Source organism: Nitrospira sp. T9, from assembly GCF_052156535.1.
In the GTDB taxonomy this organism is placed as follows: domain Bacteria; phylum Nitrospirota; class Nitrospiria; order Nitrospirales; family UBA8639; genus Nitrospira_E.
Genome location: NZ_JBQKUP010000039.1, coordinates 1 through 57671 on the forward strand (window position 1 = coordinate 1; position 57671 = coordinate 57671).

General features: G+C 50.3%; 57 protein-coding genes and 2 pseudogenes (1 of these 59 running past the window's edge). 21 read left to right on the top strand and 38 right to left on the bottom strand.

The features are described from left to right. The 12 genes from ACTRXD_RS15935 to ACTRXD_RS15990 all read right to left on the bottom strand — a co-directional run. Window positions 1-1634 (bottom strand): FAD-dependent oxidoreductase (locus ACTRXD_RS15935; RefSeq protein ID WP_442432780.1); only part of this gene is annotated, 1634 nt, incomplete at its 3' end. A 26-nt stretch (window positions 1635-1660) separates the two neighbouring features. Continuing rightward, window positions 1661-3091, bottom strand: coding sequence for a pyruvate kinase (gene pyk / locus ACTRXD_RS15940; RefSeq protein WP_442432781.1), 1431 nt, complete (start codon window positions 3089-3091; stop codon window positions 1661-1663). Between the two features lie 217 nt (window positions 3092-3308). Next, window positions 3309-3971: a c-type cytochrome gene (locus tag ACTRXD_RS15945; RefSeq protein ID WP_442432782.1), complete on the bottom strand. Its 663-nt coding sequence runs from the start codon at window positions 3969-3971 to the stop codon at window positions 3309-3311. 12 nt (window positions 3972-3983) lie between these two features. Beyond that, on the bottom strand, window positions 3984-5216 hold the full coding sequence (locus ACTRXD_RS15950; RefSeq protein ID WP_442432783.1) for a molybdopterin-dependent oxidoreductase: 1233 nt from the start codon (window positions 5214-5216) through the stop codon (window positions 3984-3986). Window positions 5217-5726: 510 nt separating this feature from the next. Beyond that, complete coding sequence (locus ACTRXD_RS15955) at window positions 5727-6134, bottom strand: hypothetical protein (RefSeq protein WP_442432784.1); 408 nt, start codon at window positions 6132-6134, stop codon at window positions 5727-5729. 577 nt (window positions 6135-6711) lie between these two features. Beyond that, window positions 6712-7182: a c-type cytochrome gene (locus ACTRXD_RS15960; protein WP_442432785.1), complete on the bottom strand. Its 471-nt coding sequence runs from the start codon at window positions 7180-7182 to the stop codon at window positions 6712-6714. A 70-nt stretch (window positions 7183-7252) separates the two neighbouring features. Then, window positions 7253-7783 (bottom strand): DUF1264 domain-containing protein, encoded by a 531-nt coding sequence (locus tag ACTRXD_RS15965; protein WP_442432786.1) that lies wholly within the window; start codon window positions 7781-7783, stop codon window positions 7253-7255. A gap of 398 nt (window positions 7784-8181) precedes the next feature. Then, on the bottom strand, window positions 8182-8736 hold the full coding sequence (locus tag ACTRXD_RS15970) for a rhodanese-like domain-containing protein (protein ID WP_442432787.1): 555 nt from the start codon (window positions 8734-8736) through the stop codon (window positions 8182-8184). A 20-nt stretch (window positions 8737-8756) separates the two neighbouring features. Next, window positions 8757-10187, bottom strand: coding sequence for an MBL fold metallo-hydrolase (locus tag ACTRXD_RS15975; protein ID WP_442432788.1), 1431 nt, complete (start codon window positions 10185-10187; stop codon window positions 8757-8759). Between the two features lie 268 nt (window positions 10188-10455). Next, window positions 10456-11841 (bottom strand): sigma-54 interaction domain-containing protein, encoded by a 1386-nt coding sequence (locus tag ACTRXD_RS15980; RefSeq protein ID WP_442432789.1) that lies wholly within the window; start codon window positions 11839-11841, stop codon window positions 10456-10458. Window positions 11842-12000: 159 nt separating this feature from the next. Beyond that, window positions 12001-13764, bottom strand: a complete 1764-nt coding sequence (locus ACTRXD_RS15985; RefSeq protein ID WP_442432790.1) for a hypothetical protein — start codon at window positions 13762-13764, stop codon at window positions 12001-12003. An 81-nt stretch (window positions 13765-13845) separates the two neighbouring features. Next, window positions 13846-14328, bottom strand: a complete 483-nt coding sequence (locus ACTRXD_RS15990) for a cupredoxin domain-containing protein (protein ID WP_442432791.1) — start codon at window positions 14326-14328, stop codon at window positions 13846-13848. Window positions 14329-14528: 200 nt separating this feature from the next. Here ACTRXD_RS15990 and ACTRXD_RS15995 point away from each other — a divergent pair, with 200 nt between their 5' ends. Further along, window positions 14529-14717, top strand: coding sequence for a hypothetical protein (locus tag ACTRXD_RS15995; RefSeq protein WP_442432792.1), 189 nt, complete (start codon window positions 14529-14531; stop codon window positions 14715-14717). 396 nt (window positions 14718-15113) lie between these two features. Here the strand turns inward: ACTRXD_RS15995 and ACTRXD_RS16000 are convergent, their stop codons facing one another. Continuing rightward, window positions 15114-15320 (bottom strand): hypothetical protein, encoded by a 207-nt coding sequence (locus ACTRXD_RS16000; protein ID WP_442432793.1) that lies wholly within the window; start codon window positions 15318-15320, stop codon window positions 15114-15116. 381 nt (window positions 15321-15701) lie between these two features. Between ACTRXD_RS16000 and ACTRXD_RS16005 the strand changes: the two genes are divergently transcribed. The 5 genes from ACTRXD_RS16005 to ACTRXD_RS16025 all read left to right on the top strand — a co-directional run bounded on the left by ACTRXD_RS16005 (window position 15702) and on the right by ACTRXD_RS16025 (window position 20657). Continuing rightward, window positions 15702-17171 carry a protein adenylyltransferase SelO gene (locus tag ACTRXD_RS16005; RefSeq protein WP_442432794.1) on the top strand — a complete coding sequence of 490 codons (1470 nt, stop codon included), beginning with the start codon at window positions 15702-15704 and terminating at the stop codon, window positions 17169-17171. Between the two features lie 73 nt (window positions 17172-17244). Then, entirely contained in the window at window positions 17245-18033 is a 789-nt protein-coding gene (locus ACTRXD_RS16010; protein WP_442432795.1) for an SDR family NAD(P)-dependent oxidoreductase, read from the top strand. A 118-nt stretch (window positions 18034-18151) separates the two neighbouring features. Then, entirely contained in the window at window positions 18152-18835 is a 684-nt protein-coding gene (locus ACTRXD_RS16015; RefSeq protein WP_442432796.1) for a zinc metallopeptidase, read from the top strand. A gap of 321 nt (window positions 18836-19156) precedes the next feature. Next, window positions 19157-20290 carry a Fic family protein gene (locus ACTRXD_RS16020; RefSeq protein ID WP_442432797.1) on the top strand — a complete coding sequence of 378 codons (1134 nt, stop codon included), beginning with the start codon at window positions 19157-19159 and terminating at the stop codon, window positions 20288-20290. A 187-nt stretch (window positions 20291-20477) separates the two neighbouring features. Next, a complete protein-coding gene (locus ACTRXD_RS16025) occupies window positions 20478-20657 on the top strand; it encodes a zinc metallopeptidase (RefSeq protein ID WP_442432798.1) in 180 nt (59 codons plus the stop codon). A 135-nt stretch (window positions 20658-20792) separates the two neighbouring features. Here ACTRXD_RS16025 and ACTRXD_RS16030 read toward each other — a convergent pair whose 3' ends face one another. Together ACTRXD_RS16030 and ACTRXD_RS16035 are read right to left on the bottom strand one after the other, a co-directional pair. Further along, complete coding sequence (locus ACTRXD_RS16030; RefSeq protein ID WP_442432799.1) at window positions 20793-21224, bottom strand: type II toxin-antitoxin system VapC family toxin; 432 nt, start codon at window positions 21222-21224, stop codon at window positions 20793-20795. Then, window positions 21221-21454, bottom strand: coding sequence for a FitA-like ribbon-helix-helix domain-containing protein (locus ACTRXD_RS16035; RefSeq protein ID WP_442432800.1), 234 nt, complete (start codon window positions 21452-21454; stop codon window positions 21221-21223). Before ACTRXD_RS16035 ends, ACTRXD_RS16030 begins: the two co-directional genes overlap by 4 nt. Window positions 21455-21646: 192 nt before the next feature. On the opposite strand from ACTRXD_RS16035, the gene ACTRXD_RS16040 reads away from it, so the two are divergent. Beyond that, window positions 21647-21793, top strand: coding sequence for a zinc metallopeptidase (locus tag ACTRXD_RS16040; protein ID WP_442432801.1), 147 nt, complete (start codon window positions 21647-21649; stop codon window positions 21791-21793). 537 nt (window positions 21794-22330) lie between these two features. Then, complete coding sequence (locus ACTRXD_RS16045) at window positions 22331-22945, top strand: DUF488 domain-containing protein (RefSeq protein WP_442432802.1); 615 nt, start codon at window positions 22331-22333, stop codon at window positions 22943-22945. Between the two features lie 295 nt (window positions 22946-23240). Here ACTRXD_RS16045 and ACTRXD_RS16050 read toward each other — a convergent pair whose 3' ends face one another. Beyond that, window positions 23241-23846, bottom strand: a complete 606-nt coding sequence (locus ACTRXD_RS16050; protein ID WP_442432803.1) for an outer membrane protein — start codon at window positions 23844-23846, stop codon at window positions 23241-23243. Window positions 23847-24754: 908 nt separating this feature from the next. Here ACTRXD_RS16050 and ACTRXD_RS16055 point away from each other — a divergent pair. Further along, the gene (locus ACTRXD_RS16055) at window positions 24755-25882 is read left to right on the top strand and encodes an endonuclease/exonuclease/phosphatase family protein (RefSeq protein WP_442432804.1); all 1128 of its coding nucleotides are present in this window, start codon (window positions 24755-24757) and stop codon (window positions 25880-25882) included. A 15-nt stretch (window positions 25883-25897) separates the two neighbouring features. Here the strand turns inward: ACTRXD_RS16055 and ACTRXD_RS16060 are convergent, their stop codons facing one another. From ACTRXD_RS16060 to ACTRXD_RS16075, 4 genes are all read right to left on the bottom strand, one after another. Next, window positions 25898-26254, bottom strand: a complete 357-nt coding sequence (locus tag ACTRXD_RS16060; RefSeq protein WP_442432805.1) for a BON domain-containing protein — start codon at window positions 26252-26254, stop codon at window positions 25898-25900. 269 nt (window positions 26255-26523) lie between these two features. Then, window positions 26524-26841 (bottom strand): HNH endonuclease, encoded by a 318-nt coding sequence (locus tag ACTRXD_RS16065; protein WP_442432806.1) that lies wholly within the window; start codon window positions 26839-26841, stop codon window positions 26524-26526. A gap of 348 nt (window positions 26842-27189) precedes the next feature. Then, window positions 27190-27990 (bottom strand): dimethylarginine dimethylaminohydrolase family protein, encoded by an 801-nt coding sequence (locus ACTRXD_RS16070; RefSeq protein WP_442432807.1) that lies wholly within the window; start codon window positions 27988-27990, stop codon window positions 27190-27192. Between the two features lie 15 nt (window positions 27991-28005). Beyond that, window positions 28006-29244 (bottom strand): ornithine cyclodeaminase, encoded by a 1239-nt coding sequence (locus ACTRXD_RS16075; protein ID WP_442432808.1) that lies wholly within the window; start codon window positions 29242-29244, stop codon window positions 28006-28008. 221 nt (window positions 29245-29465) lie between these two features. On the opposite strand from ACTRXD_RS16075, the gene ACTRXD_RS16080 reads away from it, so the two are divergent. Next, on the top strand, window positions 29466-30092 hold the full coding sequence (locus ACTRXD_RS16080) for a hypothetical protein (RefSeq protein WP_442432809.1): 627 nt from the start codon (window positions 29466-29468) through the stop codon (window positions 30090-30092). A gap of 25 nt (window positions 30093-30117) precedes the next feature. Here ACTRXD_RS16080 and ACTRXD_RS16085 read toward each other — a convergent pair whose 3' ends face one another. Next, window positions 30118-30753, bottom strand: coding sequence for a HEAT repeat domain-containing protein (locus ACTRXD_RS16085; protein ID WP_442432810.1), 636 nt, complete (start codon window positions 30751-30753; stop codon window positions 30118-30120). A 48-nt stretch (window positions 30754-30801) separates the two neighbouring features. Between ACTRXD_RS16085 and ACTRXD_RS16090 the strand changes: the two genes are divergently transcribed. From ACTRXD_RS16090 to ACTRXD_RS16100, 3 genes are all read left to right on the top strand, one after another. Then, window positions 30802-31572: an MBL fold metallo-hydrolase gene (locus tag ACTRXD_RS16090; RefSeq protein WP_442432811.1), complete on the top strand. Its 771-nt coding sequence runs from the start codon at window positions 30802-30804 to the stop codon at window positions 31570-31572. 293 nt (window positions 31573-31865) lie between these two features. After that, on the top strand, window positions 31866-32093 hold the full coding sequence (locus ACTRXD_RS16095; RefSeq protein ID WP_442432812.1) for a DUF433 domain-containing protein: 228 nt from the start codon (window positions 31866-31868) through the stop codon (window positions 32091-32093). Window positions 32094-32237: 144 nt separating this feature from the next. Further along, entirely contained in the window at window positions 32238-32414 is a 177-nt protein-coding gene (locus ACTRXD_RS16100; protein WP_442432813.1) for a hypothetical protein, read from the top strand. A 489-nt stretch (window positions 32415-32903) separates the two neighbouring features. Here the strand turns inward: ACTRXD_RS16100 and ACTRXD_RS16105 are convergent, their stop codons facing one another. The 4 genes from ACTRXD_RS16105 to ACTRXD_RS16120 form a co-directional block, all read right to left on the bottom strand. Next, window positions 32904-33776 (bottom strand): SirB1 family protein, encoded by an 873-nt coding sequence (locus tag ACTRXD_RS16105; RefSeq protein ID WP_442432814.1) that lies wholly within the window; start codon window positions 33774-33776, stop codon window positions 32904-32906. A gap of 88 nt (window positions 33777-33864) precedes the next feature. After that, window positions 33865-34644, bottom strand: coding sequence for an ABC transporter permease (locus ACTRXD_RS16110; protein WP_312743339.1), 780 nt, complete (start codon window positions 34642-34644; stop codon window positions 33865-33867). A gap of 43 nt (window positions 34645-34687) precedes the next feature. Continuing rightward, window positions 34688-35662: an ATP-binding cassette domain-containing protein gene (locus ACTRXD_RS16115; protein WP_442432815.1), complete on the bottom strand. Its 975-nt coding sequence runs from the start codon at window positions 35660-35662 to the stop codon at window positions 34688-34690. Between the two features lie 6 nt (window positions 35663-35668). Then, window positions 35669-36274: an LON peptidase substrate-binding domain-containing protein gene (locus ACTRXD_RS16120; RefSeq protein ID WP_442432816.1), complete on the bottom strand. Its 606-nt coding sequence runs from the start codon at window positions 36272-36274 to the stop codon at window positions 35669-35671. Between the two features lie 190 nt (window positions 36275-36464). Between ACTRXD_RS16120 and ACTRXD_RS16125 the strand changes: the two genes are divergently transcribed. After that, window positions 36465-37646 carry a lipocalin-like domain-containing protein gene (locus ACTRXD_RS16125; RefSeq protein WP_442432817.1) on the top strand — a complete coding sequence of 394 codons (1182 nt, stop codon included), beginning with the start codon at window positions 36465-36467 and terminating at the stop codon, window positions 37644-37646. Window positions 37647-37886: 240 nt separating this feature from the next. Beyond that, complete coding sequence (locus tag ACTRXD_RS16130; RefSeq protein WP_442432818.1) at window positions 37887-38915, top strand: WD40/YVTN/BNR-like repeat-containing protein; 1029 nt, start codon at window positions 37887-37889, stop codon at window positions 38913-38915. Between the two features lie 64 nt (window positions 38916-38979). On the opposite strand, the gene ACTRXD_RS16135 is transcribed toward ACTRXD_RS16130, so the two are convergent. The 3 genes from ACTRXD_RS16135 to ACTRXD_RS16145 all read right to left on the bottom strand — a co-directional run bounded on the left by ACTRXD_RS16135 (window position 38980) and on the right by ACTRXD_RS16145 (window position 41483). Next, window positions 38980-39924, bottom strand: a complete 945-nt coding sequence (locus ACTRXD_RS16135) for a hypothetical protein (protein WP_442432819.1) — start codon at window positions 39922-39924, stop codon at window positions 38980-38982. Window positions 39925-40130: 206 nt separating this feature from the next. Continuing rightward, entirely contained in the window at window positions 40131-40520 is a 390-nt protein-coding gene (locus ACTRXD_RS16140; RefSeq protein WP_442432820.1) for a response regulator, read from the bottom strand. A 477-nt stretch (window positions 40521-40997) separates the two neighbouring features. Then, window positions 40998-41483, bottom strand: a complete 486-nt coding sequence (locus ACTRXD_RS16145; protein ID WP_442432821.1) for a hypothetical protein — start codon at window positions 41481-41483, stop codon at window positions 40998-41000. 495 nt (window positions 41484-41978) lie between these two features. Between ACTRXD_RS16145 and ACTRXD_RS16150 the strand changes: the two genes are divergently transcribed. Continuing rightward, complete coding sequence (locus ACTRXD_RS16150) at window positions 41979-43262, top strand: hypothetical protein (RefSeq protein ID WP_442432822.1); 1284 nt, start codon at window positions 41979-41981, stop codon at window positions 43260-43262. Window positions 43263-43487: 225 nt separating this feature from the next. Here ACTRXD_RS16150 and ACTRXD_RS16155 read toward each other — a convergent pair whose 3' ends face one another. Then, window positions 43488-44174, bottom strand: coding sequence for a 4'-phosphopantetheinyl transferase family protein (locus ACTRXD_RS16155; RefSeq protein ID WP_442432823.1), 687 nt, complete (start codon window positions 44172-44174; stop codon window positions 43488-43490). Window positions 44175-44463: 289 nt separating this feature from the next. Here ACTRXD_RS16155 and ACTRXD_RS16160 point away from each other — a divergent pair, with 289 nt between their 5' ends. Then, window positions 44464-44886, top strand: coding sequence for a rhodanese-like domain-containing protein (locus tag ACTRXD_RS16160; protein WP_442432824.1), 423 nt, complete (start codon window positions 44464-44466; stop codon window positions 44884-44886). Window positions 44887-44923: 37 nt separating this feature from the next. Here the strand turns inward: ACTRXD_RS16160 and ACTRXD_RS16165 are convergent. The 5 genes and pseudogenes from ACTRXD_RS16165 to ACTRXD_RS16185 all read right to left on the bottom strand — a co-directional run bounded on the left by ACTRXD_RS16165 (window position 44924) and on the right by ACTRXD_RS16185 (window position 49272). After that, window positions 44924-46239 (bottom strand): annotated as a pseudogene (locus ACTRXD_RS16165) (type II toxin-antitoxin system HipA family toxin). Continuing rightward, on the bottom strand, window positions 46239-46490 hold the full coding sequence (locus tag ACTRXD_RS16170) for a helix-turn-helix transcriptional regulator (RefSeq protein WP_442432825.1): 252 nt from the start codon (window positions 46488-46490) through the stop codon (window positions 46239-46241). The pseudogene ACTRXD_RS16165 and the gene ACTRXD_RS16170 overlap by 1 nt, the downstream one beginning before the upstream one ends. A 199-nt stretch (window positions 46491-46689) precedes the next feature. Then, entirely contained in the window at window positions 46690-47610 is a 921-nt protein-coding gene (locus ACTRXD_RS16175; RefSeq protein ID WP_442432826.1) for an ATP-binding protein, read from the bottom strand. A 5-nt stretch (window positions 47611-47615) separates the two neighbouring features. Continuing rightward, complete coding sequence (locus ACTRXD_RS16180) at window positions 47616-48302, bottom strand: class I SAM-dependent methyltransferase (RefSeq protein WP_442432827.1); 687 nt, start codon at window positions 48300-48302, stop codon at window positions 47616-47618. A 115-nt stretch (window positions 48303-48417) separates the two neighbouring features. Next, entirely contained in the window at window positions 48418-49272 is an 855-nt protein-coding gene (locus ACTRXD_RS16185) for an oxygenase MpaB family protein (RefSeq protein ID WP_442432828.1), read from the bottom strand. A gap of 293 nt (window positions 49273-49565) precedes the next feature. On the opposite strand from ACTRXD_RS16185, the gene ACTRXD_RS16190 reads away from it, so the two are divergent. Both ACTRXD_RS16190 and ACTRXD_RS16195 read left to right on the top strand, forming a co-directional pair. Then, window positions 49566-49745 carry a hypothetical protein gene (locus ACTRXD_RS16190; RefSeq protein ID WP_442432829.1) on the top strand — a complete coding sequence of 60 codons (180 nt, stop codon included), beginning with the start codon at window positions 49566-49568 and terminating at the stop codon, window positions 49743-49745. Between the two features lie 565 nt (window positions 49746-50310). Beyond that, window positions 50311-51384: a gamma-glutamyl-gamma-aminobutyrate hydrolase family protein gene (locus ACTRXD_RS16195; protein WP_442432830.1), complete on the top strand. Its 1074-nt coding sequence runs from the start codon at window positions 50311-50313 to the stop codon at window positions 51382-51384. Between the two features lie 173 nt (window positions 51385-51557). On the opposite strand, the gene ACTRXD_RS16200 is transcribed toward ACTRXD_RS16195, so the two are convergent. After that, window positions 51558-53162, bottom strand: a complete 1605-nt coding sequence (locus ACTRXD_RS16200; protein ID WP_442432831.1) for an amidase — start codon at window positions 53160-53162, stop codon at window positions 51558-51560. Window positions 53163-53460: 298 nt separating this feature from the next. Between ACTRXD_RS16200 and ACTRXD_RS16205 the strand changes: the two are divergent. After that, window positions 53461-53613, top strand: a pseudogene (locus tag ACTRXD_RS16205) (hypothetical protein); the annotation flags it as partial. A gap of 52 nt (window positions 53614-53665) precedes the next feature. Here ACTRXD_RS16205 and ACTRXD_RS16210 read toward each other — a convergent pair. From ACTRXD_RS16210 to ACTRXD_RS16220, 3 genes are all read right to left on the bottom strand, one after another. After that, window positions 53666-54478 (bottom strand): hypothetical protein, encoded by an 813-nt coding sequence (locus ACTRXD_RS16210; RefSeq protein ID WP_442432952.1) that lies wholly within the window; start codon window positions 54476-54478, stop codon window positions 53666-53668. 703 nt (window positions 54479-55181) lie between these two features. After that, on the bottom strand, window positions 55182-56444 hold the full coding sequence (locus ACTRXD_RS16215; RefSeq protein ID WP_442432832.1) for an MFS transporter: 1263 nt from the start codon (window positions 56442-56444) through the stop codon (window positions 55182-55184). A 136-nt stretch (window positions 56445-56580) separates the two neighbouring features. After that, entirely contained in the window at window positions 56581-57408 is an 828-nt protein-coding gene (locus ACTRXD_RS16220) for a lipase family protein (RefSeq protein WP_442432833.1), read from the bottom strand. A gap of 71 nt (window positions 57409-57479) precedes the next feature. On the opposite strand from ACTRXD_RS16220, the gene ACTRXD_RS16225 reads away from it, so the two are divergent. Then, window positions 57480-57671 carry the 5' portion of a hypothetical protein gene (locus ACTRXD_RS16225; protein WP_442432834.1) on the top strand. 84 nt of this gene lie beyond the right edge of the window, so only the first 192 of its 276 coding nucleotides appear in the window; its start codon is at window positions 57480-57482; its stop codon lies beyond the right edge, outside the window.

Sequence of the window (57671 nt, forward strand, 5' to 3'; positions counted from 1 at the left end):
TAGCCGCCGGTGAGGTTGAAGACATGGGTGAAGCCATGCTGGAGGAGAATGCGTGCCGCGAGATACCCGCGTAATCCGACACGACAATAGACGACCGTTTCCTGAGGGGGATCCAGTTGCTGAAGATGGTCTCTCAGCTCATCAATCGGAATGAGGCGGGCATGAGGAATGTGAGCTTCTTGATATTCGTCCGTGGTCCGGACATCTAGTAACTGAAGAGCAGGGTTCGTCAGCAATTTTTTTTGTAATTCTTGTCCCGTGAGTGTGTTGACCTCGCCGCGTAGCGTATTGGCGGCGACGAAACCGGCCATAATGACCGGTCCTTTGGCCGAATTAAATTGAGGGGCATAGGCCAAATCCAGTTGCTCCAAATCCTGGACGTTCAATTTGGCATGTATGGCAGTGGCCAACACATCAATGCGTTTATCGACGCCCTGATCACCCACAATTTGAGCACCTAACAATTTCCCCGTCTGTTGCTCGACGACCAATTTCATGTGCAGCGCTTCTGCTCCAGGATAATACTCTGCGTGATCCAAGGGGTGGGTGAGGGAGACAAAGTAATTCAACCCATAGGCCTCGGCTTCGTGTGCGCTTAATCCCGTTTTGGCAGCCGTGATACCCATGCTCTCGACAATTGCCGTTCCCAGTGCACCATGAAACTGTAAGTCTCCGCCCGCAGCATTGGCTCCGGCGACTCTTCCCTGTTTATTGGCCGGCCCGGCTAAAGGGATTCGTGCGTGTTGGCCTGTCACCAGATTGAGGGTTTCGACCGCATCACCCGCTGCATAGATATCGGGATCAGAAGTTTGCTGTCGTGTGTTCACGGCAATGCCTCCCGCCGACCCAATTTCAAGCCCTGCCGCTCTGGCAAGCTTGAGTTCCGGTCTGACGCCGATCGAAAGAATGGCGAGGTCCATCGGCAGCCGTTTTCCACTTTCCAATTCGGCTTCTTTGGCAAGGTCCCCCTCCTGCCGAAATCCGTTGATACCGTCACCCGCAATAATCTTCACTCCTTTTTCTTGCAGGTGATGCGCCACCAGAGTGGCCATGTCCTGATCAAAAGGAGGCAGAATTTGAGGAGCTTTTTCTATGATCGTCACGGTCAATCCAAGACCCATCAGGGCTTCGGCCGTTTCCAGTCCAATAAACCCTCCTCCAATAACCAAGGCTTCCTGAGAAGGGTGGCCGGCGAGAAAGGTTTTGATGGCATCAGAGTCAGGAACGGTTTTGACGGTAAAGATATTCCTGGCGTGAATGCCAGGTATATCGGGCATGATTGCCCCGGCACCGGGTGCCAGAATGAGTGTGTCGTAGGGGTGAGAAGTGATTTTTTGAGTCATCAAGTTTTTCACCTGTATGCATTTCGCCGTTCGGTCTATGAGAAGGACTTCGTGTAGCACGTGGACCCGGACCCTGAATCGTTTCCAAAACCGCTCCGGGGTTTGAAGTAGAAGGTCCTCACGATCCGGAATGGTCATTCCCACATAGTACGGGAGGCCACAGTTGGCGAAGGATACATAGGGCCCTTTTTCAAACATTTCAATGATTGCCGTTTCGTTGGTTCGACGCGCCTTAGCGGCCGCGCTGGCCCCGCCGGCCACTCCACCGACAATGATGATGTTGAGGGACATGCTCCTAACATTCTCCCAGCAGAAATTTACACGACTAAATGGGCTTTGATGATATTGGTTCCGAAGGCATGTCCCAGGCGTTCCCCGGTGACGATGACAATGAGCCGGCCTTCCTGAAGCAGGCCGAGGGTTTTGAGGTGATCCTGGGCCGCATTGATGCGCTCATCAGTGGCATCAATTTGCGGAAAGACACATGAGACAATGCCCCATACTAAAATCAATTGACGGGTAACGGCTGGGGAGGGAGTCAGTGCGATAATCTGGACCGTCGGTCGATGGCGGGCCAATAACATGGCTGTATGACCGGAATCGGTGAAGACCACGATGGCTTGGGCACCAACAGATGTTGCAAGCGAGACGGCAGCTTCACAAATCGCTTCCGGAGTCGAACGCACGGTCTCCTTAGACGAATCGGATTTCTGGATTCGGCGGAACATTTCCTTTTCTGTTTGTCGGATAATCCGATCCATGACCTGGACCGATTCGAGAGGGAAATTTCCCGTGGACGTTTCGGCCGACAACATGACGGCATCCGTCCCGTCCAGCACGGCGTTCGCCACATCCGACGCTTCGGCGCGAGTGGGCGAAGAGTTTCGAGTCATCGATTCGAGCATTTGTGTGGCTGTAATTACCGGTTTTCCCATACGATTGGCCTGGGCGATGATCTGCTTTTGCAGGAGGGGGACTTCTTCCGGGCTTATCTCCAACGCCAGGTCACCTCTGGCGACCATCACTCCATCTGCCGCATCAAGGATTTCATCAAGACATGTCAGGGCTTCAGGTCTTTCGATTTTGGCAATAACAGGAATCAGCGATGATCGATCAGTCAAAGCCGTTTGGAGAGTATGAATATCCTGCGGACTTCGAACAAAAGAGAGGGCGACATAATCGGCTTGAGCTTCAATGGCCACTTGAAGATCATCGGCGTCTTTCTCGGTAAATCCCGGAATGTCGAGTTGGAGGCCAGGGAAATTGACACCTTTATGTGAGGTGACCTGGCCTCCAACCAGGACTCTGCAGATTAGTCGGTCGGTTTCTTGTTTTTCCAAGGCGAGGGACATATTTCCGTCATCAATTAAGACGATTTGACCTGGTTCCATTCCATCCGGGAAATGGGAAAGATTAACCGGCAGGGTATGCTCCGATTCGTTGTGCCTTGAGTTGTGATCCGACTTCGGAATCAGAATGATATCCCGCCCTTTCTTCAAAACGGTTCCTTCGTTTGGGAGGTCCCCCAGGCGGATTTTTGGACCTGCCAAGTCTACAAGGATGGCCAGTGGCGTCTTTTCCTCAAGAGCAAGGCGTCGAAGGCCTTGAATTGTTGTCTTGTGCCAATCGGCGGTTCCATGGGACATATTAAACCTGGCGACATTGACCCCGGCATGCAGGAGTTGTTTCAAGCATTTCTGGGAAGAAGTCGCAGGGCCAATTGTGGCTACAATTTTGACATGGCGCATGGGGATGATCTCAAGAATTGGTTAAAAGTGGGCTAGCAGATATTGGTGGGGGAAGCAGGAACTGTTGTGACCGCAAGAACCAAAAAATCCACGAGGTTTTTTCTCAGATTTCATGGAGCATTGAATGGAAAGTATTTGTGTAATTGGGCAAATTCAAGAAAGATATTCCCCCGCTGATGGAATGGTCTAATAGCCAGGCTCCCAGGGTTCATTGTGGTTATGGAGTTAACGTTCGAAGAAATGAAAGAAGATGATTCAACTCTAATGCATTCAGATCGTTCTTCCAGGCAGGCATGGCTGTTCCCGGTCGGCCGTTGCGAAGCGTATCAAGAATGGTTTGATCTGATTGCTTGCCGAGTAACGTGAGGTTGGCCGCTGGGGGAATCAGAGCCTGTCCAATGGGGCCATCCCCTTTCCCTCCAGGTCCATGACACGTCACGCAGTGTCGTTCATAGAGGGCTTTCCCTTTTTGGGGATTGCCAGCGTGAGTGGGGGATTGATCGGGTGTTTCCTTCTGTTCGTCATGCTGAGCGGGAGGCATAGAAGGTGAAGGCTGGAGTGAATTTTGCGTCACCAAGTAATCAACCAATGGAGCCATGTCCTCATTCGAAATTGGACAGCCGAAGGATGCTTTCATTTTGTTGACGATTTCCATCCAATGCTCACGAGGATGAGGCGGTTGCGTATACACGTACTCTGCCGAATGACACATGAGGCAGTACCGGCTTGCAATGGCACTACCAGTGCCGGATTGAAACGATATTGGATCAGGAGGAATATTGAGAATGGACACCTGTTCTCTTTCATGGTCAGGGGCCGGAAGTCCCCACGCAAGTCCTGTAACCCACAGAAACACTATAAAGACCATGCAAACACGCATCAAAAGTTGTCCTCAGCCGGCTTGAACATTCACCGTTTCGATCACATTACGAAGATATCCGTTTGGATTCCATCGGGCGCCGAATCGCTGTGATTCTCCAATCCGATTGATGGCCAATGATTGCAGTGCATACGCATGCCCGGGCCTCGGAATAAATTCGGCTTCCCAGGGGCGGAAGCTGAAATCGCCATAATCCTTTCCTAATCGGGCGGATTGCCATTGTTGTCCACCATCCACGGAGACCAGGACGCGATCAATGCCATGGCCTTGATCAAAGGCAATGCCTGAAATGGTGCAAGGTTCCCCTCCCGGTATGGTTCGACCCTCCTCAAGATTGGTGATAAAGGAACGAACGGGCATTTTGCCCATGGGCACGGTATCCGTTAAGGACTCTCCTGGATTTACGCAGTGACAAGGATTGGCCGGCAAGCGATAGGCCTGTGTCGTCCAAAAATTTTGATCGACCTGATTGAGCACTTCGATATCATTCAGCATCTTCACCCAATACGTGGCATACCAGCCAGGGACCACGAGGCGAAGGGGATAGCCGTTCAGCATGGGGAGGGCCTCCCCGTTCATGGAGTGAGCGACTAACACCTCTTCCTGGAGCGCATCATCAAGGGCCAGGGATTTTCGAAAATCCGCTGTGGCTTGTGCGACGGGTTGGTCCAGCCCATCGAACCTCACTTGCGCCGCATCCCCTGATAGGCCTGCCCGATGAAGGAGATCACGGAGTCTGATCCCCTTCCAGTTGGCATTTCCCATTGCTCCATTGCCCCATTGTCCGCCGGGCACCCGGGGATGAAAAAACCCGCGACTGTTTCCCGAGCATTGGCAGACGGCGGCAATTTCGACTTGTTCAAATTGAGTGTGTAAATCATGAAGACTCAATGATAGGGATTGATTGACTCGACCGCGAATAGTCAGCCGGAAGGTGTTCACGTCAATTTCCCGAGGAATATTGGCGAGATGCCAGCGAACAAAAAATGCATCAATGGGCGTGAAGATGTCTTCATTAAAAATATGAAAGGGGGTTTCCAATTGAGGAGGCCTTGTGGTCATCACCATGAGGGGCCGCTTCTGTGGAAAAGCCACCAGTGGACGGCGACCCCGTTCGAAAGGGAGAGTGACCGTCGGGGAATCGGTGGCCCAGAGGCCTCTAGGGATGAGTAGGCTTCCCAACCCGAGAGCCAGGCTCCCCTTCAAAAAATGTCGACGGTCTATACCCGGGGTTTTTTCATTCATAAGTCAATCTACCGTTTTTCTCCCAAAGAAACAAAAAATCCCGCCCTCGTACAAATCAATCCTTCACATTTATCCTTCGTTTTGCGAAGGCATGATCTGACTACCTCACTTATCGTATCCGGTCATCGGCCATTCCGGAGAGTGTTGAATAATTAAGATTTCCAAGGACAAATTTGCCCAGAATTAGATTACTCATCAAAGGCTCCGGGTCAGTTCAAAAAAGTCCGTCCAGCAAGGCCGCAGCCGTTTTTTCGCGCGGAGCGTACGCTTAGTACGTGAGCACGGGAAAATGGCGAGAACGCCGCTGGCAGCTTTTTTCAACAGACCCATTTCGGAAAACAGCATCATGTGCGTTCCAGGGCTCCCATTTTCATAATCCAGTACAGTTGACTATCGAACAGATTATTCATCTGAAATGAGGGATTTGGTGAGAGGCGAAGTCCTTCCTTGATCTGCCAGCGACCAGATGGATAATTGAGGGAAGGGACCCTGCTGGGGAAGCCTGCTTTTCTAGCAGGGTTGTCCGTTAAAGACACAAGGTTTGTATCGGCTCACATCAAATTCGGTTTCTTCCAGATAGACCTGTTCGTTGCCGTTGACACCATCGACAAACGGGTCATTCCACATCGTATGGTTCCACCAATAAAAAATGGGGAACTCTAACGTGTAGTATACCGGATTTCCGTAGGTGCTTCGCACATGTTGTTCGACGGTCCGTCCCGTGACGTAATCAGCTTTCCCGTTTCCTTTCAAGGAATACAGGGATAGGAGCAGGCGAGATTCCTGGTCGTAGATTTCATCGATACGAGTACTTTCGTCGGGTTCTGAAGGCAAAGCTAAGGTCGCTGAGGGGGAGGGAGTTTCCACTGAGGTGAACGCTAACCAGGTTGCAAGAACGACTAGAGGCATAACCGTCATACGCCAAGTCCTCCTTCCTAGATGTGGTCCAGAGTATAGCCCCGGGAGGAGCCATGCTCATGCACGGAACAAATTAGGGTTGAACAACTGCAAGCCCATGCGGATCGGCTGCTTCTTTTCCGTCCACCATATTGGTGAGACGGGTACTACCTATCAATTCATCACCGCCTTTTCCGGCACATAAGGTTTTTGGTCATAGCCACTCCAGGCCTGGACCATTTCGCATTATTGACATCCTTGTGATTTCCGGTCAAGAGACTGGGCCCCGCAAGTTCGTAAAAGCATAATGGCCCTCTAGAGAAAAATCAAATAAGGACCGGGGCCGGATCATCGCTCTGTGTACCGACAGGGTGAATGGACCCCATACTGGAAGGGAGATTAATCAAATATCTCAATCATCTTCCCTGCGCGATCTACATTCCAGAGATCGCGTCCAATGCCTCAAAGCCCGTGAGTGTCCGAAAATATTATGTCGCGGGAAGCCATCAATTTGGTCGCGGCCGGGTCAGGAGGTCCCGCAGAAAATGCTTCTTCTTTATGGCCGGCCTCTTTTGTGCGCGAGTGACAGGAACGTATGCTATTTCCCACTTGATACGGTGCCGGTTCCAAATGATCTCACATACAATATCACAAGCCAAGCTTCGTCTTCTGTCAAGACCAGGGGGATGAATGAGGCCATATCCGTACCCGGGCTGCCGTTTTGCAAAATCCAAAAGAGTTCCCCGTCCGTGCGGGCTGCCTGCCAGGTCTTGTCCGTAAAGTTTCGTGGAAGCCTGCCTCGAAGGCCAGGAATGTCACCCAGGCCTTTGCCTTCGGGTCCATGACAGGTGACGCAAAATGCTTTCCCGTGAAAAACTTTTTTGCCCTTCTCAATATTTTCTGAGGTTGAAAGGAAAGGATTCTTCTTCGCTCGGGCGTCTTGGATCTGTTCAGGAGGAACCCTGGGTTTCAATACTTCTAAGTCCGCGGCATGCACGAGACCCATTCCGATTATCCCCGTAACAAAAAAAGCCAACACAATCTTTAAATTTTCCTTAAGCAGGTTCAAGATCAATGCCTCTCCAAGTAAAGTAACGATCCCGGAGATTCCAGAAGGGAACCTCCGGGATCATCTCGGATTATTCCGGTTGATTAAAGATATGCCCGAGAGATTGTGGGTAGGTTACTGTCCCGTCCGGGAAATCCTTCCCCTTTTGCCATAGATGATAAATGACTCCGTCGGTTTTTGACGCGGCTTCAGCAATGGCTTTGACCTTTTCTGGATCATCAATATCTAAAATTTGTACGCGGCCGGTAGCGATTTCTTGTTTATGGTCATGGAAAAACCGATGCCATTGGATCAACGGCAAGGTTCGGGAAAGATCCTTGGACACGAAATATTCAATGGCCACAAGAGGGGCATTGGCGTCTGTGGTTTCAAAGAGGAGACATTGCAGGATCTTGTCATTAATCCCTTTACAGTAGTGGTGATAGGGTCCACCGGGGGTGCCATCCGGCATCAAGTGAGGAGCTTGCACATGGATGTCATATCCTTGGGCAGGTCCTGGGGCAGGCGCACCCCCCTCGCTCATGGCTGGAGTGGTTATACACCCCATGGCCAATAGACTAAAAGTCCCTAACATGAAAAATGAACGGATTGAGCACTGCATGGCAACCTCCTTTATGTTGATCAGTAATAACCCTCCACCTATGTGGAAGGCCTTGGGAACTTGGTGAAAATTCGCCGCATACTATCATGGGGTTCTTTAAACGACCATTATTTGACGCCAGGGGTCATAATCCCCAACCGCTAGTTCAATTAGCTTCCCTGGTGTGGCTCAACGTAGCTGCCGTCAAAGTCTAACCATTGGAAGGGTCTTATTTCGCCAAGGTTCTCCTGATGCCTGGGCCGTTGAGGCTGAGCCAATGATGATAGCTAATAGCCATAGCCTTCTTGCATTCCCATTCAACTCACTTCTTCCCAGGCCCACCTTACATCTCCTTGGGATGATGATGTGCAAAAACTTTCGAATATGGAAATGATGACAAAAATATCATGCGGAACCATTTACTGCCGGATCCGGTTATAGGGTAGCTTGCTTAAGAGCATACCCATCAGACAGGAGTCCGTGAGTCCTGCATGGAGAAGTCCAACCCCTACCAGTGTTGGAAGGAGAAGGAACCCTGAATGGCCTATCAGGCCCAATCCAACTCCTACGAGAATCACTACCCCTGCGATGGCCCGCACCTGTCCTTCAAGGGAAATTCGTTGTTGTCCCCGGACGACAGGTTTGCCCTGATTAACCCAGGCAGTGATGCCTCCTTCCAGAATGCCGCAATTCGTTATTCCTTGGTTAATCAAATATTCGTAGACAATCTTCACCCGGTTCTGTGTTCGGCAGATCAACATGATGCGGTGCTCACGGGAGAGGGTTTTCAGTTCGGTCACATATCGATGTAAATCCGGTAGAGGAATATTTCGAGCACCTGAAATATGCATACCTTCAAACTCTTGTGGTGTTCTGACATCGATATACAGAGGGTCCTTCAATGAAGGGGGCGACAGCCAATTGTTCTGACTCGTTCCCGATTTTGCTTCTTGATCTATTGCCAATGTATTCATTGGGTCTCCTCCTTGTCCGTTTATTTCGTGCATGCGGATATGGCTTGGGGTTGAACCTTTTGGCGTGGATGACTCCAGGTGGTGAGCCAGGCGTCATACCCACCGACCAGATCCATGGCCTGGGTTCGTCCGGCTTGTTCCAAAATCCCTATGGCGGTAGATGACCGATATCCACTGGCGCAATGGACCACCACCGGGATATCTGCAGAGATGTCCTGAAACTGTTCGGCAAGGTGAGGCAAAGGGATGTTGAGGCTTCCGTCAATATGCCCGGACTCCCACTCTTTTACCGATCTCACGTCGACGACCATGGGGGGATGAGGGGCCGTCAATAGTTCCGCAAGTCCCTGAGCGGTGATGCGTTGGACTTTTTGGACCACATCAGGGTTCACCTCAAGGGATTGCATGCCACCCTTCAGGTAGCCCAGGACGCGGTCAAATCCAATGCGGCCTAATCGTTGAATCGCCTCCTTTTCATATCCAGGCTCTGCAATGATGACGATGGAGGATTTGGGGTTCAGAACTGTTCCGGCCCAGGTCGCAAACTTTCCTCCTAATCCAATGTTGAGACTCCCCTTCAGGTGCCCTCCCGCATATTCAACGGCATTTCTGACATCAAGGACTTGAGCTCCATTTTCCTGATGATTCAGGACAGCCTGGAGGGAAAGGGGAGTCAGGCTGTTCCGCACCACATCATTCAGAACAGGATGCTGTTCCCTATTCATCCTTGCGTCATATCCAAAGTACGAAGGCGCTTCAGGTTGATCCGCCGTAACCAAATCAATAAATTTTTCTTTCGTCATGGGTTGAAGTGCATAGTTTTCCCAACGCTGCCTGCCCAATGTGGACACGGTGTCGCTGCTTAAATTTTTCCCGCACATGGATCCTGCTCCGTGTGCAGGATAGACCAGTGTTTCATCGGGAAGACGCATGATTGTATTTCGGAGTGAATCGAATAATTGCCCCCCTAACTCTTTGGCGGTGACACCAATGGAGGCCATAAGATCCGGTCTGCCCACATCGCCAATAAACAGAGTATCTCCCGTCAGAACGCAGTGCGGATGTTCGGCGCTCTTGTCCAGGTCGTAGACGGCAAGCGAAATACTTTCCGGGGTATGTCCCGGTGTTTCTAGCACTTGAATGCGCACCGAACCAAACTCAAGAACCTCTTGGTCCCGAAAGTTTCGAATGGGGAAGTCGGTCTTGGCTTTGGCTCCAAGGCAGATCTCAGCGCCAGTTTGTCGTTGGAGTTCAAGGTGCCCGGCTAAAAAGTCTGCATGGAAGTGGGTGAGAAAAACATAACGAATTTTCCAATCGTGGCGTCGGGCCTCCTGAAGATATTGCTCAATGTCCCGTTGAGGATCCACGACCACAGCGGTTGAGGTTTTGTTATCGCCAATCATGTAAGACGCATGAGCCAAACAACTCAAATAAAATTGTTTCACAATCATGATGAATACCCTCCCCTCCTTCTTGAAAAGGAGCATTGGTTGAAATCGATTGAGCTCGTTTCGAAAAGTTCTTTTAATACGACTTTCATTGAATAAACCTAAGCAGGGATTGTGCCAGGTTATATTTCGCAAACGTCCGTAATAAATTTCAACAAAATCAAGGCATTAATGGAGTAATAAAAATAGGGGGAAGCCTGAATGTGGCCGTAAGAATCAGATGAACTGAACAGAACGCGCTAACTGTTAAGTTAACGAGTTAACGATTTGACTAGGCATTGGGAGGGGTCTGAAGCTGTTTGATTTTCTTCCAAAGGGTGACTCGACTCACTCCAAGAAGCTTGGCAGCTTCCGTTTTGTTGCCTTTGGTCTGTTGAAGGGCTTCCGTAATACGAGCTTCCTCCTCCGGTGGAAGGGAGGGGTCTGTGTTGGCTGAGAGAGGTTTGAGGCTTCCGGACCTTGGAGGACTCTGAACTTCTGAAGGAAGGTCCCACAGGGTGAGGCAATCACCATTAACGGTGACGAAGGCGTGTTCGATCGCATTTTTTAATTCGCGGACATTGCCGGGCCAGTTATAGTCAGTCAAACGTTGCAAGGCATCCTGGGCAATGTCTCCTATTTCGCGACCAAATGTCTTGGAGTTGGCCGCCATGAAATGATGAACGAGGAGAGGAATGTCTTCTCGTCTGGCTCTCAAAGGTGGAAGAGTAATTTCGAACACATGAATCCGATAATAAAAATCTTCCCGAACCGTGCCTTCTGCCATAAGGACTTTCAAATCCCGATTGGTGGCCGTGATGAGACGGACATCGACCCGCATGCCCCGGTCATCTCCAACCCGGCGTATTTCGCTTTCTTGCAGGACCCTGAGCAATTTCAATTGCAGGAGAGGGCTGGTATCTCCGATTTCATCCAAAAATAACGTGCCGCCGTCGGCGGCTTGAAAGACCCCGATTTTATCGCGTATGGCTCCGGTGAACGCCCCCTTCACATGCCCGAAGAGTTCACTTTCAAGCAAGGTTTCTGGAATCGCTGAGCAATTGATGGCGAAAAACGGTTTATCGTTTCGATCACTTAGGGTGTGAATGGCTCGGGCAGCCAGTTCTTTTCCGGTGCCGGATTCTCCCGTGAGCAATACCGTGACATCGCTTTGTGCAGCCAATCGGAGCCGGCGAAACACCTCTTGCATTACCGGGCTTTTGCCGATGAGCTGTTGAAAGGACTCACGGGATTTTGCCTGTTCTTCCAGCACGGCAATTTTTTGGTTATTCAAAATAAATGAGGTGAGGTCGGTAAAGGTTCCGACAGCGCCCCCGACCTGGCCTTGTTCATCCCGGATGATCGAGACATTGCCAAAGAGGTAAAGTTCGCGGCCGTCTTTCCCCAGCACTTTGCATTCCTGATTGCAGATGCCCCAGGGATACGGGGTGGGGTTGTCCAAAAATTCCGTCAGGATGCGAAAGCCCTTACAATTTTGACCTTCTAAGATAAGGCAGGATTTTCCAAGGATATCCTGACTGGAATATCCCGTAATGCGAGCTGCCCCAGTGCTCCAGGCTACGATGTGACCTTTCGCATCGACCGTGAACACGCCATCCGCCATGACGTCTACCATGTTGCTGAGGATGGCGGGGTTTTTTCGGAAATCTAGCTCCATGGTCGGTGGTTCAAAGAAAGTTCATCGGGTGAGATTGAGCGGGATGGAAAAAAGAGGGTAGGCGAACCAAGAAGGCTGGAGAACGTTTGTGGAGACAATACCATTCTCCAGCCTTGCGTGATCTTTAGTTTGTCCGTAATTTCATAAGGTCTCACACACCTATTTTCTAGGTTCTAACTGTGCCGCCAGCAATGACTTGAAGGCGGGATCATTCTCGACCAACCCCTTCAGCGTATCGTTATGCAACATATACGCCCAGCTTTGCGGGCTTGAGCCGGGAGTTTTCTCAAACCAGTCACGGGCCTGCTGGAGGAGATCCAGCATCGCCTGATTGTCACGGGGAACGTGAAACGCCAGGCTATAGGCCATCGCATAGGCTGCCGTAAATTTGTTGAGGGGATCTTTCGTGAGCTCGAACGCTTTCTGGGCCGCCTCATAACCTCTCTGAATATCGGGATCGTCAAAGTGTCGATTCCAGGCCACTTTTCCGATTCGGGCCCAGGCCAACTCTAAGAGCACTTGTGCGCGAAGCTCTTCCTGTTCGGCTGGCACCTCAGTCAATAATTCCTGTGGAGCGGACAGGGCCGCCATTTGATCGTTCGTCCACCGGTAGGTTGAGGACAATCGAATCCGGTTGTTGAAATCACCGGGCTCCAGAGATGCCAATGCCTCCATCACCGGGATCATTCGATAGAGATAATCGGCTGGCATCGGCTCAGACTTCCCGCCTATTTCCATTCCCAGCGACAGATCAAATCGATCGGTTTGGGATTGCACCGTCCAATACAGTTCGTTGAACCGTTGGGCCAGACGCTCATCACCCAATTGAAGGCCGTTCAAACGACCTCCATATTCAAGAAACCCTTTATACAGTTGATCTGAAAAAACTTCCAGTGCGGGTTTGTGGGACGGGCCAATCAGCAAAACCCGGTTCAGTCTCATGACGGATTCCAGTCTGGTCGGTGCGGCTTGTGCCTGTTGAATGCCTGTTTGGATGGCCGCCAAACTCTCCGGAAGGCCAAACCATTCTGTTGAGTGCGGAACATAGCCACCCGGGTCCACGACGAAAGGAATGGTGGTGCCACGGGGTCCATCGAGCACCAAATCGAGCACGGCACGATCAGTAGGAAAACCGAATTGTTTCAGATCTGACAGCACGACCCACTTCACGTTGACGGATTTCACGACTCGCTGGGCTTTTTTGTAGGGCACGGCCCAATCCTCGGCACCGGGAGCATTGGCGATGGGTGCCGTCAAGGCATTCGGATAGGATACCTTGGTAGTGAGAAAGGCTGTGGGTGCGGCTACCACCCTGGTCTCATCTGGAGAAGGAAATGAGGCGTGGGGCAGGGTTCCCGATTCCGCGGCCTCAATGATAAATGGAGTTGTGGGTTCTTGAACGGCAATGGCCTGCATGACGAAAAACGAGGGAGCCAATTGCTGATTAAGGGTCTCCGCAATAAAAAATCGTTCGAAATCGGAAAAATCGACTAGTTTTCCCGGTCCCGGCCAGACATTGTCTAATGCCCGGTCATTTTGTTGAATGGCTCGTTGGTGGGCCTCCTGCCGACGCTGGTCGCACCATTCATAGATGGGGTTTGACGGGTCGGGAAAGTTCCCGTTTGAAAATAACTGCTGTTGAGCCATCTGATGTAAGCACACAAAATCCCGTTGGCCGGCCGCGACTTGATCCCCCTTTCCGACCGCATGGGCATAGTCTCGAACGGTGGAGAGCAGGGCTTCCTCATTGACGGACGCTGGCTCGGCGGCCCACACATGACTGGAGGCCAAAAGCACAGAACCGCACAGGAGGCCCACCCGTTTAAGCGTAGGCCACATCCGGTGAACAGTGGACCCGGGACGATGATCTACCTCGGGTTTCAGGGTATTTGTCTTAAATGATTGACGACGAACAATACTCATGGAACCAAACTCCTCCTCAAACATGCTTGGTTAATGATTTTGTGTAGCAGAGAGGGAAATGTCCCTCATATATCCAGGTGGCTAATCTACCACACCCTCATTCTTATGCACCACGATGGTACCCTGCATCACATGGCCCGGTAAATCACAAAAATAGGGAAACGTCCCGGGATGCGATGGGATAAACACAATGTCGGTTTGGCCTCGGGTGGGAAGCAAAACACGGCTGAGACCTTCTTTGGAAAACTGTGGAGCACCACTTCCGCTGACGTTCAGGTGGATATCTGTCAGTAGGCCGATTGGCAAAAATGCATGCAGTTCCGAATCCAAGTTTTTGAGGACCAGCCGGGTTTTTTGCCCCACGGTGATTGATAGCGTGTTGGGGCTGAATTCCCGCGATTTGATATGGATGGTCACGACTGTTTCTTGGAGATCAGGAGCAGGAGCGAGACTGACCGGCGTCGCTCCCCGAACTATTGCCAAATCTGGGGGTGCAAACACCGTGAAGCCCAGCATCAGAATACAGGCCTGAAAAAATCTGAATAAGCGCAGAGGAATCATCATATTGAAAATATTATACCGGTTAGCGATTCTGGGGCGAAACGAGTAGGAGGAATTGTTCGGCAGTCCCATGCAAAAAGATGGCAAAGCCGTAAGTGAAAATATGTATAAATGGGAAAAGAATTTGGAGAGGAAAGAGAAAATCTTAAGATCGGGGCGAAACGACCGAAAAATATGAGAATACATCAGGAGAATGGTTCACGGTGCATCTCTTAGAATTATTTATCGGGCATGATCCTCTTTCAATGGCTATAGCCCTTGTGTTGGTCCTGAGCGTGCTGGCGTATGGATGGTTTGAGGTTCGTCGAACAGCACGCCTCCCTCATATCGGGATGGTCCTGATCAAAAACCGATTGAAGACGACCAGCAAATTCCCAACTCCGCGCCGATAGTAAGCCTTCCCCATCCTCTCGTTTTCCGGCCTCAAGACGCAATCCCGACAACCCGTAGCAGTTGCGATTCCCCTGTATGCAGCCGTGATGGGAGTGTTGAATAATAAAGATGTTCAAGGGAAAATTTGCCCAGGATTAGATTTCTCATCAAAGGCTCCGGGTCGGTTCAAAAAAGTCCGTCCAGTCCTGTCCTGAGGCCCCTCGAAGGAAAGGCCGCAGCCGTTTTTTCGCGCGAAGCGTACGCTTCGTACGTGAGCATGGAAAAATGGCAAGAACGCCGCTGTCGGCTTTTTTCAACAGACCCGTGATGTATATCGGCCATCCGGTCGAGGCACACACTTCTGCCCTCTACCATCCTGTAAGGGAATTTCAGCATCAGACAAGGGGGAACGCTGTCTAGAAGGAGGCTGAAGAGGGGGAGAGAGTGGCGGTTGAAAGAGGGTGATGGCCAAGATTTCGCGTGAACGCCTGGCGAAGGCGGATTCCATGATCATGGCAGATCCCGTGGGATACCGGTTCATTGATTTCCCCAGACTCCCCAGGGTTCCTTCCAAGAATTCCAGCCTTGCCTTCCTGTCGACACCATGCACAAATCCGAATCATGCGTTCTCCTTTTCGTTTTCGAGGGCACACGAAACAATTCGCGCACCCAATAACCATAAACTTCCCAGCATTAAGACTTCTGCCTTATGGTAAAAGCAATTATTGAACCTAGAAAAGTATTATTCGTAATGTGTTGTATGTATTCAAGTTTTTCAAATTCCAAGGCAATTAAAAAAATGGTTGTTGAGAAAATACCACACACAGTTGAATCGAAAGCGATACGGTTCTGAGGGAAGCGTTTTGAAGCACATGCTGATGTGGCATTTCTTGCCGAGTGTCTTGAAGGCTTTTGGGTTCACCGTTCAATCTTCAAAGGTCTCTAAAGTGATGCAACGATGTTTGTGGTTGCCCGACCCCGTCTAGGTCACGGATAATGAAGTCATGGCCAAATTAGAACAACTCAATTTTCAGAACACCTATGCGGATCTGCCTGATGTGTTTTATCAGCGGGTAAAACCCACGCCTTTTCCTAATCCCTACCTTGTGAGTGTAAACCCAGCAGCCGCCGAATTACTCGATATTGATCCCACGGAATGGACCCGTCCGGAGTTTGCAGAATACTTCTGCGGGGCCAAACTGTTGCCTGGAGGCGATCCCATTGCCATGTTGTATTCGGGGCATCAATTCGGCCATTACGTGTCGCAGCTCGGCGATGGGCGGGCCATCATGCTGGGGGAGGTGCGGAATCAAAACGGGGAGCGGTGGGAGTTGCAATTGAAGGGCGCTGGGCTCACGCGATTCTCACGTGACGGCGATGGCCGTGCAGTGATGCGTTCGACTATTCGTGAATATCTCTGTGGCGAAGCCATGCATGGATTGGGCATTCCCACAACCCGCAGTTTATGTATTGTGGCCGGAGAAGAAATTGTCTGGCGCGAAACGCCGGAACCGGGAGCCATGTTGCTGCGGATGGCACCGACTCATGTGCGGTTTGGCAGTTTTGAGGTGTTTTACTATCGCCGCCAACATGAATATCTGAAAACGCTGGCAGACTATGTCATCGAATATCATTATCCGCATTTGGTCGGAGCAGAGAATCCCTACGCCAGGCTGCTACATGAGGTGGCGGTTCGCACCGGCCAACTCGTGGCTCAATGGCAAGCCATGGGCTGGGCACATGGTGTCCTGAATACCGATAATATGTCGATCCTGGGTTTAACGCTGGATTATGGTCCGTTCGGATTTATGGAACGCTATGATCCGACCTATATCTGCAATCATTCAGACCATCACGGCCGGTATTCCTTTCAGAACCAACCCGACATCGGTTTTTGGAATATCCGTGCGCTGGCCAGAGCCTTGTCACCGCTACTGGACCAAGACGCCGTCAACGGCATTCCGGAAATCTATGAAAAAGCGATGCTGGCGAAGTATGCCGAATTGATGCGGGCGAAGCTTGGGCTGATCGAAGCACACGCGGGAGACGACAAGCTCGTGACCGATCTGTTGAACCTCATGGACTCCAGCCGGGTGGATTACACCAACTTGTTCCGGGGATTGGGAGCCGTTCGTCAGGAGAGGTCGTCAGCGCCGGACGAATTACGGGACCAATTCCTTCATCGGGAAGCGTTTGACGATTGGACCGCACGATATCGGGAACGGCTACGGGCCGAAAAAAGCGATGATGTAGAGCGCCAAGTCAGAATGGATCAGGTGAACCCCAAGTACATCCTCCGGAATCATCTCGCTCAACAGGCCATTAGCCAAGCAGTTCAGCAGAAGGACTATTCCGAAGTTGATCGATTATTAAAGCTGCTTGGCGACCCGTTTACTGATCGCCCCGGTATGGAATCCTATGCTGTGCCTCCGCCTCCCGGTGAGCCACCAATTATCGTTTCGTGCTCTTCGTGAACAATTCAAGAACAATATAGGTAAAACCTGGGCGCGGATTTCCAATCATCCGTCATGGGAGGGGAGTGTTATCATGAATCTGGAACTGAAGGATAAAACGGCCTTGGTGACGGCGTCCTCAGGAGGCATAGGGCTGGAAATCGCGCGTGCTCTCGCCGCCGAGGGCGCTAAAGTCGTGATGAACGGTCGTACGCAGGCCAGCGTGGAACAAGCGATGGCGGAGGTCCGAGCCGATCTTCCCCATGCAGAGATGATCCCTCTTGTGGCAGACAACGGAACTGCCGCCGGGTGCAATCTCACCATCTCTCAAGTGCCCGAGGTGGATATTCTGGTCAACAATCTCGGCATCTATGAGGCTGTCGGATTTTTTGAGGAAACGGATAAGGCCTGGCAGAACATGTTTGAGATCAACATCATGAGCGGGGTGCGTCTTGCCCGACATTACCTCCGAGGCATGCTTGAACGTGGGCAGGGACGCATCGTATTCATTTCAAGCGAATCGGGCGTCTCTCCGGCTCCCGAAATGGCGCACTACAGCGCAACCAAAACCATGCAATTAAGCATCGCGCGCTCATTGGCCGAACTCACCAAAGGGACGGAGGTCACGGTCAATTCAGTGCTCCCCGGACCTACCCGCACGGAAAGCGTGGAGAAGTTCATCCGAAAGATATTTCCTGATCTTCCACCGGCGGAAGCCGGACGCCGGTTTATGTCAGAGAATCGACCGACCTCCCTTATCGGTCGGCTGATTGATCCAAAAGAAATAGGAGAGATCGTGGCGTTCGTCTGTAGCGCCCGCGCCTCGGTGATCAATGGGTCTTGTATCCGGGCCGAAGGCGGTCTCGTACGTACGGTCTTTTGATGGGACAGGCCAAGCAGAAAGACCTCTTCGAAAAGAAACCTTCGGTGTAATCAGGAAAACAACAGAAGGAGCGATCCCTTTCTTGGTAATGAACGGGCTGAGGAGATAGAGTAATTCCATGCGCATGATTCTTCTTTTTCTCCTGCTCATGATGATCGTGTTGGGACCCCAACTGTGGGTGTGGTGGGTCTTCCGCCAATATCGTCAACACCGTGAGGATCTTGGAGGAACGGGTGGGGAATTGGCTCGTCATTTGCTCAATCGGTTTGGTCTGCAACAGGTGCGCGTGGAACCCACGCCGATGGGAGACCATTACAATCCCGAAACCAAAGTCGTTGGTCTGAATCCGCAGCATTACAATGGTAGATCCCTTACCGCGGCAGTGATCGCAGCGCATGAAGTCGGCCATGCTTTGCAAGATCATGAGGGCTATACCCTCTTGAAAGATCGAACCCACCTGATTAAATTTGCGCAGAAAGCCGAAAAGGCCGGGTCCTATCTGATGTTGGGCATTCCTGTCCTGGCTGGAGTAACCCGGATTCCTGCCGTGGGTCTTGCCGTCTTAGTCGTGGCGATCGGAACCATGAGCGTGTCCGCCATGGTGCATCTCATCACCTTACCCGTGGAATGGAATGCCAGTTTTCGGCGGGCCCTGCCGATCCTCAGAGAGGGCGGCTATCTGGCACCTCCGGATTTGTACGGCGCCAAACGTATCCTCACCGCCGCCGCTCTCACCTATGTTGCCTCCTCACTCTTCAGCCTGGTGAACATGTGGCGATGGATTCGACTGGTCCGGCGATAGTCCTGTTAGAGACCTCCTGTTGCTTCGATATATCATCATCAAAAAGGATGATCTCGACCATATCATGCAAGCACAAAACACCCAATCCAATAAATGCTATGGCAGGAAAACTTCGAATCAGGTATTTTTTGGAATTTTATCCATTTCACCATTGCGTTGAATCTGTATTTTACAATTAGAATTAACTATATTTCGCTTGCAAGTATATTGAAAGTAGTACGGTTCAGTTATCCGTTATCTGTGTCTCACCCTAAGCTTTGGAAATCCAAAAGTCCGATTAATGAAGATGCATGGCTCTTTTCTGGAAATTAAGCATTGGTTATGAATATCAAACAGTATAAAGCCGGGCGATATGTACAACAGTACCAGTATAAGAGCTTTTTGCCCTCCACAATTAATCACGATTGGATATGGGAAGATCCTAAGATCAATACTCTTCTTGAAAAAGCTACCAAGGCTCTAGGAGAACTGAATGCATTTTCTTTGATTGTTCCCGATGTGGATTTATTTATCCATATGCATATCTTTAAAGAGGCCAGCACCTCAAGCCGAATTGAGGGTACCCAAACACACATTGATGAAGCCCTGCGTTCAAAAGAACAAATAGAGCCAGAACGGCGTGATGATTGGCAAGAAGTTCAGAACTATGTCCAAGCCATGAAAAAGGCTATTGAAGCCCTTGAAACCCTTCCTTTATCCAATCGATTGCTTTGCGACACCCACCGGATTCTTCTTCAGGGAGTGCGGGGTGAGCATAAGCTCCCTGGTGAGTTTCGCCTGAGTCAAAATTGGATTGGGGGGACGAGTATTATAGATGCTGCCTTTATTCCCCCAAGTCATGAGGAAATTCCAAATCTCATGAGTGATTTAGAAAAATTTTGGCACAATGATACGATCGAAGTCCCCCATTTGGTTCGTGTAGCTATTAGTCATTATCAATTTGAAACCATTCATCCATTTTTAGATGGGAATGGTCGTATTGGAAGGCTTCTTATTACACTATATCTGGTCGGTCAAGGTTTGTTGGCAAAGCCTTCGCTGTACCTGTCGAGCTATATTGAGAAGCGAAAGATTGCATATTACGAAGGGTTAACGACGGTGAGAGCCACGCATGATATCGGACATTGGATTCGGTTTTTCCTGCTAGCTGTTTTGGAAACTGCTAATCAGGGCGTTGCGACCTTCCGAAAGATATTAGGTTTGCGAAGCAGTGTAGAGCAGGAAATTCTTCGATTGGGGAAAAAAGCTGTACGAGCCAAAGACTTGTTAAACTTCTTATACAAAAAACCTGTGGTAAGTCCCAATGAAGTGGCCCAGACCCTCTCGGTTACTCACCAAACTGCTAATCGGCTTATCAATGATTTTGTGGAATTGGGGATTCTTCAGGAGAGAACCGGATTCCAGCGAAATCGAGTCTTTCAATTTGATCGCTATCTTCGATTGTTTCTGGATTAATCTGCTTTGCCAATACTTTTCCACTCTGGCTGTAAATTTACATATGAAAATCAGTATGTAAAGTAAATCGTTTTTATTTACATATAAAAACCCATATGATGAATTCGGCAATGGCGTTATTGAGTTTTTGCAATTAGGTATTTATATGCAAAATTAAGGAAATGGCGCCATACTTTGCAAGGCTTCCGTGGAATGGGATGCCAGTTTTCGGCGGGCCCTGCCGATTCTCAGAGAAGGCGGCTATCTGGCCCCTCCAGATTTGCATGGCGCCAAACGGATCCTCACCGCCACCGCTCTCACCTATGTTGCCTCCTCACTCTTCAGCCTGGTAAATATGTGGCGATGGATTCGATTGGTCCGGTGTTAGTTTTGCTGGGGTGGAAAGCAACATTTCATCTTTGGAAACCGGGTTGAGAAGGGGGAGAAAAATAAGAATTTTAGCCTGGATACGGCGTGCTCCTGATTTAAAGTTTGGGTAGGTGCAATGCGCCATTCCCTCCCGCTACCCCAATCGAATAATATCCTCGATCCAAATGGTTCTAGAGCTGTAAGGCCCATTGGAAAGTGCCTGGAAGAATTTGCGATCGGCTGTGATCACAGCACCATCAATTGTCTCGGCCAAAGCGAGGTAGAGACAATCATACAAACTTTGATGAGTCGCAAGGGCCAGAGCATAGCCCGCGTGAAAGAGTCGTTCATCGGGATGATATTGAAGCGGGAGTTGCCTGAACTCCTTGAGTATGACATCACCTTCCTCTTTTGTGAGTTCGTTGCGGCGGATCTTTTTGGCAAGAACGCTGCCCGCCTCCAATTGGATAAAAGCTGGCACGTGAAGTGGAGCCTTTAACCGGCTGGCATGTATCGCGACATCTGAATAAATTTCAGGAATAAACCATTTGATCGCGACACTCGCATCAATCACATAGCCCTTCAACGATCTCGATCCTCGCGGATCAGCTCTGCACTATCGCTGAACGTCCGGCCGGACTTCTTTAACCGCTTGTGAAGCTGTTCGATCCGTTTCCATGCTCCCTCATAGTCGGGCACGGCTTCTTCCAAAATCGTTCTGACCTCCGATTCAAGGGACCGCCCATGTTCCTGAGCACGTTTCTTGAGCCGATCTACGATTTTCTCGTCAAGTTGCCGAACTAAAACCTGTGCCATCGTCTCCTCCAATATTTAAAAAATGCTATCATTATGATAGCATGTCATCTGGCATCCATCAATGGAGCAATTTCTTCAACGCATCGGTCATGCGGAATACTTGTTTCTTTGTATCGTTGGTGAAAAAAGAACGGTATGAGAAGAAGATGGCAGCTAGTTGCTGAAAGTGGGGGTATAACCGACGAGCAGAATATGATCTTCCGAGAAGGCAGGTACCTGGCACCTCCGGATTTGCATGGCGCCAAACGTATCCTCATTGCCGCCGCTCTCACCTATGTTGCCTCCTCACTCTTCAGCCTGGTGAACATGTGGCGATGGGTTCGATTGATCCGGCGCTAAGTGTATGGGGGCAAGTTCTATAAATCCGGGGCCGACAAGCCGATCGAAAAATGGACAGTCTTCTTTCCGACGTCAGGCCTCATTGTTCGCTGATGCACGTGCCAAGTTCTCTGAATGTGCTTCGCACCATTTTTGAAATTAACAGCCGAGCAGGACTGGAATTTCTTCCATGAACGGACGATTGGGCTGCCTTCCGATTTTCCTGTTTCTGCTGCTCCTCTTCCTGCTTCCACTCGTGTTTGCCCAATTCATGGGCCTTGCCCTGGTCAAGCTACGATTGGACCCCTCTGCCGAAATTAGAAACTGAGTAAATACAAATAGAGGTGGTAATGCGTGGACGGAAATTAAAACTGAGAAGCAGGAGGAAGACGGTATCCGCATGCGGGCCCCTCGTTTTCCTTGAAAACAAAAGAGCAATGGAATTTAAAGCCCTGGCCCCCAGTCTCTTATGACGGATAAGATGAATTGAGCCTCATAAATTGTCCCTGGTTCTGATAAGCAAGCATTCATATTTAATGTTGTTGAAAATTTTGAACGATGGAGATTGATCAGCCCTCTGGACTCAGCAAGCCTGCCGACACTCACTTGCCTGAGACACCCGTGTCTCCGGAGTTGTGGACCATTGGCCATTCGACGCGACCTATTGAGGAATTTATCGGGCTTCTTCAATCACATGGCATTCAACTGCTGGTCGACGTCAGAACGATTCCGTTTTCACGGCGCAATCCGCAGTTCCACCAGGAGACTCTTGCCCAGAGTCTTCGTCAAGCCGGACTACAGTATCGGCACATGCCGGAGTTGGGTGGTCGTAGAAAAACACGGCCGGATTCGGTGAATGTGGGATGGAGGAATGAGGGTTTCCGAGGTTACGCGGATTATATGCAAACTCAAGCGTTTTGGAATGGGTTGGAGGAACTGGTGGATATCGGACAACAGTCGCCGTCAGCCGTGATGTGCGCGGAAGCGGTTCCCTGGCACTGCCACCGGATGCTCATAGCAGATGCCATGGTCATCCGTGGGTGGACCGTACACCACATCATCTCGGCCAGTTCTCTCAAAACGCATACCCTCACGCCCTTTGCCAAATCTGACGCAGGTCGCCTTACTTACCCCTCCGAAGGCTCCTCGGATTCAACTCTCCGAATCTTCTAACGGGAAGGCTGAAGTTTCTGACCTACATTTTGCCGGCCTCAGGTATATCGCGTATTTACACCCTTCGTACCCTGGCATCTTCAAAATGAACAGGCATCATGTTCTGGTGAGACGGATCCCTTAGTACATATGAGTTTTTAATATTTACAGGCGGGGGACTTTACAGATTGAGGGATGACCCTGCCCTGCTGATAAGCGTTTTTTTGAAGGCCCAAGCACGCTGACCCCCGGGCACCTGTGTCCCTGATGATTGTTCAGGGGCACAGGTATAGAGGGAGGAAACTCCAAATAGGATTTAAAAATGATAGTTGAGACCAATTGTGACCATATGACCCTCGTCATGAAAAGAAACCGAATTTCCATTTTGATCTTTTGAATGAATTCGCTCCAACCACACCCACCGATAAGACCCGTCGATTGACCAGTTCTGGTTCACCATAAGTTGCAGACCGGCACCACCATGAAGACCAAATCGTTGTTGTGCATCACTATAGTTATTGGGCCCATCCACATCGGTGTAATACCAGCCCCCGCCCCCGATCAGATACGGACTCAACCGCTTACCCGGAAGTAGATAGACGAGACCGGACAACTGTAGTGGAAAAGTCTTGGCCGTGGTAGAACCATAATCATTTTTTCGATAATCCATCGATCCTTCAAGAGCAAATACGTCATTTAAATACCATCGGGCCTGGGACCCCCCATACCAACTGTCATCTCCGCCAATGGGATCGTAATACATGGCCCGACCACCAATGGAAAAATCGCCTTTGCTGATTTTCTGGAAAAAAATGCTTTCGGCTGCCGCTACTGGACTATGAACCATGCTGAACCCGATGACGAGGGCGGAAACTGTTCCGAGCCACGAAAACTTTTTTAAACCTTTTCCCGACACTTTCATGAGGACTCCTTTCCTATGACCTTCACCATCTATTTTAATAGAAGAGATTTGATCCGATGGTGGTAAAGATTCAAATCTCAAAACAGCTCTTTTTCGATTAATTCAGTGATTATTTTCGCAAGATTTCTCATGTCACCAAGGGGTGAAAAACCTTTCCCTTTATGGTTTTTTTTCGTTGCCGGTCCGGTGTGTGGATATCATATTTCTTCTTTTCGAAAATGAGAGTTGTTGCACACATTTTTCGTCATTGAATGTTTTAACTTTGCGATTATGATCTGATTAGTAACCTGACATAATTGTTAAAAACCCTGGACGCCTGACTGAAAATATTTTTGTTTTTGGGTTTAGTTTCGGGATGGCGGGGAAGAGTTTCTTAGGGATTTGAGAGAGGGGGGATCACTTGCTTCACGGTAGAAGTTTAATAGACCAGCAAGTGCAGATATTGAAGACTGTTCTGCATCCTCCTTAAGGCTTTCTCAGGCTGTTATCTTGAGGCAAGGGTGAAAGATCTGCCCACGGGCGGCCTTCACTGCTGAGCGAGATCCTTTGTTTCACTCTGGATACATTATTCTCCAGTGCGGGGGTCTATCACCGGCCAACTGTATGTATTGGCAATCTGAATAGGGGCCGACGGGAATGAATTGGTGGTTGAATAAATGGGTTCCTTACCTTCTGCTTTTGTCTATTGGCGACGAAGGAACTGGCAGGTAGAGAAAGGAATTGATGGAAATCTTTCATTCAAATCCATCATGCTTTTTCTTTCTTCATTCACACTGAGAATGGGTGAATAAAATTATCTCAAATTTCATTCTCCGTTTGAGTGTTTTTCTGTTCATAAAGCCTTCATACGCAAAGGAAAGCTGGTCACGATGTTTATCGAAATATTTGCGCGGTGTACGTGAGATGTCATGCTGGAAATAATTTATCCCGTTCTTATCTTCCTGGCTTTACTGATTATGACGGCAACCCTTTTGCCGCTTCTTCGGGTTGATGAGTGGTGGGTGCGTATCTTCGATTTCCCACGCCTTCAGATATTGACAATTGGGGTGGCCCTCGCCGTGGCCCTGGCTTACTCGATTTTCTATTCAGCGCATGCGTTTTGGAAATGGGTGCTCATCGGACTTATCGCATGTCTCGTCTATCAGGGATACCGGATGTTTCCTTACACGCGATTGGCTCCCAAGCAGGCGTTAGATTCTCTCAATTCCTCTAATGAAGGTCTTTTGAGTATTTTGACAGCCAACATCTACAAGAATAATCGAAACGCATCAGGATTTTTAAACGTCGTCTCGACCGCCTCTCCCGACGTCGTGCTCGTTATTGAACCCGATCAGTGGTGGGAACGACAGCTCAGCGGACTTGAAGCCTCCTATCCCCATACCATCAAACAACCCTTGGGGAATACATACGGGATGCTGCTTTATTCACGATTGAAATTGCGAAACTCTGATATTCGTTTACTGGTTGAAGACCACCTTCCATCCTTTTTTACAGAAATTGAGTTGCGGTCGGGAAGGATTATTGAACTTTATGGACTCCATCCTCGTCCTCCGAGATTTGGACAGGATACGGATGAGCGGGATGCGGAAATTTTAATTGTTGGCCGGGAGGTCGCACGCGCCAAAAAACCCGTTGTGGTTACCGGAGACTTAAATGATGTGGCCTGGTCCTATACGACAACGTTATTTCAGAAGATTAGCGGAATGGTCGATCCTCGTATCGGCCGGGGGTTTTTCAATACGTACCATGCCAAGTATCCGATCTTTCGCTTCCCCGTTGATCATATTTTTCACTCTCCCGCATTTCGTTTGGTTGAGATGAAGAGATTGCTGCCCATCGGGTCTGATCATTTTCCAATATTGGCGGTTTTATCGTATGAACCGGAAGATCGAAACGGTCCCCGAGCTCCTGAGGCAGATTCAGATGATCGTCAAGAAGTCGATGAAATATTCAACAAGGTACAAAAACATAATGACCTCCACACACCTGTGCCCCTGACGGAACGCCAGGGGCACAAAGTCGTTGGATGGCTCTGAAATTCCGGTTTCGTGTTAATTCTTTCGGGACATCGCTTTGGGCTTAATCGCTAATTTATTGACGACCTTCTGGACACCATCCGTCTTTTTTGCGATTTCCACGGCCCTATCGATCTGATTTTGTGTTTCAACAAATCCACTTAACATGACAGTGTTTCGGTGCGTATCAACCTCAATTTCAAACGCATCCACCAGGTCATCGGCAATCAATGATGACTTGACCGATGACGTGATCACGGCATCGTCAACCGTGGTTCCCACAGTCCGCCCATGTGGATCGCTGGCACATGCTGAAAAAGCAAATGCACATGCCACACTCAACACGACTAACATGGCTTTGGATCTCAGTTTGTTTGTGAAGGTGGTGGTCATAACAATTCTCCCTTTTTGAAATGAATGTTTTTGGGCACAGCCTTGAGGACATTCAACAATAGACTGAGTCAGTATGCTTCAAAGAGGGGAGAAGCAGAATTGATAAAAACCCTTGATTATTGACTTGAAGTGCCTGGATTTTTGGGCGAGGTCGTCAGGGCAGAAAGAATTACGGTGAGGAGGCCTGAGAAAAGGTTTGGATAGCAAATAGGAAGTGGGTATTAACAGGTCTAACGGATTTTAAAGGACGTAATTAAAGATCGGTTTGTTTAATCTTCTTCGGCTTTTATCTGATCGAGGAGAGTTTCAACGGGAGTCGTGAGGTTTTTGCTGCGGTTGCAGGCCTGACAGGCCGGGACGACGTTGCCTCTCGTACTTTTTCCTTTCCTGGCCAATGGCACCACATGGTCCATGGTCAGATTTTCCGGTCCCACCTGCTGATGACAAAAGTGACACTCGCCTTTTTGGATCTGGGCCTTCCACCAGGGAGTCTTCCGTAACTTTTTCCCGTTTTCGCGCTCAATCCGTATATGCCGCCTGATCGCGTCATCGTCACCGAGTGAGTAGAACGATTCTGGTTGGGTCATAAAGAAAGGTGGCCTCTGTTTACAATACTTTATGCGGACTGGTGACCTTTGAAGTCATAAGCCGGATTAAACTGCTTTGAAAGATTGTAACGCTTGGGGCGAACCCATTTAAACCCAGAGTATCCCTTACAATCTCCAATCTCCCTTTTTCCAAAACGTGAGCGTTCAGTGAATGGAGGCGGTCTTTAGGGTTTGTCATTCTGAGTGGAACGAAGAATCTCGCTGAGCTGTGCCTTTATCGTCCTGGGAACAGATCCTTCGCGAGGCCTCAGGATGACAAAGAAGATGATGGTTCTGGCGTCTTTAAATGCTCGTGCAGGTTTGATCTAAAAAAAGGGATTATTAGATTTAATCCAGCGCGAGAGTCAGGCATTTGGCGGAGCCACCGGCCTTGAGGAATTCATCCAGTTCCACGGGGTGGGTGGTGTAGCCCTGTTTGTGTAGCCACGCCAACGTTTCCGGGCATCCGGTCGGCAGCACGACGTGGCGGTCGATACACACCGCATTGCAAGCGAACCTGTCGCCTTCCCGGGATGGAACGGCAAACCGTTTTTTCTGTTCTATGCGAGAGGCCAGGACGGTTTGGGCGTACGAATCGAAACAGGGTGGGAAGTAGAGGAGCTCTCCTCCACTGAGGGGACAAAAGCAGGTATCCAGATGATAAAACCGTTGATCCACCAGTTCCACAGGCATGATTTCTTTTTGGAAAATTTCCGACAATTGGACATAAGCGCGGATATCACTTCGTTGGCGGTAGCCGCCGATCCAGAAATCCGGAAATCCCAATAAGTCCCCGGCACCTTCAAAGTTTATCCCGGGGTCAAGGTTGATGACTTCATAGCCCTTCCTGGTAAACCAATCAATGAAATATCGTTCCTCACCCTGCCGTTCCGGATGGCGGAATTGACTGGGTACAGCCTTGCCGTCGTGGATGACACCCGCATTGGCGGTAAATACCAGATCTGGTAGTTTTGGTACCGGTTCCATAAATTCGAGTTTGGCTCCAACCTCGTTCTCCAGTACCTGAGTCAGCGTTTTCCATTGGGTCCTGGCGCGTTCTCCATTGGATTGATTGGACACCCTCATCCATGGATTAATTTCATATTCGATACCGAAATAATCCGGCGGGCACATCAATAAACGACTCATAATATTAATATCCTGTTATCCTTTCCAGCCAAGTTCACGGGCCAGTTCCCATAAAAAAGAAGAAGAATCCATCACCAGCCCGACGGCTTGAAAGCTTCCACGGTCACTCAGTTTTGTGGGAACGGCGGGATTGATATCGACGCAGACGGTAGGTGCCGACGCCGGTAGCAAATTTCCAGTCGCCACGGCATGCAGGGTGGAGGCCACCAGCAAGGCCAACCCCACGCCGGGAATGGCCGCGCGCATGGCTTCCTGGGCTTTAATGGAATCGGTGATGACGTCCGGCAAAGGGCCGTCGTCGCGAATCGTCCCGGCCAATACCATCTGGACGCCCCGTCGCACGCATGCCGCCATGATCCCTTCTTTGATGAGACCGCCTTTGACGGCTTGTTGAATGCTTCCCAGGGCCCGGACACGATTGATGGTGCGAAGATGATGCTCATGTCCATGGGGCACCGAACGGCCAATCCCCAAATTATATCCCAGTGACGTTCCGTACAGACTGGCTTCCATGTCATGAGCGGCCAGGGCATTTCCGCAAAAGAGCACATGGATGTATCCCCCTTCGATGATCCATGCCAGGGCTGCCCGTCCTCCCGCGTGGATGATGGCCGGACCACCGGCAAACAACACCTTCTCTGACCATTTGCCATCTTTTCGTTGTTGGTGGATTGCCCTCATTCGCTTGGCCACATCGGCAATGATATGACGGTGAGGACGTTCAGAAGAAACCTGGGCTTCCATGAACCCGAACACATCGCGTTCCTTTGGACGTTCCAGCGGGAATACTCGAACCCCTTTCCGTCCCGTGATGACCAGGTCGCCATTTTTTACCGAGCCCATGGAAACCATTTGCGCGGAAGGGGGGGAGGTCTTCAGCCTGATGGCTAAATCCATTTCGGGTTGCGGAACATCGATCCAATTTCCTTGCCACCGGATTTGAGTGGCCAGATGAGAGGTCGCGTAAAAATCCTCCGGTAAAATTCCATCAGCCGGGGCTGGCTCAACCGTGCAGTCTTCCTCGGTCTCAACTACTGCCCCGTGGGGTTGGATAGTTTTCAGGATTTCCTGTAGTAACTCCATTGTGGGAGCTTCAATCAGGATGGTGGCATGAGAAGTGTCTTCCCGTCGGGTTCCCACCGTGACTTCCGAGAGGGTAAAGGTCCCTCCCAACATGACAATGTCATCCAGGACCTTTGCGAGGATCAGTGAATCAATAATATGCCCTTGGATGGTGACGGTTTGAACGATCATATTTTTATTTTACCATGAAATTCTGTAAAGACTTGATGGAAAAATCGCCTGGGGGTTATGGCTTCGCGCAACGGCGAAGAGGTGTTTGGAATAGTGTTTGCTCATGATGCCATGGCCTATTCGGTCAGAATTTGTGAAGGAAACGGGAGAAGAATCATTCTCATGTGTTTCCTGACGGTGCTATACTAGGACCATCCATCATTTTCCTGGGGGAACCAAATTTGAACCAGTATCTTTTTCCTGTTCTATTCAGCATTGGACTCGTATGGGGTTGTGGGGGGCAGGCCCTACAGGCGACGGCATGGGCTTCCCCCGGCACGGATGTCTTTCAAGCCTTCACTCAACACATCGGTGCTCAAATCGGAAAAGATAAACAGAAATTTGCGATTGCCGATTCCTGTACGGCTTATTTTTATCAACTTTGGAACAAAAAAGCCCGGCCAGAGGTTGAGCGCATTCATTTCTCCCCTCTCCTAAGGACAGAGCTTGATCTCGATTGTGTGAGGCTCTTTCCCGAGGGGTTGGAACAGGCCCGGGAAGCCTTTGGGAATTCGCAACAACTTCTTTCCCTTAGCCTGACGTTTTATCAAATGGCTTTAGTGGGGGACGGAGACGATAATCAGGAATATAGTGCACACGAGATCCACGATCTGTTGGAAGCCTTCGGGTTACCGTACCTTGATGGACTTCCCGAAGGAGGGTATGTCATCGCCCTGACGGGCCTGTTCGATACTATTCGTCGGGATGTTCAATTCAAATTCCTGATGGAGGGGATGCAAATGTTGATGAACAAAGGTTATCGCTTTTCCGAAGCCGATCAACAGGCATTGAATCAGGAGCTTAATTGATAGCTGTGCCGGGTGAATGAAGCCCCTATCGTATTCGTTCCAACGCTTCTCGGGACCGGCTGCGTACCGTCTGGTCCCAGTCTTCTTTCATCTTTTCTTCCAGTTTCGCCTTCGCATCTTGAGCCCGCATGCGGCCCAGGGCCAATGCGGCACAGGCTCGCACATGGGCATGGTCATCTTCCAACGCACGAATCAACAACGGGATCGAGGCTTGATGTTTCAAGACCCCCAGGTAACTGGCTGACATTCCTCGTATGCGATGTTGTTTGTCACCGAGTGCCGTCTTCAATGTCCAAATAAAGAGCTCCGCCATCGGTTCGGTGACGGTCTCCAATCCTTCGGCTTCAAATTGGTTCACTTCAATCAGGGTAAAGGCCAGATCCCGCCGTTTTTGGGCTGAAGGTTCTTTTTGAAAGCGTTGCAGGAGCCGATCACGAAGCTGAAGACGTTCTTTGCGAGCGCGCCATTTTTTTGTGCTAACCCATACGCCTATCCCTAAGACAAGAACGCCTCCGAGTATAGGGAGGATCTCATCGGTAATGTAATCCTGAGTGTCAAAGGTCAGATGATTCCATATCCATATGCCTGCTACGATCAGGCCCAGCCCTAACAGGCCGATAAACGGGTTGATGGAACGGGTTGTTTCGGGTTGTGTTGCCATAGGAGGTGTGGTTACCAGAGAGTATTTATTTTCCGGCAGGGTATAACAATGAAGCTCACCATACTAGGTTCAGGAACCAATATTCATCCTACCCGCGCTGCGGCCGGGTATGTATTCGAGACGGACCGGCCTATTCTACTGGATTTTGGTCCAAGAACGCTCTCAAATTTATTACAAACCGGCATCGATCGCCATACGATTCAACACCTACTCTTTACCCATTACCATGCGGACCATTTTTCCGATTTTATTCCATTTTTCTTTGATGCCGTGTGCCATTCAAAGTTTGCGCAGGTTCGACCGGACCTCACGATTTATGGTCCGCCTGGGACTCAACGACTCTTTCGGACCATTTTCCGGACATTCCCCAATTTTTCGGGTCCACCCTTTCGGGTGACCCTCAAAGAGGTCCATGATCGACCGTTTGTGATCGGCCGCACACAAATTACGCCGTTGCCCATGATCCATTCTGATCAACAGCTCTGTCTTGGTTATCGTCTTGAGTATCAGGGCCGGTCAGCAACATTTTCGGGAGATGCGATGGCCTCACCGAATCTGGTTCGCTTATGTCAGGATGCTGATTTGGCGGTCTTGGACTGCTCTTTTTCGTCGCATCAACCAGGTGGATCCCATATGCATGCTGAAGAATGCGGAAAAGTCGCAGAAGAAGCCAATATCAAAAAACTTGTTCTTTCGCATTTTTATGAGACGGCCGATCGGTCGAATGTCGTAGCTCAAGCCCGCCGATTTTTCTCAGGACCAGTCATCAAAGGCAAAGATCTTCAAACCTTGCAAGTGGGGAGAGCATTGTCAAAATAGTGTGGGCTAATGAAGCGCATCTGACCGAGGACCTGACCCCCTATTTTTTTTACAATTGCCAGAACCTACACTTGAAAGCCTCCAATAATTTGCCGCCTGCAAGTCAGTCAACCGAGCTGACGCCGGACCTTGCTGAACCATGCGAGTTGGGCCCACCATCCCTTGCCAGCGTCAGAACGATTCTATGAGCCGACTTGGGCTGAAATGGTTTGGGACCTTTTGCCGAAACAAAAGGGCCTCATGAACTGGACTCCTAGCTTGAATCGTAGGTTAACTATGGGTAGGATAATATCATGTTAGATTGGTCATCGTGTGCAGTAGTTGAACGTGATCCTCAACGTGTGAGTGGAGCGTGGGTGTTTCGTGGCACCCGTGTCCCAGTCGCTGCACTATTTGAGAATCTAGAAGACGGGATAGAGATCAGGGAATTTATCGCCTTGTTTCCTGGTGTTACTCTTGAGCAGGTTCGCCTGGTTCTGGATCATGCTGCCAAAAGTCTCACTTCTCCCCAAGTTGTCTGAGTGCGAATCCTTTTCGATCAAGGGACCCCTGTCCCTCTGCGCAGATTCTTAAACACGCATCAAGTAGAAACCGTTTTTGAGCGCGGTTGGAGTATGTTAAAAAACGGAGAATTGTTAACAAGAGGTGAGGAAGAAGGCTTTGAAGTGTTCGTCACGACCGACAAAAATCTCTCTAAGCAACAAAACCTCTCTAGTCGGAAAATGGCTATTGTTGTATTATCTTCAACCAGTTGGCCTCGAATTCAAGCAGCCGTAGAATCTATTAATCAGGCTATCGAGACCATCCTGCCTGGAAGTTTGCGCGAAGTACGCATCCCATAAAGATAACGAATGCGTCATTGGCGCGATTGGTCCAAGGTTGTGGCTCAACCCCGACGATTTTTCGATCCATCATCAAAGCCAAAGAACTTCAAACCTTGCAAAGTCGGGAAAGCTTCCCAGGTTGTCTAGATTTGAAGACAATCCTATGCCCCACCGCCTGCATGTCGGCCAATCGGTCTGACGCTCAAACCAATGGCGGACCTTGTCTGAGCCATGCGAGCTGGGCCGCCCCTCCCTTGCCAGCGTCAGAACGAATCCATGTGCCGACTTGGGTGGAAATGGTTTTGGGTCCTTTTGCCGAAACAAAAGGCCTGTCCTGGGTAACGCCGAAGGAACCTTGGCCGCCGGGCCGAAAGCCGGCCCTTCCAAGTACCAAGGTCAAGCATTAAAACATGAAGTAGTAGAAAATTGTGAGGCTAATAAGACTCTCGACAACAGATTTGAATCCGTTAGGAAGCTAATGTACCAAACGGATATGGCCGGTTGGGGCTAGAGCGAAGGATCCTCATCTTCCGAAGATTCCTGCAGGATTTGAAGCAGGGTCTCTACCCGCTTCGTTATGGGATTCTGTTGCTCCCGTTCATAAATACTCAACAGGTTTCGGAGCATGCGGGCAAGAATCAGCCGTGTCGGACTCTTTTCCAAAAACTCAGGAGAATAGTCCAAGCCGGATGCTGTAATAAATTGCTCACAGTCTTGTTCCCGTAAAAATGCCCCACCGTTAAAGCAATCCACAAATTGCGGAATCGGCTCTCCTTCAATCTTCACCAGGAAATGTCCCGGCATTCCGACCCCGGAGAGGGGCAAATTCAAACGGTTTCCCACAAATACGTAGATGGCCGAGAGAGAGATGGGAATCCCCTGCCGGGATTCGATGACCCGATGCAGGTAGCTATTGTCTGGGTCATGGTAATGGATGCGGTTGCCGGAAAATCCCTTGTCTTTAAAGAGGAACGCGCTGAGGAGTCGGGCGACTTTCCCCGGCGCAGAACCTTCGGAATGCCATTTTTTTCGAAATTCTTCTGTGAGCTGATCGAGGCACTGCTGATAATGGGGAATATCGACATCCGGGTAGGCGATCTTGGCGATGAGGAAGGCCCCCTGTTCCCAATCCATCTGCCGGGAGCAATGGGTAACGAACGTGCTGAATTCCTCTTTGAGTTGCTCAAAAAGAATTTCATCTTTGACAAAAGCGACCCGGGATTCCAATGCCGTATCATCTGCGCCGGCTTTTTCCAGAAACGGTAAGGCTGAGGGCCCGATACGGACGAATTCGTGCTGTATCGTCTTGGCGACTTGTTCGTTGGGGTCGGACAGCAAACGAAGCAAAGCCTGAATTTTTGTCTCCGAAGGTGAGTGCAAGAAAGTTCGTCCCGGGTAAATACGACAACGCCTCCCCAAAGAAAAAGAGGCGTCCCATCGAAGAGTTTATAATGTGGTAAAACGGCTGTTAGCCGACCGAGCGCCTGAACGCGCGGGCACCCCCATAGAGACACAGGGCGTCGAAGACGGCGAGAACTCCAAGGGCGATAGCGACCTGAGGAAGCGCCTCGCTCCAACCGGTAAGAATCAACGGCCGAATAGCATCAATGACCCAGGTCATCGGATTAAAAAATGCCAGTGATTTCATCCAACCCGGCATTGCCGCTAATGGTACGAGCGCGGAACTGAGAAAGATCATCGGGAGCGAGAGGAAGCCCAACACCGAGAAGAAATCTCCATGACTTTTCACGGAAAACGCCATGGCCATGGAAATGGCGGTGAGTCCGACACCAAATAGCATGCCGATCACCAGAATGAGGGCGATCCCTAATATCCCCGTTTCCGCACTCACCCCGAATAAAAAGGCCACGCCCAGAATAACCAGAATTTGCATGGCGGTGATGGCCATCACAAATAAAAATCGGCTAAGGATTACGGACGATCGTCTGATAGGGGTTGCCATTAGTCGTTCCAGGAACCCGTTTTCTTTATCAAACAGTAAGTCGACGCCACCGGCCAGCCCGTTATTGAGAACGGTCATCACGACAACACCGGCTGCAAGAAAACTCATGTAATTCGGGGCTTGGACGACCTGTATATCGGCTGCTCGCTGAAACAGGTTGCCGAAAAAGATGAGCCAAAACAGCATGGGCTGTATCAGCGTGAACAACATACTGAACTTTTCCCGGCTCAATCGCTTGACCCATCGATTGGTCAGGGCAAGTACCTCTTGAATTTGCTCATTCATGGAGAAACCTTTCCAGAACAGTGAAAAACTACAGGATAAGATCTTAGGTCGTGGGTTCAGAGGGTTGGTCTTTGAGGGACCGGCCTGTGTGAGCCACAAACACGTCGTCCAGCCTCGGCCGATGATATTCGATTCCATCGAGGAGACATCCTACTCGATTTGTGGCCTCGAGAATAGCAGGCAATGCCTTCTCGGGAGCATCGACGCGGATATCAAGCCCTTGTGGAGTGGGACGAATGGCACGTATGAAGGGCAAGGCTTTTAAGGCGGTTGAGAGGGTTTCGAGAACCTGAGGCTGCGGGTCTCCAAGAGTGAGCCAGACGCCATCGCCACCCAAACTGGCCTTTAAGTCCTTTGGAGAGCCAATGGCGCGGATTTCGCCGCGGTCAATGATAGCAATTCGATCACAAAGCTGGTCGGCTTCATCCAGGTAATTGGTGGTCATGACGATGGTCATGCCCTGCTCGCGCAATTTCCGCAGGTATTGCCAGATATTAAGGCGGCTTTGAACGTCAAGTCCGAGTGTGGGTTCGTCCAAAAAGAGTACCTTGGGATTGGGCAATAAACCGCAGGCAATATCCAATTTGCGTTTCATCCCACCGGAATATCCTTTGGCCACGCGATCGGCATGTTCTTCCAGATCGACCAGCTTCAGGAGCGATGCAATTCTGGTGAGGGCTTCATTTTTTGGGAGATGATAGAGATCCGCAAGCAACAGCAGATGCTCCCGACCGGTAAGAAAGCGGTCGATAGCCCGTTCTTGCGGAACGTAGCCGATCATCCGTCGAATGGTATCGGCTTCTTTGGCGACATCATGCCCGAAAATGGTTGCGGTTCCGGATGTGGGACTGAGGGTCGTAATTAAAATTCGAAGCGTGGTACTCTTCCCTGCCCCATTGGGTCCCAGGAGGCCAAAAATTTCTCCTTGCATGACGGAGAGGGAAAGATTCTTCACCGCGGTCACGGTGTCGTAGGTTTTCCCCAGCCCTTTAACCTCAATGGCAACGGCATCAGACATGGTGTGTTATCCTTGTGCCGTTCGAAGATCGGCAAGTTTAAAGCGGATGAGATCAATCAGGCGGCGAGCTTGCTGGATGAGATGGCCGGATTCAAGTAAAAATTGTTTTTCCACTGGTGACAAATCAAGACCGGCTGAAAGGTTATGAACCAGAATGGAATCCGTGAGTTTGCCAGAAGCGATCACCTGACACAACTCATGAGCCTTTTTCCAGGTCAAATATTCTTGGGTAATTTGCTCCAGATTGATGCGGGTTTCGATGTCCAGGGAGGGTGCGCCCTTTTGCGCATTCGGAATAATTCGTGCTTGGCGGTAGGGCGTTGAGACCTCTTGCTCTTCAAAGGTGCATCGCTGAAGGCCTTGCAACACAATATTAAACCGACCGTCAGCCAGTTTGTGTGAGCTGATAATTCGCCCCACACATCCGATGGGATAAATCGGCGGATCCGCTACATACTCGTCTTCCCAACCGTCCTTGAGCAAGACCATGCCAATGCAATCTCCCTGACCGGATGCGTTATGCACCATTTCCCGGTAACGGGGTTCAAAGATGTGTAGTGGCAAATAGGTTTCAGGGAAAAATACGACGTTGGGCAGTGGAAAAATTGGCACGCTGTCCGGTATCGGAAATTTGCCGAATTCGGCTGATGGAAAATCTGAAGGCATAGGGTACGATAGCGGAGAATTTTCGGGAAAGTCAACGTAAAATCGTGACCCAAAGGAGTTCGGCAAACTGAGAAAATCCTTGTGTGCCAAGGGATTTGTACGCTATGGAAGGTCGTGGTATAAACGGAAGCATGAAGTGGACGATGGCCTTCACCCACGCGACGATTCTGCAGGTCTTGAGGTGAGCACGAGATCTTTGGTGCGAGAGATCTCGCTCCTGTTCATTTTTCCACTTCTTGGGATTTCGGCGGTCTCTGCAGAGACTCCCGTCGTTGAACTACACGAATTTACTCCTGCCCGTCCCGGATACGTCTATGCGTTCCCGCAGGATCATGGCAGTCATGAGCAATTTCAGACAGAGTGGTGGTATTTTACCGGACATCTGTCCACCACGAATGGCCGACGGTTTGGGTACGAATTGACCTTTTTTCGTCGTGGAATTGACTCACCCGATGCCTGGAGTAATCCTTCTGCATGGGCCATGCGACACCTGTACTTTGCCCATTTCGCGTTAACCGACGAAGCGAATGAGCAATTCTGGTTTGCAGAGAAGCTGAGTCGTGCCGGAATCAACAAGGCCGGAGCTGAAGCGGATCGGCTTCATGTATGGATCGATCGGTGGTTGCTAGAGGCGGTGGCATCCAATCATCGACAATTTCATCTTCAGGCGCAGGCTGAGGGGTTTTCCATTGATTTGACGCTTGAATCAAGTAAATCCCACGTTATTCATGGCACAGACGGCGTGAGCCGGAAAGGCAAGGAGGCAGAGGCCATCTCCCATTATTATTCAATGACCCGTCTTCAGACCACGGGATCGGTGGTGGTAGAGGGGGTGCCCCTGGCAGTCAACGGCGTAAGTTGGATGGACCATGAGTTTGGATCTGCAGACCTCTCGGACGGTCTCGTTGGATGGGATTGGTTCAGCCTGCAACTTGAGAATAATTATGACATCATGGCCTATGGGCTTCGCCGTGTGGATGGAACCTTTGATCCGGCATCCAGTGGAACATTGGTGAGGCCGGATGGATCCTCGACATCCATTTCTTTTGAAGCCCTTAATGTACGCGTGCAAGAGCATTGGACCAGTCCGGCCAGTGGTGCGCGTTACCCTAGTCAATGGACGTTATCTATTCCGTCTGAAAGGGTGGAGTTGAATATCTCTCCAAGAATGGCCAATCAAGAACTTGTCACCAGGCGAAGTACCGCTGTGACATACTGGGAAGGAGCCGTGGATGTCACCGGGTTTTGGAAGGGAGAGAATATTCATGGTCAGGGTTATGTTGAACTGACCGGATATGCCGAACCATACCGCCCATGACGATAAGGGGGCTGTTGAAAAAAGCCGCCAGCGGCGTTCTCGCCATTTTTCCGTGCTCACGTACTGGAAGTACGCTCTGCGCGCAAAAATGACTGCGGCCTTGCTGGACGAACTTTTTTGAACCGCCCCGATGCCTCATGCACCGTGCTTGTGGGTCAATATGCTCTTGGAAATTATTATTATTCAACACTCCCATAAGGTGTGACCTCTTGCCATTCAACATTGAAGGACCGTTCTAAGATGTCCCGCCCCTATTGGATTTTCGTCGTTTCCTTGATGTTCGGATTGACGGCCTGCGGTCAACGAAGCGATACCATTGTGTCCATTGCCTTACATCCCACCAAACCCAACATTATATATGTGGCCACGGATGAAGCCGTATACAAGTCTTCCGATACGGGGGCCACATGGACCAGATTTGCAGGCGAATTAGCCAGGACCCGAGTGATTAGTCTTGCCCTTGACCCCCAACTGTCTGCCACCGTGTTTGCGGGAACGATGGGGGATGGGACCTATAAAAGCCCGGATGGGGGCCGAACGTGGCATCCCTACAATTCCGGGATTCAGAAAGGCACGATCTCGGCCATTGTCAATCAGATTGTGTTTAATCCTTTGGGGACGGAGATGGTGTATGCGGCGACAACCGTTGGGGTTTTTAGAAGTTTAGATGGGGGTCGACATTGGACTGAACGGATGCAAGGCATGACGGAAGTGAGTTTTGTGGTGAGCCTGGCAATCGATCCCCAGCGTCCAAACGTCTTATATGCGGGGACTACGGGAGGTGTCTATCGCACGCTCAATGCCACGGAGAGTTGGGAAAAAGCCTCGACGGGCATGGTGGCCTCAGATGCCAAAATGGCTTCAATGGCGTTGGGAGTCAATGGAATCGTCGTTGATCCAACGAATAGTGATGTGGTGTATGCAGGGACCACGGATGGATTATATAAATCAACGGATCAGGCCGAACATTGGACAAAGGTCGGAGGTAGCATTCAACACGCCTATATCAGTGCCATTCAACTGGATCCCACTAACCCGTCAACTCTGTATATGGCGACCAGTGATCGGGTTCAAAAAAGTGAGGACGGAGGAAAAACCTGGCAACCGAAAATACAGGGATTGGAGGCAGCCAGTATTCGAAGTCTTCAGATGAGCCCCCTGGATCCCCGCACTTTGTATGTCGGCACGAATGGAGGAGGATTATACCGAAGCTCGGATGCCGGAGAATCCTGGAGCCGGTTACCTCTTACTCCGGCATCTGGTGACTAGGTGAATAGGAGCGATGGCGCTTTCCGTACAATTTCTGTTTCAGTGGTGTATGCAGGAGGGAGAGTCATTGCCCTTTCCAGGAATCAGGAAGCAGGAAGGAAAGGTCCATCATGAGTTTGCCTCCATACGTTGGGCCGAAGTCTTGGCCGCTTAATTGATCGTTCCATGTTTCGAAAGTAAATGGGTGGGCCCGGATCGCAATCGTCCAAAAGCTCTCCTCCAATGAGTTTCCCTGGTTTCCATTAAACATTCCGGAATCAATGGTGGCCCCGATTTCAACTTCAAGCAAGGGCCGAAATGTTTTCTCATCATACCAGCCATAGCTGAGGGAGCCTTGGGCGGCAAATGAATGATTGGCTAAATCATGGAACGCGGCACCATTGAAAAGTCGCCCGGCCCTCACCATTCCTGACAATCGGAGAGGTCTGAACAGATCTGCGACCCAGCCATTATGTGGCCCGCTCAGATAGTCGATGGTTTTCACCGGTGACCAGCGGCGAAACCCCCCACGAGCAAAGAGTTCCTGATAGAGGCTTCCTGTCTGTCCCCCGCCCCCAAGAAACAATACCCGGCGTTGTCCCGGGAGTTCTCTCCATCGGGTGATTGAACCGGATAGGGTAAAATCGGTCTCTTTTCGTTTCGCTCCAACCGGAACCTGAGGGATATCATACAGGCGTTCATGGACGAAATCGTTTTGGAGGGATTCTGAAGGCTGATTTCTCGTAGGGCCAATTCCAAAAGTCAGATTTGTGCTCCATCCTTCGAGGGAATTTGACCAGTGGCGGGTCCAACTGGTGGTAATAAGATTTAATCCGATGGTTTCCCGAATGTCATTAAACCGCTTCCCTTCCCCATTAAATTCAGTAAAGCGAAATATGGAGAGTCCGGTGGTAAGCACCGGTTCTTGATCGGGAAAGTCGAGCGCACCCCAATGAATACCTGGCGCGGAACTTTCCGCCCTTCCCGGTTGTGGAAAAATCCAACAACTCAAAAAGGCGATCAGGATCATGAAAACACTTAAAGATGGGTAGAATCGGCAAGCCATAGCCTAAAATGGGAAGTTCAATATTGCCGGGCGGTAGTTGACTGATTCCTAGCACAAGGACTATGCCTTAGAACATTTACTGAATTGTGGGGGATGACCCTACAGCAGGCTTACTCTTGAGTTGTCTAGGTCGATATGACCTTTAGTGCGATCAAACGGGAGAGGGGAAATTAGAAATCGAGAGCCTCGTTTACTTTTTCGACAAGTTCACGGAAATTACAGGGTTTGTCAATAATTGCATAGGCGCCAAGTCCCATGGCTTTGTGCTTGTGTATTTCGTCAATTACTCCACTGAGCAGGATGACCCGAGGGGTTCTGCCATTCAAGGAACCGTTGACTCGTTCCAACAAGGTCAGTCCACTCATAATAGGCATGTGATAGTCAGCCAGGACGAGATCGACTTCGTTTTCTTCCAACCATGCGAGTGCTTCGGCGCCGTTTTCCGACTCGGCGCATTCAATGCCAGAGGATTCTAATGCACCCCGTACAGTTCGGCGGACGGCAGGCTCATCATCCACAATCAGCACAAGTTTTCTGAGAGAGGGAGAACGGTTGCTCACCACGATGTGTTCCTCGGAAACACCATAAGAACATTCAACTTTTTCTCGGATCAGTTGTTCGTTCTTTAGGGAAAGTGTACCCTATTGTTGCATACGTAATGTGACTGGGGGAATACCCTCACCGTATATCTTGTGTTATTTTTTATTAACAACACAATGATTGAATATTTTGAAAAAATTGATGATGGTTTTGTCGGCGATGTGTTTGACAATTTATGCATACCTTACCAACAGGATTGCGCACAGCTTTGGTAGGGGGAAGGGTGGATTGCCGGGATGATAAGCTATGGATGATTTATGACGAGAAAACCGGCGACACTTCGTGCCTTTGGGGAGAGTCAGAAGGTGGATTGTGCCGGATAGCAGGATTTTCAGAGACTTGCCATATGGTCCATTAAAAATATTCTTCAACCGGTAGCCCTGGATAACGGCCTGGGTTGGAGAGAGGACTAGTCAGTGCGATAGAAAGCGAAAGACTCACACCGGCGTTTTTTGGAGACAGGACCCTGATAATTGCGATTTGACTGATTCGTATATGGGACTTCCTGGAAGAAGTTCTATCCCTGGCATTCCGGACGCAATCGCATGATGCACAGCCAAACGGGCGACTCTCATGCGTGGGATAGTCTGGGATGGAAGTGCTTCTTGAAGAGCGATGAAGGTACCAGGAGGAATCTTGACAGAAAAGAGGTCGTCGTCAGGTGAAGAAAAGATAAAGCATTCAATATTGGAAGACCCGACACGATAGGTCAATTTGAATGTGATGTTGTGGGGCTGAAGGGAGTCATCATCAGAGGGAAATTGTTGAAAGGTGCTTTCGACAATATCCTTGGATACGCCCGAGGGAATTCCCGGAATCCACTCTGGCATGGTTGAAAGGCCGCGGTGGCAATAGCCCGTAGGGGTTTTCGCCACTCGCCAGGTGACGCCTTCGATGAAAAATGACAGAATTCGCAAAGCCATGCAAAGTTTTAGGAAAATTTTTGGGCGTTTATCGTTTATGCAGGTCTATCAGCCGAATCACTCAATTCCTTAGCATACTAGGGAAGCTGGGGCTCACGCAATTCCAGTCCCTACCAGAATAGTGATGATGATAAAGTGTTTGGTGATAGAGAAGTCGAAAGGTTAAAAACCAATCTCTTTTTTCTGTCATGGACTCCCACGGGATAGGAAGATCTTCAAAAAGAAGTTTTCCCTTTTTTATCAGAAAAGAGGGAAATTAACGGGTCTCTCTCCGTGAAGGCTTAATTTGTGGTATTTTAATTTTTCAATACGGTCGTCATATGCTAATTTTTCATATGAAACCGGACCGTACACGCAAAATCTTCCCATTCTCATGTGAATGTTGGACAGAAAACCCGGACTACGTAATTGTTGAGCTGGATTTCTGAAAAGCTTCTTATCGGGCCTACAAACGCGCCTCTTTACAATAGAAATAGTAATGAAGGGAACATCACTATGTCGGATCTAGGTTGTCGGCACATAAGAAGCCTGATCGTCCTGCTTGCTTTTGGTATTTCGTTGGGATGCGCTGGCGGTCCCAACGGGAATGAAGCCTATAAAAAAGAAGGGTTTCAGGTGACGCAACCAAGCCAGGGAACGAAGGTGGTAGTGCGCGGGAATCATGGGGCGGCCGTCAATCAGGCTTTGGATTGGTTAAATGACCATCAATTACTGGTGGTCAATCGACAGGTTGTGCAAGAGGAGGGAGTTCCTGAATTTGCTTCTCGAAAAGGGACGGAAGGGCAAGCTCAGGCTCTAGGGGGAGCTCGTAAGGTTGGGGCGACATTGGTGGTATTTGTGCATGTAAACGAAACTTCATTGAATTCCACAATAGAGCCTGTAATTGGGGGATCACCACCCATGAACAAGGTCGTCGTTGATATTCTTGGAATGAATACCGGTGCAGGCGAAGTGGCCTTTGAAGGCAAGGCTTGGAGTTCTGACCCAGTGGTGGTGTCCGAGCGGGTGATACAAGATCTGACCATTCTGGCCCTTGAACAGGCTTGGCAGAAAACAGCGTCCTCCCCCTCCGCGCAACAGGAGGTGAACGCAGAGAGTCCGATCGAGCCTCCTGGTCCTCAGATGGCGCCGGTAGCGGTTGATTCCTCCAGCTCACCTCCCACCACTCAGTCGGCGACGGTCCTATTGGATTCGCCTAACCCAGGCGCTGCCACCCAGCCAGAGCCGGGGCCGCCAACCGAGGTGGCACAAGAGCAAGTGCCCCTCTTAACTGAACCGGTTGCTGAGGAAGTCACGCCCGCGTCTGATGTGGCGGCGCCGGTAGCGGTTGATTCCTCCAGCTCACCTCCCACCACTCAGTCGGCGACGGTCCTATTGGATTCGCCTAACCCAGGTGCTGCTACCCAGTCAGAGCCTGGGCCGCCAACCGAGATGGCACAAGAGCAGGTGTCTCTCTTAACTGAACCGGTTGCTGAGGAAGTCACGCCCGCGTCTGATGTAGCGGCGCCGGTGGTTGCCGAAAATTCAGGGAACTCGGACGATTCGTCTTTGGGACTTCAAATCGCGAGTGGAGCCTTATCGATTTTGTATACGCCCTTCAAAGTGGTCTATGCCGGCGTGGGCGGGTTATTTGGAGGTTTTGTGTATCTGTTGACCGGAGGGAATGAACCGGCGGCTCAATCAATTTGGGATGCCAGTCTCAAAGGCACATACTATCTTACCCCGGACCATTTACAAGGCAACGAACCTGTTCGATTTAAGGGAGAGGCCGCGCATTAATAGGACTGTGGATGAATCCAATTTCCAACAGTTTCACACCTGACTCTTTCATGGTAGAGCGACCACGTGCAATGAGAAGGGGTGCAAAAAGTTTTGTCCAACAAGGCCGTAGTATGGCCTGCTCTGTCTGATAGCCTTACTCCCCTTTGACGCGGAACCTGCAGGTGCGTAGGTGAGCATGGCAAAAGGGCGAGAACGCCACTGATGGCTTTGTTCAACTTTCCCTTAATCCTTCCAATCCCAAAACAACACTTCAACCGAAGGACAGCCTACGGATAGGGCTCCGATGTGGGTCTGGCCTGCATTGATGCGAAAGAGTAAACAGTCGTTCCCCCGATCGGGTTCATGTGTTGACCGCACAGTAGCCTTCAATCCGTCCTGGTCGAGTGCAATCTCACATTGAGCCATTCCACCCGATAATCCAATCCCCTGCATTTTGAGATACGCTTCCTTGCAGGTCCAGTAGGTCAAAAACTCTTGCGTCCGCTTGTCAGGTGAAAGGGTAGCAAGGTACGCGGCCTCTTGTGGAGAAAAATACCTTGTGGCGATATCCTGATCGCTGACATTCCGGTTGACCTGTTCCACATCAATCCCCACAGCGTGTTCAACCGTGAAGGCCAGCAATGCCATTCCACTCGTATGAGAGACATTAAATTGTAATGCCGGATGGGGCGGTTCGGTCAGAGAGGGCTTCCCTTGTAAGTTGTTCTCAAGTCCGAGAGTACCAGGGGGAATTCCTACATAGTGACCGATCAGATTTCGAAGAATGCCTCTGGTTGAAATAAATTGGTATTGGTGGTGAGGAAGCCGATACCGTTCCGCCCGTGCTCGTTCACCCTCAGATAGGTCGGCACGGTAGAGAGCAGCCTGCCGGGGTGACCTATCCAGATGAACACGCCACACATGGACCACGCCTGGCGACAGGCTCCTAAAAATGTCAGGAGACGGATTAGCCCAGTGGGTGGAAGTCAACATGAATCTCGGATGGATTGTATCGGATGGATGGCCTGGCCGAAACCCTTTGTGCCTCCTATAAAGAGTCGAGACCGGTGTATTCCACGTTCCAATTTTTCGTCAGATTTCCTATACTGCTGACTTCTGGAAGAAAATGAGTGAGGGAACAAGGTATCCTGGAAGAGTTCTCGAGAGATCAAGCCCTTACCACACCTGAAAGGCTTGTCCAGGTGACAGTTCAGAACATATGTTCCTAGCAAAATCCACGCGTGGCATCACTCCATGGCATTGGTGCTTCGGTTTGGTCGTGTTTACCCTTTTTGTCGCATGTTCGGAGAAAGGCTTGTCCGATATGACTCCAGAGCAACTGTTAGCCTCGATCAAAACGCGCACGGCGCCAGTGATCGTGGATGTCCGTTCACAAAGTGAATACGATGCCGGGCATGTGCCGGGCGCTGTGCATCTGCCTTTTTACGCCATTTGGAGCCGTCATAAGGAGACCAATGTCACACCGAAGGACCCGATTGTCGTATATTGCGAGCATGGCCCGAGAGCGTGGATCGGCAAATTCGCTCTTTGGACGGTGGGGTATAAAAATATTGTGTACCTGGACGGTCACATGTCAGGCTGGAAACAGCGAGGCATGCCCATGATAAACCGGGCCGAATAGCCGGATGAGTCTAACGCACGTACCCTCCCCTAACAAATTACGCAACACGCAGCTTGGACAGACGGTTGGTCACGCCGACTTTGACCGCCCGGTGAATGACCTCGGGGAAATCCGCTGGTAGGACGCGTTCGATGGCTTCCAATGCCTGCCCGGCGGTATCAGCCATTTTCTCGATAGTCTCAAGTGCGAATCTTTTCGGCAGTCCCGCCCCTTCCACGGTTTGAATAAAATGTTGCCCGAGAATGTCGCCGATTCGATAGTGCCGCTTGGTCCCGGCCGACATGGCTAGCTTCATCTGTTTACTTTCAATTTGACGCACTTCCAAGCTCGGCTGAGCGGTGAGGACGTCATACAGGGGCGTCAGGTGGTAACTGCCCCCTGGATTGAGAAAAATGCTGAAATTTTTGGTGTGCCCGTCCGTGGCGCCAATAAGCCAGAAGAAGATTTGGGCCTTTAACACGGTTTCCTGATCTTCAAGGGGGTGATCGCTGCCTTTGAGCAGATCAAGCACTTCGATCATTCCCGGTCCGCCTTCACGTTGATATTTCCGGGTGGGCGGCACCGAGAGCGCCTGGCAACAATCCTCCTGCGGTAGCCGCAACAGTCGCTTGTCTTTTGTCCAAAGCCGGTCGAAGCGTTCGATTACAAGCGATTTCGTCTCTCCGAACGTGTACATGTCCGCCCGGTTGACCGGCAGGCCAAACGCGACCGCCAGTTTCAGACAATAGAATTCATTCTCGACGCTATTCGAGAGGTCGAGTCCGTTCGGCAATCGGCCGATCTGTTTTTTAAAATATGGGAGGTGGGTGTGGTGCCACGGGGCTTGAGCCATTTGCCCTTATGCCGGAGTAGTGCGGTCTTTTCCTGCGCTCCGGCCAGTGATATCCGAAACGCATCGTTACCGCTCAGACCCAAAGGGGTTTGCGCCAACCCGTTGAGGAGCGTTTCAATGGTACCCTCATTGACGGGCTCACCGGTGATCGTGGCGGAATCGTCGATCTCCTCCACGTCATCGTCCGCCCCGACAAATTGCAATGCCCCCACACAATCGCGGCCAATGGCAGCAAGCAGACTATAGGCATCGGTTCCGCCCGCTCCGACTGTTTCCGCAACCCGACGGCGCAACGCATCCGAATCCGGTAATAGATTCTCGAACACGGCGGCGACCGGCTCTCCTCTGTAGGCGTCTTCACGCAAAGGGAGCGAGAGCGAGACCGGTAGGGCGTGCGGCCATCCTAACCAGTCCTGGTTGTATTGAAAGGCAATGGCTCCGCTTGTGGCCTTGTGGAGATGCCCGACCGGGCGATTGTTCAGCAGCACGCGTAGCGGCGCGTGCCGACGGCTGCGGGCCATCAGAAAATATCCTCGATATCAGCGGCGGTCCCCTTTGATCGCGGCCCGATACGGAACTCCAGATCGAGGACGCTGAGCACCGTCAGAATCGTCTCCAGCGTCGCGGCCGGATTACCCGTCTCGATGAGGGATATCGTCGCCTGGCGCAATCCGGTCTTTTCCCCGAGCTGCGTCTGGCTCAAGCCGTGTTGCTTGCGGGCCCGCCGGATGAGATTGCCGATCTGTTTCGGATTGCGTGCAAGGTCGGACATGTTTTCCCTCCAACCTTATTATGCGCCAAAACGGATAAAATCACAATATACCAATTAACGTATAAAAAGTTTTTATGCGTTAAAGTAGATAAGTTAGCTTTTCCAGAATTGGCATATGCAGAGGCCGGCAGGTCTGAAGTAATTTGAAAATGCACCAAGAGCATGGATTGGGAAGCTGGTCTTCGAGACATTTAGGGATTCACCAAGGCACTTCTCTAATAAATCGATTTTGCAATTCATAGAAATTCAGACCCTTTAAGTAGTCCTCAAAAAGCTCAATGCCCATGATGGTCCCATTGATCTTTTTAATTTTTCGAAATTCGGTGTGTATACCATCTTGAAATCGGAGCCTATCCTCCGTGGCCAAGACAAACCTCCCATATGTTTCTTCGACAATCCTATTTAGCAAATGCAGCCCAAATCCCTGATTTTGCTCAAAATAATTCCCTGTTGTTTTTCCTCGCTTCCCAGATATTCCTGCTTGAACACTTAAACGAAGTGCTTTTTCTGCATCACCTACGACGGATTCACATTTGTCAAACAAGGAAGCCCTTATCCCAATTCCAGAATCTACGATCGCCAGATGAATACGAGCTGGAGGGCTAGAATATCGTTGGGCAACTACCAGCCTGAGATGGCCCTCTCCTGCATGTTGAACCGCATTGCGCATTGCTTCCTCCAAGGCGCGAGTCACGAAGGGAGCGATAAACGTATCAACGCCCAAAAGATCTGCAGCTTGTCTAATTAAATTGTCGACTTCCTTAAGGGAGTTAAAAACAGTCAGCTCGATAAAACGACCTGACGGATCATGATGGACTCCTGGGTAAACAGGCGATGGTTGATTCAATAAATCAAAAAATTTCATCCTTTCGAAATACCCGGGGTGCTTAGCTCCCTTGAAATTTTTTAGGTCTATTTCTGCTTGGTGTGTATTTTTCCGTTCACAAAGAGCTACAGCTAAAGCTGCCAAAGGAGTTGGCTCGATCCATCTATGCCCCATCGTCTCAAGCATTACAGGTGTTTCCGGCTCCTCAATGTTCCAAATGTTATTTTCTTGGAGAAATTGGACAAAAGTCCCAATATCTAAGCTGTTTGGCAGCACTACAGTTTGGGAAAACATAGGATTTAGCTTCCCTTAAATTCCAAAAAATATTGGCGGGGGAGGAAGGTGTGCTCCTTTGACAAAGTGAGTCCCACTTTCTCCATGTTCGCGATGACGCGTTCTCTGGGAACCAGATGGTGTTTGGAGAAGCTGAGTTTGCCAGACCGCTCATCGTGATAGAAATCGATGATGACAACCCGTCCATTGGGTTTTAACGCGGATTTGATTTTGGCCCAATAATCCACATGATGTTCAACGTGATGATACGCATTGCACAGAAAGACCAGGTCCACGCTGTTTTCGGAAAGTGACGGATCGTCCGGTTTAGCCAGAATGAATGTGGCTCGGTTGGCCATCCCGAGTTTTTCCAATTCCTGTTTGTTGTAGTCCAGCATTTTCTGCTCGATATCTACGGCCAGCACCTGTCCTGTCTCTCCAACTGTTTTGGCAAATCGGCGCGTAAAGTACCCTGAGCCTGCTCCCACATCAGCGACCACCATACCGGGCGTGATGTTCAACGCTTCGATAACCTTTTCCGGCTGTTGGTATTCATCCCGTTCAGGCCGTTCAAGATTCTGGATGTAAGTGTCGATGTCCCATGGTTGATGTGAACAGCTGGCAGTCAGATCGGTAAGTAGAAATGCCAACAGGAGGCACCAAAACCCCAGGCGAGAGTGTCGGGTGAATGAAATTATGGACTCTATGTTCATGATTGAATCTCCCATTTGTGAACGAAAAGGCCTATGAGAAGAACTGTTATTTTATGGTATATGCGTGGTCACGCTACAAGGAGGATAAGAGATAGGCAGTCCAGCTCTCCTATCCTCATTTCCCTTTTGTCTCCTCCGGCGGGCCCAGTTGTTCGATCACATAACCGTGAGGATGTGAAGGATGAACCATCTCCGTTCGTAGCCGGGGATGCCGACGGGGTGGGAGGTATCGCAATATACCGGCTCGAAGCTTCAGGAGTGAGGGCACCGCCCGGCGCATCAATCGCGACGGTTCAGGAAAGCCGAATGCCGTAATCAGCGGAGGCTCCAATAGGGCATAGATGGCCGAGCGGACCATTGGGGCCAGCATTCTTGGAAACCAGTTAACAAACAGCTCAACCGTAGCCGTTCCGACACGGTGGTTGGATGGGGTGAAACGGAATCGTTCCCGTTCATACTCGACATTGAAACGCTCAAAGGTCTGGTAATCCTCTGGAATTTCTCGGATCTGCATGCCTTGTCCGACGGCTCGCCAGAAGTAGAAGAGACCGAGGCGTTCCTGCTCACACATGGGTCGCCAGCCATAATTCCGGTTCCACCGGATGGGTTCGAAGAGAAAAGTGGAAAGAACATACAGAAAGTCTTCGTTCGCGATCGAAAAACGTCCATGCAGCCGGTTGATTCGTTGGATGGCCCGCCGGCCCCGTTCACTGCTGTATCCCCATTCCAATAATTCGCTGACCAGAATGTCGGTGTCGTCATAGCGTTTTTGAGTCCTTTTCCCGAATTCTCCGGTCCGATCCAGCAGCCCGGAAATACTCGGGACACAGAAGGTGCGAAACAAGGCAAACTCCAGAGCCCGGGTTGTGTCGAAGGAAAAATCGAAACAGGTGGACAAAAAGACAATACGTTCATGATCCTTTTGTGGATCGAGCGTTTGGATTTCCTTGAGTATGCGGTCTCGTGCCATCGTCACAATCTCTCACTTTTCTTATTCACGGTCATATCCCACCATAAACTCCTTAACGGATCAATGAAAGGGAGGTCAATCGGAATGGGCATTCAAAACTCGTATTTGGATAATGCCATGTTAGGGAGGACCCTCCCTCGGCGAAAGCTTGTGGAACTGCTGATGAAGGCTTTTCTTGTGTTCCGAAATTTTCTCATTTCGGGTTAGAATTGTTGGGGGGCTAGTTCCTCTTTTCAAGCTGTGGGGGACTGGGGCGATCTCTATAGCAAATTGGCACAGCAGGAGGATCCATCATGCATTCCGGTCATCGCCATTACCGTAATCTTTATGGTCGATTTGTGATGGCAGATAAATATACGACCGTGTCCTCATCGAAGGAACCGGTTTTCAACGCCCTTTTTGCCGATTCATCTGGTCAGGATACACTCATGCACCTTCAGAACCTGCAGGAGGAGCCCAACCCGTGTGTTTAGAGCATGGTGCTTTTCTTCAATTGGAGATATGTGCACGGGGTTGTTTCACAGGATAGGCACTCAGACCGAAGAAACGAGGCTTATCTGTGATCACCCGAATGGCGTCAATAGTGTGTATCGCGATCGAAGAGGTACAATTCGATTCACCCGGTAAACCATCAATACGGAAGACCGTGAAAAGAAGATTTCTGAGCCAGCGTGCACTTGCCTGAGTCTCCCAAGCACGGGATTGATGATTTATCACGTATAAGTGGCGGAAAACTGCACAGTCCTTGGTATATGTTAAGGTGGCCTAAAAATTTTTAACGAGGGGTAGTGTTAAATAAAAAGGATGTTCAAGGGCAAATTTGCGCAGGATTAAATTACTCATCAAAGGCTCCGGGTCGGTTCAAAAAAGCATGCCCTGAGTCTTCCCGAAGGGTCCGTCCAGTCCTGTCCTGAGGCCCCTCGAAGGAAAGGCCGTAGCCGTTTGTACGCGCGGAGTGTACGCTGAGTACGTGAGCACGGGAAAATGGCGAGAACGCCGCTGGCGGCTTTTTTCAACAGACCCCGAGGAGATCATCATATGTCAGCACATCGTAACATCATGGTTCTTCTGGCTGCCCTTCTGTCTGCCATGTCCTTGCCTGGCGCTGTTGCCGGTACGGAGATCGACTTCTATTCCCACAATGAACGGAATCTCCGCCCCGTGATCGGCGTCTTTAGTCAGGAGACCGATACGATCACCGGATCGAGCACGATCGACCCTGCCGTGAAAGCGGAGCTCTCGCGGTATCGGTATATGATTCCCGCGAGTTACGTGAAATGGGTTGGGCAGGCAGGTGGACGGGTGCTGCCCATTCTCCTGAATCAGCCAGACGGGTACTACGATGAAATCTTCGAACAGACAAACGGGATTCTTTTTCCTGGCGGAAATCAGGGGATCGATCCGTCGGACATTTATACGGAGGAGGGGGAGATCCTTTGGAATTTAGCCAAGGAGGCGAATGATCGTGGCGACTACTACCCGATATGGGGGACGTGTCTGGGATTCGAAGAGCTTTCGGTGCTGGAGACGGGCAATGGCCATGTGATCAGCCTCGATGTGGTGGCAACGAACCTGGCCCTGTCCCTGCGGTTCACTCGCGATGCACGCCAGAGTAGGCTCTTTAGGTCGTTTCCCCCAAAGCTCCTATGGGCGATCCGAACCCAGAGGCTGACCTTCAACTCCCACGACCACGGGCTGCTGGTCAGCGAATACCGGTCGAACCCTTCGCTGTATTCGTTCTTCGACATGCTGTCGTTCAATGAGGCGCCTGCGGGTCAGGTATTTGTGAGCACCATGGAGGCCCGAGATTATCCATTCTATGGCACGCAGTGGCATCCGGAGAAGAACAACTTTGAATGGAGCCAGAACTCTGACTATTCGAATATCCCCCATTCGCCGAACGCCATCCTGGTTTCTGAAGCCACGGCCCGGTTTTTCCTTAGTGAAGCGAGAAAGTCCCAGCACAATTTTCCCGAGGCCCGACGCGACGAACTAATCTACTCCGCCCCACTCATCTACACGGGCAAAGGCGATTGGATATACGAACAGGTCTACGTTTTTTGTCCAACGGGCGCGGGTTCCTGTTCACGGAGTGCAGAAACGGCAGAGTGATGGAGTGTACCGTGTGAGTGGATGATGACAACTGAAGGACCTGTTGTGGATACCATCACGATTATCCGGCAAGTAATTCGGGGCCGTCTCAAAGGGGAAGGCTTCAATGATTGTGGTGCTGGTCCATAGCACTGCTGGTTGGTCGGTTGCAGTTGACGCAACATCTTAGACAATCACCGTGCCAAATCTTGTGCAAGAAACCGGGGTGGTTTGCGATATTTGGTGGCCTGCTCAAACGCATAGGCTATCTTAATCAGGATTGGTTCGCTGTAAGGCCCTCCAATAAAGGAAATGCCGACCGGAATCCCGAAGATATATCCGGCGGGAACCGAGATATGCGGATAGCCGGCTACAGCCGGAGCCGAGGGTGTCCACTCTTGGCTCTTCCAGGGCGGAACGAGGTGATCGCCTAGAATAAGATCAATCGGCATAACCGGTCCATAGGTGGGAGCCACGATGGCGTCCAGCCGATATTTCTTTAAGGTCGCATCAATCCCTTCGGTGGCAGCGAGCCGACGGTTTCGCTCCAAGGCATCCAAATAGGGCTTGTCGGTTAACGGCCCTTTCTGGGCAGACATCTCAAATATTTCCTGTTCAAAGTACGGCATCTCGATGCTTCGATGGTTCTCATTGAAGGTCATAAGGTCCTTGATCGTTTGAGGGCCGGAAGAGGAACGTGCGCGGAGATATTTTTCAAGATGGGTCTTAAATTCATAGAGCAACACGGTCAACTCAGAGTCACCGAACTGTCCTGCTGTTTCCACATTCGCAGGATCGATAATAATGGCTCCCTGTTGTTTCATGACGTGGATGGATTGGTTGATGAGGGCATCAAGTTGTTCGTGATACCCAAAATAATTCCTGGCGATCCCGATACGAGCCCCATGTAATCCCTTGGGGTCCAGGAATTGCGTATAGTCCGAATGGGATTTCCCGCGAGAATCTTCAGTCCGGGGATCACGGGGGTCAATCCCTGTCAGTGCGCCGAGCACAATGGCCGCATCAGCCACGGTTCGAGTCAGGGGACCTGCGGTATCTTGCGTCGGCGCAACAGGAATAATGCCGGCGCGGCTTATAAGGCCCACCGTGGGCTTGATACCCACAATGGAGTTGGCCGATGCCGGACAGACAATCGACCCATCCACCTCGGCTCCGATAGCCACGGCCACTAAGTTCGCGGCCACGGCTGCCCCCGATCCCGAACTGGACCCACAAGGATTCCGTGTCAAGATATAAGGATTCTTGGTTTGGCCTCCACGGCCGCTCCACCCGCTGCTGGCACGAGTGGACCGCATGTAACCCCACTCCGACATATTCGCTTTGCCGATAATCACGGCTCCGGCTTTCCGGAGTTGTGTGGCCACAAAAGAATCCCTGGGCACAGGAATGCCTTCCAACGCATAGGAACCGCCGGTGGTACTCAGTTTGTCCGCCGTATCAATACTGTCTTTCAATAAAACCGGAATTCCATGTAATGGACCGCGAATCTGTCCATCTCGATGTTCCTGGTCCAGTCGATCTGCAATGGTCAACGCATCGGGATTGATCTCCAGATACGATCGAATCGCTGGCCCTTGTTTGTCGATTTCTTCCACCCGGTTCACGTACATTTCGACAATCGATCGCGAGGTGTATGTTCCCATCCGCATCCCTTCTTGCAAGTCGGTGATGGTCGCTTCATCTAGGTCGAAGGCTCGTGAATTGGACGGAGTAACAAGAACGCAAATCAAGACGACGGTCTTGACTAAGAGACGGTACGGCACTTGATTAAATTTCATCAGGCTTACCTCTCTCATGGTGTCTGGTTGTGACCCCTCGTTCTCAAATTGTAACCCCGCAGTTCCGACGATAACTATACAGAACACAAAAGCCAAGCCATCCGTGGGAACCATAACGACTCGGAACCCTCTTCATAATATCGAATTTTCCGTATTTTTTCCGGTAGTAGAGTGACATGGGTAAGGTAAATTTTGACTCTTCTCCCTTAAGAAAATGGAAAGAAAGGTCTCTGGGATACCGTGAACCAGCCGGTGCCGATGGGCGCTGTTTTTTAAATTGCCAGGATCGGGAGAGGAATTGGCTGGGAAAGCGGAGGAATTTGTCAAAAACCTCTACTTTGCGAACGGGATCACATTCGACAAAACAGAAAAGTATATGTACGTGTCGGAATCGATGATGGATCGCGTGCTTTGTTTCCGTGTTGATGTTGAGAACGGCTCGGTCTCGGAGCGCGAAGCCACATCTGTCAGCTGGGAAAAGTCATGGAAATCGCCCTCTTCCATTAAAAATAGAGTGCTCCGTAGAACAGTCCCCCGTTCCAGGACATGTCCAGTTCCCACCCTTTGGGCTTTCCATTTTTATAATCGATATCGACCATCATGCGGTCAAAGGCGGCTCCAACTGCGAAATGTTTGAAGACTCGATATTCCAATCCGAAATAGAATTCGGCCAGGGTGCCTTCAATATTATCAACGTTCACATAAAAAAAATCCGTTCGCAGAATAGCCTTCAGGCGCGGGAAAATTTTATATTCCACACCCAACCCCAAAGTGGGAAGCGGAGCTTGGATTTTCTCTTTGACCTTGTCCTCACCGGCCACCGGATTGAAATCATCCGGATCGAACACTAAGTTACCCTTGAACTTCGCCTCGAAATTCCCGAAATACATTCCCGGCGACAGGAATAATTCTGTTTTGTCACTGTGATAAAATGACCAGTTGTAATAGAAACGATACACGGTGAGGTCTACCTTACTTTTAATCCCGCCTCCAACCGTGAAGATCTTATCGTCAATCTGGAGATCATCGTCGACGGTTCTACTGCCGTGGAGATTGATGTCATACCAGGAAAATCCGATTGCATGGTTCTCATTGAAACGGAACTCAAAACCGGCCCGCAGCATGTCATCATCATCATCTCCCCCAAGGCCATCATGCCAATCAAAGGTACTACCCAACCCGGTCTTCGAGCCATCCAATCGGAATTTCCCATCAATCCCAAAAAGTTTTTGGTATCCGCCATACAACTTCAACCGATCCGGATGCTCTTGCGGCCATTCCTCACCGTAGGCCCGTTCACCTATCAACAAACCCAACAACACTGTCAATGTAAGAAGCGAACTTAGTGTAAAAGAAGGGGGCTGTCTTTGGGATAAATTCCGAAGCGTCAAAGCCATTTCCATAATAGGTTACGCTTCTACCCCTCGGATTGACCAAAAAAAATAGTACTCTCTAATAAGCCTGCATGTCCCATATGGGCATTAGAATTCATAAAAATCATCCCTTCGAAGGGGAGACTTCTGACTTCTATGGCAATCAAACTCGTATTGTAGATTAGCTTCGAAGTCTGTCACTTTTTCTCAAATTAATCAATCGTCCAGGCTTGCCAATGAAGCATGGACAGTCATTGAGCAATTGGAGACACACCTCTCCGCTCTTTGTTTCAGGAGTCAGTTGTGTCTCGGCTTATCCCGTTATTGGCACCAACTGCAGCAGGTCAAGTTTTTGCAAGATCGTTTCAAAGAGCTCCCTTGGCCTTCGCCTATTCATGAAATTTTTACACCCTCGAATGCATCAATGATCAAGCCCAATGAGTCCATCTTCTGTCAAGCCATTCGCCCATCCATCTTGATCGTGTCGATCAACTGATGGTGTGTACTCGGAACGTGGGCCATTAATTTTAAATTTCCCTCAAGGAGGCCTCAATGGAGGGCGCGTCTTGGATCTTGCTTGTGGATTGGGAGTCTATCCACGATTGTTAAAACAACACGGTGCAGGGATTCGTGGTGAAAGCTCGAATCAGTCAAGTTGAACGAAACCTGTTTCGCGAATAAGGAAGATTGCCGTCAACAAGGTCACCGCCCCACCCATAGCGATCCAATAGGCCGGCATGATCGGATTGCCTGTTGTTGAAATCAACCAGGCGGCCATCAGTGGCGTGGTGCCGCCAAACACGCCGATGGAAACGTTATACGAAAAAGCGAGGCCGGTGCATCGGACGGGAGCCGGGATCAATTCCACATTGGCGGCCACTATCCCTCCGGCTAACATTCCGATGATCAACGCGAACCCCAATTCCCCAAGGAATATAGTTATCGGATGAGTCGTATGTATCAAGTGGAAAAGGGGAATGGACCCGAAGGTCATCAGTGTTCCGGCAGCGATTAATATGGGTCTACGCCCGATTCTATCCGATAGCCAGGCGCCCATCGGTAGGAATAATAACAACAGGGCCATGCTTAACGTGTTTAGATTAAAGGCCGCGCCTTCAGGCAGATGATCAATTTCCTTAATGTAGGTGACGGCATAGACGAAAATTGCATAAAAAGAAATGCCATACCCCACATTAAGGAGTGCGACCCTCATGATTGATGAGCGGTATTTCCCAAAGGAATCGAGGACAGGACTTTTGGTTGCACCGGCAGTTCTTTCAATATGGATATTCCGCCGGACAAAATATCCAGTGCCGGCTACCAGCGCGCCTAGGATAAATGGAAGACGCCAACCCCAACTGACCACTTGTGCTTCATCCAACCCATTCGTCAGGAGTGCCCCGACACCGGAACCTAAGAGGATCCCGGCTCCTGCCCCCCAGACGCCCCAAATGGCACTGAACGCTCTTCGATTGTATGGAGAATTTTCTACCAAAAAGACCAAGGAGCTCGTGTATTCCCCGCCAACCGATAATCCCTGAATCATTCGAAAAGCGATCAGCAAAACAGGGGCCGCCAATCCGATTTCCGCGTGAGTAGGCAAAAGACCAATCAACACTGTCGGTACGGCCATGGTGATGACCGAAAGCGTCAGCGCGCGGGTGCGTCCGACCAAGTCACCGATTCGGCCAAACAACAAACCTCCCAAGGGTCGGACCAAAAAGCCTGCGGCGAACGCACCGAATGCCGTGATTAATGAAACGGCTGGATTATCGGACGGAAAAAATTGGCGTCCGATGATGGCGGCGAAATAGCCGTACACGGCAAAGTCATACCACTCCATGACGTTGCCAATAAGCCCGGCTAGGATGATGCGTCGCCGGGACGAAGAAGGCGCTCCACTCTCCAATGACTTGAAACCCTTTCACTCCCACGCGAACCACGCAGGAGGCTATGCATTTGCTCTCAACCGTTCTATATGCGCGACCATGTCGACTTTTTGGCTGTTGGTGTTGATGCAGTGGCCCAACCCTTCCATGACTGGTTTATACAGGGCCTTGAGGTTGCTGCGGGTGTTTCAACGCGTAATGGTAACTGGTGTGATGAGCATGATTTCCTGGGATGCTCCCATATTGCGCGGTGAATGTCACAGGGTAGCCCACATGCTCGTACAAAACCTTTTCCGTAAACCCAAGGTACACGGACGGGGGCACCTCCGGCACCAGATCGCAACTGTTCACAATCCGATAAATATGAGCGAGGCCGTTGTTAAGAAAGGTGGCCAACGTTGGATCGCAGGCACGGGGACCCGCCAAATTGTATTGAAAGACTAATGGTGTTTGTAGCGTAAATGCGTTGGCCATCAAGTCCGGTGTAGACACCATGGCCAAGGCTGCACCCAGACTGTGGCCGGTGATGTACAACGTGCGAATGCCTTCCAGCGAATTGAGTTGCGATAAGAGGGACTGACGAAGGGATTTATACAGGTCAAAGAACCCTTCATGGACAAAACCCACATTTGAAACGTGTGGCACCTCGTAAGGAACTTGTTTGATTTCGGCGTCGTTGTACCAATCCTCCAGGGTTTCGGTCCCGCGAAAAATGACATAGGCCTTGTCGTCCTGCCGGGTAACCAACGCAAAAGGTTCCAAATCCCTAAATAAGAGCACCTCGGAATTGCCCCAGATCGGTTCGCCGAAGCGATAAGGCGAGTCACGAGGAGGTTGCCAGCGTAAATCGGCTGGCGTATGTGGTTTCTTCTGCTGTACCCATTGGAAGTACATACCATAGGCCAAATCCACGAGATCGGAACATTCCACGGCCTCGGTCAGATCGAACGGAGCCGGTGGGAAATACATGGGTTTGCTCGACATGATCGCTCCTACCATACATCACAACTCAGGCTGGAGGCACCGGACGCTAAGGAAGAAAAAGAGCGAGACCTATGGAGGTTTGGCTCGGGGCCGGTCGAAAAACTGTAACCGAGATGATTTTCCCAGAGTATGTACCCTGGACTCAAGCCAATGTGATTGATTCAAACACCACCGTCATCTTTACCTATAGGCTGTCGTCGGGTGATTCGTTGAATATCGGCATGTATGTCCACCATCTGGAACAGCCCTATCATGATGTTGAA

Bases quoted from the DNA above. Each gene is read 5' to 3' on its own strand.
- ACTRXD_RS15955 (WP_442432784.1), bottom strand. From the start codon at position 6,134: ATGACGGTTATGCCTCTAGTCGTTCTTGCAACCTGGTTAGCGTTCACC.
- ACTRXD_RS15950 (WP_442432783.1), bottom strand. From the start codon at position 5,216: ATGAATGAAAAAACCCCGGGTATAGACCGTCGACATTTTTTGAAGGGG.
- ACTRXD_RS16135 (WP_442432819.1), bottom strand. From the start codon at position 39,924: ATGATCCTGATCGCCTTTTTGAGTTGTTGGATTTTTCCACAACCGGGA.
- ACTRXD_RS16115 (WP_442432815.1), bottom strand. From the start codon at position 35,662: ATGTCTGATGCCGTTGCCATTGAGGTTAAAGGGCTGGGGAAAACCTAC.
- ACTRXD_RS16020 (WP_442432797.1), top strand. From the start codon at position 19,157: ATGAATATCAAACAGTATAAAGCCGGGCGATATGTACAACAGTACCAG.
- ACTRXD_RS16015 (WP_442432796.1), top strand. From the start codon at position 18,152: ATGCGCATGATTCTTCTTTTTCTCCTGCTCATGATGATCGTGTTGGGA.
- ACTRXD_RS16200 (WP_442432831.1), bottom strand. From the start codon at position 53,162: ATGAAATTTAATCAAGTGCCGTACCGTCTCTTAGTCAAGACCGTCGTC.
- ACTRXD_RS16060 (WP_442432805.1), bottom strand. From the start codon at position 26,254: ATGACCACCACCTTCACAAACAAACTGAGATCCAAAGCCATGTTAGTC.
- ACTRXD_RS15980 (WP_442432789.1), bottom strand. From the start codon at position 11,841: ATGGAGCTAGATTTCCGAAAAAACCCCGCCATCCTCAGCAACATGGTA.
- ACTRXD_RS16005 (WP_442432794.1), top strand. From the start codon at position 15,702: ATGGCCAAATTAGAACAACTCAATTTTCAGAACACCTATGCGGATCTG.
- ACTRXD_RS16040 (WP_442432801.1), top strand. From the start codon at position 21,647: ATGATCTTCCGAGAAGGCAGGTACCTGGCACCTCCGGATTTGCATGGC.
- ACTRXD_RS16130 (WP_442432818.1), top strand. From the start codon at position 37,887: ATGTCCCGCCCCTATTGGATTTTCGTCGTTTCCTTGATGTTCGGATTG.
- ACTRXD_RS15945 (WP_442432782.1), bottom strand. From the start codon at position 3,971: ATGCGTGTTTGCATGGTCTTTATAGTGTTTCTGTGGGTTACAGGACTT.
- ACTRXD_RS16110 (WP_312743339.1), bottom strand. From the start codon at position 34,644: ATGAATGAGCAAATTCAAGAGGTACTTGCCCTGACCAATCGATGGGTC.
- ACTRXD_RS15975 (WP_442432788.1), bottom strand. From the start codon at position 10,187: ATGATTGTGAAACAATTTTATTTGAGTTGTTTGGCTCATGCGTCTTAC.
- ACTRXD_RS16010 (WP_442432795.1), top strand. From the start codon at position 17,245: ATGAATCTGGAACTGAAGGATAAAACGGCCTTGGTGACGGCGTCCTCA.
- ACTRXD_RS16070 (WP_442432807.1), bottom strand. From the start codon at position 27,990: ATGAGTCGTTTATTGATGTGCCCGCCGGATTATTTCGGTATCGAATAT.
- ACTRXD_RS16180 (WP_442432827.1), bottom strand. From the start codon at position 48,302: ATGAACATAGAGTCCATAATTTCATTCACCCGACACTCTCGCCTGGGG.
- ACTRXD_RS16055 (WP_442432804.1), top strand. From the start codon at position 24,755: ATGCTGGAAATAATTTATCCCGTTCTTATCTTCCTGGCTTTACTGATT.
- ACTRXD_RS16050 (WP_442432803.1), bottom strand. From the start codon at position 23,846: ATGAAAGTGTCGGGAAAAGGTTTAAAAAAGTTTTCGTGGCTCGGAACA.
- ACTRXD_RS16035 (WP_442432800.1), bottom strand. From the start codon at position 21,454: ATGGCACAGGTTTTAGTTCGGCAACTTGACGAGAAAATCGTAGATCGG.
- ACTRXD_RS16000 (WP_442432793.1), bottom strand. From the start codon at position 15,320: ATGATTCGGATTTGTGCATGGTGTCGACAGGAAGGCAAGGCTGGAATT.
- ACTRXD_RS16170 (WP_442432825.1), bottom strand. From the start codon at position 46,490: ATGTCCGACCTTGCACGCAATCCGAAACAGATCGGCAATCTCATCCGG.
- ACTRXD_RS16150 (WP_442432822.1), top strand. From the start codon at position 41,979: ATGTCGGATCTAGGTTGTCGGCACATAAGAAGCCTGATCGTCCTGCTT.
- pyk (WP_442432781.1), bottom strand. From the start codon at position 3,091: ATGCGCCATGTCAAAATTGTAGCCACAATTGGCCCTGCGACTTCTTCC.
- ACTRXD_RS15985 (WP_442432790.1), bottom strand. From the start codon at position 13,764: ATGAGTATTGTTCGTCGTCAATCATTTAAGACAAATACCCTGAAACCC.
- ACTRXD_RS16090 (WP_442432811.1), top strand. From the start codon at position 30,802: ATGAAGCTCACCATACTAGGTTCAGGAACCAATATTCATCCTACCCGC.
- ACTRXD_RS16075 (WP_442432808.1), bottom strand. From the start codon at position 29,244: ATGATCGTTCAAACCGTCACCATCCAAGGGCATATTATTGATTCACTG.
- ACTRXD_RS15990 (WP_442432791.1), bottom strand. From the start codon at position 14,328: ATGATGATTCCTCTGCGCTTATTCAGATTTTTTCAGGCCTGTATTCTG.
- ACTRXD_RS15965 (WP_442432786.1), bottom strand. From the start codon at position 7,783: ATGCAGTGCTCAATCCGTTCATTTTTCATGTTAGGGACTTTTAGTCTA.
- ACTRXD_RS16065 (WP_442432806.1), bottom strand. From the start codon at position 26,841: ATGACCCAACCAGAATCGTTCTACTCACTCGGTGACGATGACGCGATC.
- ACTRXD_RS15970 (WP_442432787.1), bottom strand. From the start codon at position 8,736: ATGAATACATTGGCAATAGATCAAGAAGCAAAATCGGGAACGAGTCAG.
- ACTRXD_RS16185 (WP_442432828.1), bottom strand. From the start codon at position 49,272: ATGGCACGAGACCGCATACTCAAGGAAATCCAAACGCTCGATCCACAA.
- ACTRXD_RS16220 (WP_442432833.1), bottom strand. From the start codon at position 57,408: ATGTCGAGCAAACCCATGTATTTCCCACCGGCTCCGTTCGATCTGACC.
- ACTRXD_RS16175 (WP_442432826.1), bottom strand. From the start codon at position 47,610: ATGTTTTCCCAAACTGTAGTGCTGCCAAACAGCTTAGATATTGGGACT.
- ACTRXD_RS16145 (WP_442432821.1), bottom strand. From the start codon at position 41,483: ATGGCTTTGCGAATTCTGTCATTTTTCATCGAAGGCGTCACCTGGCGA.
- ACTRXD_RS16095 (WP_442432812.1), top strand. From the start codon at position 31,866: ATGTTAGATTGGTCATCGTGTGCAGTAGTTGAACGTGATCCTCAACGT.
- ACTRXD_RS16195 (WP_442432830.1), top strand. From the start codon at position 50,311: ATGTCAGCACATCGTAACATCATGGTTCTTCTGGCTGCCCTTCTGTCT.
- ACTRXD_RS16190 (WP_442432829.1), top strand. From the start codon at position 49,566: ATGCATTCCGGTCATCGCCATTACCGTAATCTTTATGGTCGATTTGTG.
- ACTRXD_RS16045 (WP_442432802.1), top strand. From the start codon at position 22,331: ATGGAGATTGATCAGCCCTCTGGACTCAGCAAGCCTGCCGACACTCAC.
- ACTRXD_RS16085 (WP_442432810.1), bottom strand. From the start codon at position 30,753: ATGGCAACACAACCCGAAACAACCCGTTCCATCAACCCGTTTATCGGC.
- ACTRXD_RS16160 (WP_442432824.1), top strand. From the start codon at position 44,464: ATGTTCCTAGCAAAATCCACGCGTGGCATCACTCCATGGCATTGGTGC.